The 41,445-nt window shown below is 31.9% G+C and carries 26 protein-coding genes, 2 tRNA genes and 1 pseudogene; 27 read left to right on the forward strand and 2 right to left on the reverse strand.

Annotated elements, in window-relative coordinates; all coding sequences use genetic code 11:
• Positions 1-326: pseudogene (locus RWN11_RS01580) on the forward strand (glutamate racemase); the annotation flags it as partial.
• A gap of 79 nt (positions 327-405) precedes the next feature.
• On the opposite strand, the gene RWN11_RS01585 reads toward RWN11_RS01580, so the two are convergent.
• The gene (locus RWN11_RS01585; protein WP_314160047.1) at positions 406-1,227 is read right to left on the reverse strand and encodes a lipoate--protein ligase family protein; all 822 of its coding nucleotides are present in this window, start codon (positions 1,225-1,227) and stop codon (positions 406-408) included.
• A 172-nt stretch (positions 1,228-1,399) separates the two neighbouring features.
• Positions 1,400-2,449, reverse strand: a complete 1,050-nt coding sequence (locus tag RWN11_RS01590; RefSeq protein WP_314160048.1) for a PTS sugar transporter subunit IIC — start codon at positions 2,447-2,449, stop codon at positions 1,400-1,402.
• Positions 2,450-2,640: 191 nt separating this feature from the next.
• Between RWN11_RS01590 and RWN11_RS01595 the strand changes: the two genes are divergently transcribed.
• The 26 genes from RWN11_RS01595 to nusG all read left to right on the forward strand — a co-directional run bounded on the left by RWN11_RS01595 (position 2,641) and on the right by nusG (position 41,367).
• Positions 2,641-3,285 (forward strand): hypothetical protein, encoded by a 645-nt coding sequence (locus RWN11_RS01595; RefSeq protein ID WP_314160049.1) that lies wholly within the window; start codon positions 2,641-2,643, stop codon positions 3,283-3,285.
• A gap of 390 nt (positions 3,286-3,675) precedes the next feature.
• Positions 3,676-6,408, forward strand: a complete 2,733-nt coding sequence (gene ileS / locus RWN11_RS01600; protein ID WP_314160050.1) for an isoleucine--tRNA ligase — start codon at positions 3,676-3,678, stop codon at positions 6,406-6,408.
• 133 nt (positions 6,409-6,541) lie between these two features.
• Positions 6,542-6,877 carry an HIRAN domain-containing protein gene (locus tag RWN11_RS01605; RefSeq protein WP_314160051.1) on the forward strand — a complete coding sequence of 112 codons (336 nt, stop codon included), beginning with the start codon at positions 6,542-6,544 and terminating at the stop codon, positions 6,875-6,877.
• 40 nt (positions 6,878-6,917) lie between these two features.
• Positions 6,918-7,904: a WYL domain-containing protein gene (locus RWN11_RS01610; RefSeq protein WP_314160053.1), complete on the forward strand. Its 987-nt coding sequence runs from the start codon at positions 6,918-6,920 to the stop codon at positions 7,902-7,904.
• Positions 7,905-8,140: 236 nt separating this feature from the next.
• The gene (gene secA / locus RWN11_RS01615) at positions 8,141-10,705 is read left to right on the forward strand and encodes a preprotein translocase subunit SecA (RefSeq protein WP_314160054.1); all 2,565 of its coding nucleotides are present in this window, start codon (positions 8,141-8,143) and stop codon (positions 10,703-10,705) included.
• A gap of 82 nt (positions 10,706-10,787) precedes the next feature.
• Positions 10,788-11,534: an NAD-dependent protein deacylase gene (locus RWN11_RS01620; protein WP_314160055.1), complete on the forward strand. Its 747-nt coding sequence runs from the start codon at positions 10,788-10,790 to the stop codon at positions 11,532-11,534.
• Entirely contained in the window at positions 11,535-13,295 is a 1,761-nt protein-coding gene (locus tag RWN11_RS01625; RefSeq protein ID WP_314160056.1) for an ABC transporter transmembrane domain-containing protein, read from the forward strand.
• Positions 13,282-15,021 carry an ABC transporter ATP-binding protein gene (locus RWN11_RS01630; protein WP_314160057.1) on the forward strand — a complete coding sequence of 580 codons (1,740 nt, stop codon included), beginning with the start codon at positions 13,282-13,284 and terminating at the stop codon, positions 15,019-15,021. Before RWN11_RS01625 ends, RWN11_RS01630 begins: the two co-directional genes overlap by 14 nt.
• A 312-nt stretch (positions 15,022-15,333) precedes the next feature.
• Positions 15,334-21,789, forward strand: coding sequence for a ZmpA/ZmpB/ZmpC family metallo-endopeptidase (locus RWN11_RS01635; RefSeq protein ID WP_314160058.1), 6,456 nt, complete (start codon positions 15,334-15,336; stop codon positions 21,787-21,789).
• Positions 21,790-21,986: 197 nt separating this feature from the next.
• Positions 21,987-22,736 carry a copper homeostasis protein CutC gene (locus RWN11_RS01640; RefSeq protein WP_314160059.1) on the forward strand — a complete coding sequence of 250 codons (750 nt, stop codon included), beginning with the start codon at positions 21,987-21,989 and terminating at the stop codon, positions 22,734-22,736.
• Between the two features lies 1 nt (position 22,737).
• Positions 22,738-23,121 carry a VOC family protein gene (locus RWN11_RS01645; protein WP_314160060.1) on the forward strand — a complete coding sequence of 128 codons (384 nt, stop codon included), beginning with the start codon at positions 22,738-22,740 and terminating at the stop codon, positions 23,119-23,121.
• Positions 23,122-23,260: 139 nt separating this feature from the next.
• Positions 23,261-28,240, forward strand: a complete 4,980-nt coding sequence (locus tag RWN11_RS01650) for a S8 family serine peptidase (RefSeq protein WP_314160061.1) — start codon at positions 23,261-23,263, stop codon at positions 28,238-28,240.
• A 227-nt stretch (positions 28,241-28,467) separates the two neighbouring features.
• Positions 28,468-28,543, forward strand: a tRNA-His gene (locus RWN11_RS01655).
• A 19-nt stretch (positions 28,544-28,562) separates the two neighbouring features.
• Positions 28,563-28,636, forward strand: a tRNA-Cys gene (locus tag RWN11_RS01660).
• Positions 28,637-29,031: 395 nt separating this feature from the next.
• Positions 29,032-29,919, forward strand: a complete 888-nt coding sequence (locus tag RWN11_RS01665) for a phosphate/phosphite/phosphonate ABC transporter substrate-binding protein (RefSeq protein ID WP_314160062.1) — start codon at positions 29,032-29,034, stop codon at positions 29,917-29,919.
• A 135-nt stretch (positions 29,920-30,054) separates the two neighbouring features.
• Entirely contained in the window at positions 30,055-30,636 is a 582-nt protein-coding gene (ruvA, locus tag RWN11_RS01670) for a Holliday junction branch migration protein RuvA (RefSeq protein ID WP_314160063.1), read from the forward strand.
• A 19-nt stretch (positions 30,637-30,655) separates the two neighbouring features.
• Entirely contained in the window at positions 30,656-31,657 is a 1,002-nt protein-coding gene (gene ruvB / locus RWN11_RS01675; protein WP_314160064.1) for a Holliday junction branch migration DNA helicase RuvB, read from the forward strand.
• Positions 31,658-32,002: 345 nt separating this feature from the next.
• Positions 32,003-32,767, forward strand: coding sequence for an epoxyqueuosine reductase QueH (locus RWN11_RS01680; RefSeq protein ID WP_314160065.1), 765 nt, complete (start codon positions 32,003-32,005; stop codon positions 32,765-32,767).
• Between the two features lie 334 nt (positions 32,768-33,101).
• Positions 33,102-33,365 (forward strand): phosphocarrier protein HPr, encoded by a 264-nt coding sequence (locus RWN11_RS01685; RefSeq protein WP_003145399.1) that lies wholly within the window; start codon positions 33,102-33,104, stop codon positions 33,363-33,365.
• A 1-nt stretch (position 33,366) separates the two neighbouring features.
• The gene (ptsP, locus tag RWN11_RS01690) at positions 33,367-35,079 is read left to right on the forward strand and encodes a phosphoenolpyruvate--protein phosphotransferase (RefSeq protein WP_314160066.1); all 1,713 of its coding nucleotides are present in this window, start codon (positions 33,367-33,369) and stop codon (positions 35,077-35,079) included.
• Between the two features lie 481 nt (positions 35,080-35,560).
• Positions 35,561-36,583, forward strand: coding sequence for a phenylalanine--tRNA ligase subunit alpha (pheS, locus tag RWN11_RS01695; RefSeq protein ID WP_314160067.1), 1,023 nt, complete (start codon positions 35,561-35,563; stop codon positions 36,581-36,583).
• A 12-nt stretch (positions 36,584-36,595) separates the two neighbouring features.
• Complete coding sequence (gene pheT, locus RWN11_RS01700) at positions 36,596-38,989, forward strand: phenylalanine--tRNA ligase subunit beta (protein WP_314160068.1); 2,394 nt, start codon at positions 36,596-36,598, stop codon at positions 38,987-38,989.
• A gap of 7 nt (positions 38,990-38,996) precedes the next feature.
• A complete protein-coding gene (gene plsY, locus RWN11_RS01705) occupies positions 38,997-39,620 on the forward strand; it encodes a glycerol-3-phosphate 1-O-acyltransferase PlsY (RefSeq protein WP_314160070.1) in 624 nt (207 codons plus the stop codon).
• A complete protein-coding gene (locus RWN11_RS01710) occupies positions 39,604-40,455 on the forward strand; it encodes a tetrahydrofolate dehydrogenase/cyclohydrolase catalytic domain-containing protein (RefSeq protein ID WP_314160071.1) in 852 nt (283 codons plus the stop codon). The genes plsY and RWN11_RS01710 overlap by 17 nt, the downstream gene beginning before the upstream one ends.
• 181 nt (positions 40,456-40,636) lie before the next feature.
• On the forward strand, positions 40,637-40,810 hold the full coding sequence (secE, locus tag RWN11_RS01715) for a preprotein translocase subunit SecE (RefSeq protein WP_314160072.1): 174 nt from the start codon (positions 40,637-40,639) through the stop codon (positions 40,808-40,810).
• Between the two features lie 11 nt (positions 40,811-40,821).
• On the forward strand, positions 40,822-41,367 hold the full coding sequence (gene nusG / locus RWN11_RS01720) for a transcription termination/antitermination protein NusG (RefSeq protein ID WP_314160073.1): 546 nt from the start codon (positions 40,822-40,824) through the stop codon (positions 41,365-41,367).
• Positions 41,368-41,445: the final 78 nt, after the last annotated feature.

The following is a 41,445-nucleotide window of genomic DNA, read 5'->3' on the forward strand; positions in this document are numbered from 1 at the left end:
CTGTAATGGCTGCGAACTCTCATGGTCTTACGGGTGTTGAGAACAATCTTTATGTATCGAATCCGCGTCTACGTGTACTTGGATTATCGATGTTGGAGCTTGTTAAGGCGATTGAAGAGGGCAATAAACCTGAACAGATAGTGGAAGATTTCAACTTCAAGACATTGTTTAATTATTTTGAATTAACTAATGTAGAAGCTATTGTTCTTGGGTGTACTCATTTCCCTTATATCAAACAAGAACTTGAGAAAATTACTAACCTTCATATTATAGATGTAGGGGTGTTTATGATAGAGAGTTTAAAAAATAAGGATAAATTGATTTAAATTAAGGAATAATAAAAAGTGGAATACCTCCAACATAATCTATAAAAATTATGCTGTGAGTATATTCCACTTTTTTATTTTATTTTCCTTCTAAGTAACTTTCGTTTCTTTCTTTTGCTTGTTCGAAGATTGTGTTGTATTCTTCTACCATTGCTTCTGTGTATTCACCTTTTTCTAGGTCACAGTCTAAACCATAAAGTACTTTTTCTACTCTCTCAAAAACATTTTCAAGTGTGAATTTTTTATTTAGTAGATTTTCTAGTGTTTCCATACATTCTGGATCAACTTTTGGATACTTGTATCTTACTTCTTGATCATCAATTCCAATCTCATAGAAATCTTTCATGATGTTTGCACGCTTTTGTTGATCACCGAAGATACTTATGTAGATAGAAACTACTACCGCTTCTTTAATTTTTCTTTGAGCAATCCCTGCAAATTTCTTTCCATCTATGCTTAGGTCGTAATCACCTGGACAGTATGAATTTGCAATTTCTACCGCTTCGATTTTGTCAGCACCTTCTGGGAAAATTGCTTTAATAAATGATGTCATAAGCTCATAACCTTCATTAATAGAAAAGTTTTCTTTAGGCTTATTCATAACGATTGATAAGTTTAGAATTCCTTTGTCCGAAATAATACCAAGACCTCCGATATTTCTTACCGCTGGAATTATATTATTTCTATAAAAAGCAAATAATGCTTGTTCAAAGTATGGTACACGTGTATCTGGTGCACCGATTATTGCAGAGTTTGGTAATGTATATAAATGTAATATACAATCATCACTATTTGATACTGTACGTAAGAACATTTCATCAGTGGCAATAGGGATTAAGGGATTTACAATATTTAAAGTTTTATAAACATTGAATTTTCTATTTCGAATAAGATCTAGCATAGCTACTCCTTTAACATGTCGATAATATTTTATATCTTAAAAATTAATACTTTATAATTATAAGTTATGCGACTAATTTATGCAAGGTTTTAATGAATTACATATTATAAAAAAAGTGACTCGAACATTGTGATTTTAAGAAATCAATTTTGTCGAGTCACATCTGTGTATATTATAAGTTAAGTTTGTAATCTTCTGGTTTAATAATTGGTACAATTTTCGTGAATAATTTTACAAAGAAGAAACCAGAAACTACTGGGATTACAACGAAGACGATAGCTGCTTTTAATAATTCTAAAGCACTTCCGTTAGTAGTTGCAAGGTGAGCTAATGGTCCTACTAATCCACTGAATCCAAATCCAGCACTCATTGGTGTTCCTTGGATATTTAATATGGTAGCGAAAACTCCAGAGACAGCTGCGCTACAAAGAACTGGTAGCATGATTTTTGGCTTTGCAAAAATATTTGCCATAGAAATTTTCGGTGAACCGATAAAGTGTGCAAAACAAACTCCTTTAGAGTTTACAGCCCAACCCGCGATTGCAAGAGTAAATCCACATGCACAAATTCCTAGGTTTGCAGCACCTGAGGCAATACCTTCTATATTAATCGCTAGAGCAACTCCAACTGATGTAATTGGAGAAACTACAAGACACGCAAAAATCATAGCGATTAGAATAGTAAGGATAATCGGTTGTAAAGTAAGTAAATGTTTAATTCCATCTCCAAGTAATTTTGTTGCACCTGAGAAGAAAGGAAGTGTGAATCTACCGATACCTCCGATAATTACCAATGTAAGTGGTGGTAGTATAATTACCGCATAGTTTTTAGCTTTATCTCCGATTAGCAGTATGAAAGCTGTAGCCAGTGCAGCTGTGAAAATCATCGTTACTATATCTCCAGAACCTTTTAGCATTAAGCCAGTTTTATCTGGTGTTGGTATTATTGATCCACCAGCAAATAATGTAGCTAATCCGATTGAAACACTCTGTACAGGTGTGAATTTAAAGAATAATCCAATTATTATTCCTGAAGCTAATCCTATCATGGCATTAGAAATAGTTATTGATAATGATAAAAACGCAAGTGATGGATATAGCTTTCCTATATATTTAAGTAGTTCACCAAGTAAGGCGCCAGGTACTAAACAAAGCACAGTTCCTAAGGCGATACCATTAAGGATGTTCATGGTGAACTTTTTTATTGTAATTTTTTCTGACATAAACAATATCTCCTTTTTTATATTCATACCCTAAAAAGGTTACTAATTATTATAACGTAAAATATATTGTTTGTATATGAAAAAATACAGAGTTTAAGAGTAATTCATTATAGGAGGTTTAACTTTGTTTTAACTTTAGGTAGTATAGTGTATAATAAGATAAGAGAAACTATAAAAATAGGAGGTCTAAAATGAGAATACTAAGAAGTTTACTATCGTTATTAATAGTATTAGCACTTTTTGGTGGTGGGTTAACTTATGCATTAACACCTAGTGAGAGTATAAAAACTTCAGAAAAACTAGCAAATGTTCAAGCAGCTACAACAGTACAGGATTTAAATAGTGATTTGATTTCTAATGTAGGTTTTGCAAATTCAAAGTTGTCAACATCTTTAAAATTAGATAATAAAACATTTCTTTCAATCTTTAAAAATGCAGTTGAAAAAGATTCAGAATTATTAAACGGAAGTTATAAATTAGTTGGAAATCATATTGAAGCGAAATTGCCTGTGAAACTAGGACTGTGGGATACTATTATTACAACAAATATAAGAGTCGTCGGCGCGAATAATGGTGTAGAGTTAATTTTAGAAGATGCAAAAATTGGTAAAGTACCTATTCCTGATTTTGCTTTGGAAAAATATTTGAAAGAAGCACTGGCAGGGACTGGAGTTGGAGTGAATGGAAATTTGGTTTCAATAAAGGCTTTAGGTCTACCGGTTAATGTTGATAGCGTGGAACTATCAGGTGGTAATATTAACGTGACTGCTTCATTAACTCAACAACAAGTACTTCAATATACTGCTGATGCATTAAAAAATTTAAGAAGAGGATAAAAAATAATTTAAGACTTTAGAAAAAATTATATAAAAGAATGAGAAAATTATTCATATCTCATTTATATAAGGTTTTACTGAGGTCTTTTTATAAATTTCAAAATGTTTTCAGACAATTTTAAATTAAATTCACATAAAATACTTGAAAGTTTGTGATTTATGTAATATAATAAATCTATCGTAAATAAAGACAAGACATCTATGTGGAGTTTTAGAGAGAAACTGGTTGGTGAAAAGTTTTATAGAAGCATAGGAGTTATCACTTTATTGTGTAATAATTTTAATAGAACAAACAAGTGCTCTTAGTAGGAGTTAAAAGAGGTGGTACCGTGGATACATTTCGCCCTCTATAACTTTTACTAAGAGCTTTTTATTTTGAAAGGAGAAAAAATGGTAGAATTAAAAGATACATTATTAATGCCAAATACGAAGTTTCCAATGCGTGGAAATCTTCCAAATAAAGAACCGGGGTTCCTACAACGTTGGGAAGAAATGGATTTATATAACAAAATTTTAGAAAAAAATGCTGGGAAACCTTCATACGTACTTCACGATGGACCTCCATATGCGAATGGTAACATCCACACTGGACACGCATTTAACAAATGCTTAAAAGACTTTATCGTTAAATATAAAAACATGAATGGTTTTGTTTCACCATACGTTCCAGGTTGGGATACTCATGGTCTTCCAATCGAGCAAGCATTAGTAAACAATGGTGTTGATAGAAAATCTATGCCAGCTAACAAATTTAGAAATAAATGTAAAGATTATGCTTTAAAACAAGTTGATAAACAACGTGCTGACTTCAAAAAACTTGGAGTACTAGGAGATTGGGATAACCCATACTTAACTCTTGATCCAAAATTTGAAGCTGAACAAATCCGTGTATTCGGTAAAATGGTAGACAAAGGATATATCTACAAAGGATTAAAACCTATTTATTGGTCACCATCTTCAGAGTCTGCTTTAGCTGAAGCTGAAATCGAGTACCACGATCACACATCACCATCTATCTATGTTGCATTCGACCTAGTTAGTGAAAATGGTGCAGTTGAAAAAGGAACTAAGTTTGTTATCTGGACAACTACTCCTTGGACATTACCTGCAAACTTAGGTATCGCTGTTCACCCAGACTTCGAATACCAAGTTGTTAAATACAATGGAGAAAGCTACTTAGTAGCTAAAGAAAGAGTAGCATTCTTAGCTGAAAAATTCGGTTGGGAAAACTACGAAACAGGTGAAGTATTAGTAGGTAAAGATTTAGAATACTTACTATGTCAACACCCATTCTTAGATAGAACATCTACATTAATCTTAGCTGATTATGTAACACTTGATTCAGGGACTGGTTTAGTTCATACAGCTCCTGGACACGGGGTTGATGACTATCTTGTTGGTCAATTACAATACAAACTTGGAGTATTATCACCAGTTGATAACCAAGGTGTTCTTACAGAAGAAGCTGGACAATTCGCTGGTAAATTCGTATTCGATGCGAACAAAGACATTATTGCTCACTTAGATGAAACTGGAGCATTATTAAAACAAGAAGATATTACTCACTCATACCCACATGACTGGAGAAGTAAAAAACCAATTATCTTCAGAGCGACACCTCAATGGTTCTGTTCTGTTGATGCATTCCGTTCTGAATTATTAGAAGCTGTAGATAACACTAAATTCTACAGTGAATGGGGTAAACCAAGATTATATAACATGATCCGTGATCGTGGTGACTGGGTAATCAGTCGTCAACGTGTATGGGGTGTGCCAATTCCTGTATTCTACGCTGAAAACGGAGAAGCTATTCTTGATATCGAGTTAATCGAACATGTAGCGAAAATCTTCGAAGAAGAAGGATCTAACGTTTGGTTCTACAAAGATGCTAAAGAATTATTACCAGAAGGATATACTCACCCAGGAAGTCCAAACGGTGAATTCACTAAAGAAATGGACATCATGGACGTATGGTTCGACTCTGGAACATCTCACCAAGGATGCTGTGCAATCCGTGAAGACTTAACTTACCCTGCTGACTTATACCTAGAAGGAAGTGACCAATACCGTGGATGGTTCAACTCTTCACTTATCACTTCTGTAGCGGTGTCTGGAGTAGCTCCATATAAAGAATTAGTATCTGCTGGATTCGTTATGGACAAAAATGATAACAAAATGAGTAAATCATTAGGTAACGTTATTTCTCCTAACGATGTAGGTAAAGAACTAGGTGCTGAGATTATCCGTCTATGGACTGCAAGTGTTGACTACACTCAAGACGTTCGTATTTCTAAAGATATCTTAAAACAAGTATCTGAAACATACAGAAAAATCAGAAATACTTTCCGTTTCTTATTAGGAAACTTATACAACGGAAGCTTCAACAACAAAACTGATTTAGTTGCGTACGAAAACCTTGAAGAACTAGATAAATACATGGTTCTTAAATTCGAAAAAGTTGTAGCAAAAGTATTAGATTACTATGAAAACTACCAATTCAACAGTATTACTACTGAACTAATCAACTTCTTTAACGTTGAATTATCTTCATTCTACCTAGATTACGGTAAAGATATCCTTTACATCGAAGGTGAAGATTCTCACAAACGTCAAAGTATGTTAACAGTTCTTTACACAGTATTAAGTAAATCTGTTAGATTACTTGCTCCAATTCTTTCATTCACAGCTGAAGAAGTATACGACAATATGCCATACGAAGATGCTGAGTCTGTTCACTTAACTGACTTCCCAGTTAAAAATGTAATCGAAGACGCTGCTTTAGAAGCTAAATGGGATAAACTTCTAGAAGTTCGTGATGACGTGAATAAAGCATTAGAAGAAAGCCGTAATGAAAAAGTTATCGGTAAATCTCTAGAAGCTGCTGTTGAAGTATACAGTAACGATGCAGAAGTAGTTGAGTTATTAAACTCTGTTGCTAACTTAAACCAATTCTTCATCGTAAGTAAAGTAGCTGTTAAAGAAAACGATGGTGTAGCTTATGATCTTGCTACTGTTAAAGTAACTAAAGCTGAAGGACACCGTTGTGAACGTTGTTGGAACATCGTTGATGAAGTAAACGAAGAAGGTTTATGCCCACGTTGTGCTAGCATCTTAAATAAATAATAGAATAACTTATATATAGAACTTAGGTTAAATTTAATCTAAGTTCTATTTTTTTATAAAAAATATTATAAGTCCAAAAAAATGTACAGATGACTTGTTATAATTAAATCACAAAATGAAGAGGTGATTTAAAATGGAAAAAGATTATATTACAATTACAGGAATGCAACATTATTTTGGAACAACAGTTTTTAAAGTAGGAGATGTTATAAGCTGTGAAAAAGAGTTTGATAATGATTATGACGAAGAAGCTATAAAAGTTATGATGAAAACTTTTGGTAAGGTTGGATACGTAGCTAATTCTAGTCATACTGTGGCAAAAGGTACAAAAAGTGCAGGAAGAATCTATGATAAAGTAGGAGATAAGTTCTTTGTAAGAGTATGTTTTGTCACGGATGGTTCTGTAATCGCAGAAGTTGTTAACAAAGATGTAAAAATACATAAAAGTAATAGAAAAATTCGTAAATAGTTGTTATTATATACATAAGTGTATATAAGGAGCAAAATTTATGGAAAAAGGAAGATATCAAAAATTAAAGCTATTGTACTTATTAGAAATATTGAGAGACTATAGCGATGAAAATACTTATTTAAGTGTAAAAGAGTTAACAAACTTACTTTTAAAAAATGAAATAGTTGTAGAGAGAAAAACTCTATACAAAGATATAGAATTACTACAAGATTACGGATTTAATATCGTGGTGGGAAAAAATGGTCGTGAAAATATTTATGCTTTAGTTGAAAGAGAATTTGAGCTTGCAGAGGTTAAGATGCTGATTGATGTTATTCAGGCGAGTAAGTTTTTGACTGCGAAAAAATCTCGCGATTTAATATTAAAACTGAAGAAATTAGCGAGTAAACAACAGGCACAAAAAATTCAAAGGCAGGTATATTCTTTCGAAGAGAATAAATATATAAATGAAAATATTTATTATAATGTTGATGCGATTCATAATGCAATTGCAGAAAATAAGCAAATTAATTTTAATTATTGGCAATGGAATTATAAAAAACAAATGGTCGATAGGAAAAATGGTGAAGTTTATAATGTAAGTCCATTCGCTCTAGTATGGAATGATGAAAATTATTATATGGTTGCTTATGATGCTAAGACAGATTTAATAAAAAATTATCGTGTTGATAAGATGAGAAACGTTGTTATTGCTGAGAATGATAGATTAGGTCATGATAAGTTTCAAAAAGAAGATATATCGAGTTATTCAAAGAAAATCTTCGGTATGTATGGTGGAACTTTAGAAAGGGTGACTTTGGAGTTTAAAGAATCGTTAATTGGAGCAATCGTCGATAGATTCGGTAAAGATATTATTATTCATAAAAAAGATAATGTATATCAAACTTCTGTAGAAGTTATGTGTAGTAGTCATTTCCTAGGTTGGATTTTCTCTTTAGGTAGTGATATTGAAATATTAGCGCCTCAAAATGTTCAAGACTTATATGTGAGGGAAGTAGAGAGTTTACTAAAAAAATATAAATAAAAAATATTCTAGTAGGATTTTAAGAGGGAGTTCTACTAGAATTTTTGCTTATTTAAAATCAAAAAATATATAAATTCATTTAGCTTTCTTAGTCAGATATGAAACCTACTTAATATCAACTTAAAATCGTTGTAATGTGGTTGCTTTAATAGAAAATGAATGTTATAATTAAATGATGAATTATAAGATGATTATAAAATCATTTAATAGAAAAATATGTCGGAAGGAAAATGTTAATGGCTATTTTAGGAAAAATATTTGATGCTAATAAAAGAGAAGTAAAAAGCTTATCAAAATTAGCTGACAAAGTATTAGCTAAAGATGAAGAATATTCAAATCTTAGCGATGAAGAATTAGTAAATAAAACAGAAGAATTTAAAGCTTATATCCAAGAACAAAAAGAAAAAGGTAAAGATACACCGGATATATTAGATAAAATTTTAGTAGATGCGTTTGCTGCAGCTCGTGAGGGTGCATTACGTTCTCTAGGAATGAAACCATATAAAGTTCAAATCATGGGTGGTATCGCACTTCACCGTGGTGATATCGCGGAGATGAGAACAGGGGAAGGTAAAACTCTTACTGCGACAATGCCAGTATACCTAAACGCATTAGCAGGTGAAGGTGTACACGTTGTTACAGTTAACGAATACTTATCACAACGTGATGCTCAAGAAATGGGAGTTTTCTATAACTACATGGGACTTTCTGTAGGTCTTAACTTAAACTCTCTAAACTCTGAAGAAAAAAGAGCTGCATACAATGCTGATATCACATACTCAACAAACAATGAGTTAGGATTTGACTATTTAAGAGATAACATGGTTAAAACAGTTGAAGCACGTGTTCAACGTCCATTAAACTATGCTGTAATCGATGAGGTTGACTCAGTACTTATCGATGAAGCACGTACACCACTTATTATCTCTGGTGAAGGTCAAGAATCAACTTCATTATATCAAGTTGCAAATGCCTTCGTTAAAACTCTGAAAAAAGCAGAGGAAGAAGATGGAAGTGATGGAGATTATACTTTAGATATTAAAACTAAATCTATCCAACTTTCTGAAAATGGTATTGATAAAGCAGAAAGTTACTTCGGATTAAACAATCTTTATGAGTTAAAAAATGTTGATTTAACGCACCATATTAACCAGGCATTAAAAGCTAACTATACAATGTCGCTAGATGTTGACTACGTGGTTGCTGAAGACGGGGAGATTTTAATCGTTGACCAATTTACTGGTCGTACAATGCCTGGACGTCGTTTCTCTGAAGGATTACACCAAGCTATCGAAGCTAAAGAAGGTGTGCCAATCCAGAAAGAAAGTAAAACAATGGCGACTATTACATTCCAAAACTTCTTCAGAATGTATAAAAAACTTAGTGGTATGACAGGTACTGGTAAAACAGAGGAAGAGGAATTTAGAAATATTTATAATATGTTTGTTACAACAATTCCTACGAACAGACCAATCCAAAGGATTGATGCGCCAGACTATATTTACTCAAATATGGAAGCTAAGTTCAATGCAGTGGCTCAAGAAGTTAAAGAACGTTATGACAACGGACAACCAGTTCTTTTAGGTACAGTTTCAATTGAAACGAGTGAATTAGTATCTAAATTATTATATAAATACGGTGTTCCTCATAAAGTGCTTAACGCTAAACAAAATGAGAGTGAAGCTGAAATTATTAAACAAGCCGGACAACGTGGTTCGGTAACTATCGCGACGAACATGGCAGGTCGTGGTACGGATATTAAACTTGGAGAAGGTGTTCGTGAGTTAGGTGGTCTTGCCGTTATTGGTACAGAGCGTCACGAATCACGTCGTATCGATAATCAGCTACGTGGTCGTTCAGGACGTCAAGGGGATCCAGGTTACAGTAGATTCTATCTATCGCTAGAAGATGAGCTTATGGTTCGTTTCGGAGCTGACAGATTACAAAAAATCATGGGGAAAGATGATGATACGCCACTTGAAAGTAGAATGGTAAGTAGATCTGTTGAAAGTGCACAAAAACGTGTAGAAGGTAATAACTATGATTCACGTAAACAAGTACTTCAATATGATGATGTATTACGTAAACAACGTGAAATCATGTATGCTGAAAGAAATGAAGTATTAGAGAACGAAGTTGTTACTGATATTATTCAAGACATGATTGGGGATGCAGTAGATAAAACTATGGCTTATATTGTAGAAAATATGGAAGCTCATAGTGAAAAAGAAGAAACAGAAGAAATTATCAAATCACTAAATGAGAAATTCTTAGGTCTAAAACCTATTACTGATAGTGAGTATTCTGATGTAATGAGCGATGATGAAATTCGAGAGCTTGTTTTACACAGAATTAATCTAGAGTTAGCTGAAAAACGTGCGTTACTTGGTGATGAAACTATGAATTCATTCGAGAGATATATTCTTCTTAACGCTATTGATGATAGATGGACTGATCACATTGACCAAATGGATCAACTTAGAAAAGGGATTTTCCTTCGTTCTTATGGACAAATTGATCCACTTCGTGAGTACAAAACTGAAGGATATCAAATGTTCGAGGACATGATTGATAATATTCAAGTAGAAGTTGTTACTAACTTAATGCGTATTAGAGTTGAGCGTCATGAAGAAATCGAAATGAAACAAGAACCAACTAACCTTGTAACTAATGATAGTAAGGAGCATATTGCTCGTGGACCAATTAAGAGTGCATCTCGTGAAGAGAAAAAAGCTCGTATAGAAGAACGTAAACAACGTATTAAAGAGTTAAAAGCTCAAAAAGAAAGAGAAACTAACTAATAGTTAATATTAAAGAAGGAGACTTGAAAATAGGTTTCCTTCTTTTCATAGCTTTATAATATTTTATAAGGAGGTAAGTATTATGAATAATATAGATAAACTAAAAGAAATAATAGAATTAAATGATAATATTGTCTTTTTTGGTGGAGCCGGTGTTTCTACTGAATCTGATATTCCAGATTTTAGAAGTGCGAATGGAGTGTTTAGTGTAAAACTAAATCGCCACTTTACACCTGAACAACTCGTTTCTAGAACTATGTTTGTGAAGTATCCTGTAGATTTCTTTGATTTTTATAAGAAGCATTTAGTTTATCCTGATGCTAAACCGAATAGAGCTCATTTTTATTTAGCTGACTTGGAAAAGCAAGGGAAACTTAAAGCGGTAATTACTCAAAATATTGATACTCTTCATGAACAAGCAGGTAGTAAAAATGTTTTAAAACTTCATGGAAGTGTAGATGCTAACTATTGTACTAAGTGTAAAAGTTTTTACAACTTAGAAGACTTTTTGGCTAAAAATGAAGAAATACCGAGTTGTGATAAATGTGGTGGGGTTATTAAACCGTATGTTACTTTATATGAAGAGGAATTAGATATGACGGTATTTAATGCTGCGATTAACTTTATTGAAAAAGCTGATGTACTGATTATCGGTGGTACTTCATTAAGTGTTTATCCAGCAGCAAATCTACTACATTATTTTAGAGGGAAGTATTTAGTTGTTATTAATAAGACGTCTACACCTCAGGAGAATATGGCTGATCTAGTAATTAATGGTAAAATCGGAGAAGTATTTTCAAAATTAGGAGAAAGGTTAGGTGATGTGTAGATGTATTTATTTAGAAAATTAGCTTGGTTTATGAAGCTAGAAAAAAGGCGTTACATTATAGGGATAATTGCTCTTATATTAGTAAGTATTTTCAACTTAATTCCACCGAAAGTTATTGGGACTGTTATTGATAAAATTGAGGCTGGAAATTTAACTAATGGAGAGTTATTCTTAAATGTTAGTTACCTTGTATTAGCTGCACTTGCAATGTACGCACTTCGTTATGTTTGGCGTGTTTATATATTTGGAGCGGCATACAACTTAGGAAGAATTTTAAGGTCAAGATTATTTGAACACTTTACTAAGATGTCTCCATCATTTTTCCAAAAATATCGTACGGGTGACTTAATGGCTCATGCAACGAATGATATAAACTCAGTAGCAATGGTTGCTGGTGGAGGAGTAATGTCAGCGGTTGATGCAAGTATTACAGCTTTAGTGACATTATTTACGATGATATTTTTAATTGATTTCAAGTTAACTCTAATAGCTATTATTCCTTTACCATTTTTAGCATATGCTACTAATTATATTGGTGATAAAAACTATGAGAGTTTTGAGGCGGCACAAGAGTCGTTTTCTGATTTAAATAACAAGGTTCAAGAAAGTGCCTCTGGGATAAAGGTTACTAAATCATTCGGTTATGGTAATGATGAGATTAAGAGCTTTAGAGAAGTTAATAACAAAGTATTCGGTAAGAATGTTATCGCTGCTAAGTATAACTCATTATTTGATCCAATGGTGTTGATATTTGTTGGAATATCTTATACACTTACTCTTGTCTTTGGTGGTATTTTTATTTCTAATGGCGATTTATCGGTTGGGGAGTTAGTTACTTTCGTGACTTATCTTGATATGTTAGTATGGCCGCTTCAAGCAATTGGTTGGTTGTATAATATATCACAACGTGGTGAAGTATCTTATAAGCGTATTGAGAGTTTATTAGCGGAAGCTAATGAGGTAAATACTAACTTAGATAGTAATATCAAAGCTGAAAATGGTAGACTTGAATATAATATCAACAACTTTGAATTTGAAGAAGGTAAGAGTGTCCTAAGAGATATTAAGTTTGCTATTGAAAAAGGTCAAACACTGGGTATCGTAGGGGTTACTGGAGCAGGTAAAACTACATTATTAAGGCTATTATTAAGAGAGTTTAATATTAAATCTGGTAATATCATGCTTAATAATAGGGACATTGCTGAATATAGTATTAGTGATCTTAGAAAACTTATCGGATATGTACCGCAAGATCAAGTATTATTTGCTATGTCGATTAAAGAAAATATTCGTTTTGCAAATCCTTTAATTGATGATAAACAGGTAGAAGAAATTACAAAAATTTGTGGTCTGTATGATGATATTATGGCTATGCCTGAGAAGTTTGATACGATTGTTGGTGAGAAAGGTGTCAGTCTTTCAGGTGGTCAAAAACAACGTTTAGCGATGAGTCGTGCTTTGATTATTAATCCTGAAATTTTAATCCTTGATGATTCATTATCTGCGGTTGATGCTAAGACTGAACATGTTATTTTAGAGAACTTAAAAGAACAACGTAGTGGTCAAACTAATATCATTACTGCACATAGACTTTCTGCAGTAGTAGAAGCTGATTTAATAATTGTTTTAGGTGATAACACGATTATTGAAAAAGGAACTCATGACGAACTTATTGCCAATAATGGTTGGTATAAAGAGACTTATGAGAGTCAACAAATGGAAGAAAGCTTGAAAGGAGGAAATGAAGATGTCGAAAAGTAAGACGTTTTTTAGATTAATGCGCTACATGTTGCGCTATAAAGGATTATCGATATTGGCACTATTATTTATATTAATGACTTCGATAGTCGCAACAGCAATTCCTCTTTTAGCTCAATATTATATTGATAATTTTATTACAAAAAATATTGCTAAAGCTGGATTATATATACTAATAATTTATTTTGGATTGTTTATCTTAAGAGTTGTGTTCACATTTTTAGGAGAGTATTACTTCGCAAAAGTAGCTCACAGTATAGTTAGAGATCTACGTAATGATAGTTTTGCTAACTTGCAAAAATTAGGTATGTCTTACTTTGATAAGACTCCTGTAGGTTCTGTAGTATCTAGATTAACTAATGATACACAGGCTGTTGCGGATATGTTTGGGACAATTTTCTCAAGTTTCTTAAATACGATACTTATGTTTGTAGTAACACTTTCTGCGATGATTGCTTTAAGTTGGCAATTAACAATCTACATGATACTTTTCATTCCTGTTATGGTTGGTTCAGTATACCTATACCAGAAGCTTTCTAGTAGATTAGTAGAAATTTCTCGCGCGAAAATTAGTGAAATGAATACTAAATTATCTGAATCTATAGAGGGGATGAAGATTATCCAAGCGTTTAATCAGGAACAACGCCTAATTGATGAATTTGGAGAGGTTAATAATGAACACCTTCGTTATTACACTAAATCATTAAAGGTTGATAGTTTATTATTAAGACCAGCTATGGCTTTATTTAAAGTATTAGCATATGGTGTTATCGTAATGTATTTTGGGCTAAGTTTTGAAAGTGCTGGTTTTACTGCTGGGATAATCTATGCGTTTATTCAATATACGAATCAGCTGTTCAATCCATTAATTGAACTTATGCAAAACTTCTCAATTCTTCAAACTTCTATAATTTCTGCAGGACGTGTTTTCACACTAATAGACAATGAAGAATATGAGCCAGAGCAAAAAAATAGTGATTATAAAATTTCACGTGGAGATATCGAGTTCAAAAATGTTAGCTTTTCTTACGATGGTAAACGTGATATTCTTAAAAATATTTCGTTTAGTGTTAAAAATGGAGAGAGTATAGCGTTTGTAGGAGCTACTGGATCTGGTAAATCTTCTATTATGAATCTATTCTTAAGATTTTATGATTATGATAGAGGAGAAATCTTAATTGATGGAGTTAATATTAAAGATTATAGTTCTAAAGAATTAAGAAACAGTGTAGGATTAGTACTTCAAGATCCATTCTTATATCACGGAACAGTAGAGTCTAATATTAAGATGTATAATGAAAGTCTAACACGAGAAGATGTTATTGAAGCAGCGAAGTTTGTTGATGCGCATAACTTTATTGATAAATTAGAAGATAAGTATGATAGCATAGTTACTGAAAGGGGTTCAACGTTCTCATCTGGAGAGAGACAACTTCTAACATTTGCTAGAACTATAGCAAGTAAGCCGAAGATACTTATTCTTGATGAAGCGACAGCAAATATCGACTCAGAAACAGAAGAATTGATTCAACATTCTCTTGAAAAAATGAGAAAAGGTAGAACAACAATAGCAATTGCTCATAGATTATCTACGATTCAAGATTCTAACTGTATTTACGTATTAGATAAAGGTGAAATTATTGAATCTGGAACACATGATGAATTAATAGCATTAAAAGGAAATTATTATAAAATGTACCAACTTCAAGCAGGTATGTTAAATAAATAAAAATAATTAACAATGGAGGTGACTCAAATAAATCGATTTCTCTGAAATAACGATGTTTGAGTCACTTCCTTTTTTATGGAAAAAATGGATTCATACACGATATTAGTTAACATAAATTTAAGGTGTTAAATACTTTGATTTGTTTCAAATACTGAATAAACAATGTTAGATAATTTACTAAACTTAGCTATATAGTATTATATCTGAATTTCTTGCATTTATAGAAGAAAAAGCTTACAATTAATGTATTGAATATCAATATTGAAAAGAAAAAGCTTATGAAAGTATTTTTATGAAAGAAGGCGAAAAAAGGTGAGAAAATTTTTAGGGGAAAAATATAATAAGTTCTCATTAAGAAAATTAACTATTGGTGTTTGTTCGATGACGATAGGGACATTTTTCTTGATGTCTACTGTTCAATCTGATGAAAATACAGTGAAGGCTGCCGATAATGCAATTGTTCACTATAAATATGTAGGAGAAAATAATCTTACTGATAAAGAAAAGGAATTAATAAGAAAAGAAGTACCAAGCATTGTAAATAGTACAGAAGAAACATATTACTTAGTATTTAAACCAACTAAAACAACACAACTAAATAAATTACCTAATACTGGTTTAAATTATGGAATAGGAAGTATGCTTCTAGGCGGTATGCTAGGTCTACTAGTAGTTGTTGTAGCAAAAGGTAAAAATAAATCACGTAAAATATTATCAATATTATTAGTTACGAGTATGGGAGCAACTACTCTAGAGTTACCTGTTAGAGCCATGGAGGATTTACAATTATCAGTCTACAACATGGATTATAATTTAAAAGTTGGAGATAAGTTACCAGAAATCTCTGCAATTCCTGGATATAGTTTTGTTGGATTTATTAAAAATGAGACTGAAACTAAAAAATTAAAAGAAGAAGTGAAGGAAAATGTTAATTTCCAACAAAATAATAAAAAACAACCACAATTAAAAGAAATTACAGATGTAAATGTAACTGATAAAAAACAGGAAAATAAAGCAAGATTAGATAATACAGATAAAAAAGTATTTGAAAATAATAATAAAAAAGAAGATAAAAAAGTAATAGAAAATACAAATAAACAAGAGGATAAAAAGATTTCAGGGGTTAATACTGTGAATCCTCAAGATGAGGTGTTATCTGGAAAACTAACTAAACCTGAATTATTGTATTCAGATAAAACAATAGAGACTTCAATACAGTATAATCAAATTATAGAAAATAATAATCAGTTGCCTGAAGGAACAACAAGAATAAAACAACACGGTAAGCTAGGGAAAAAGACAGATGTTGTTAGAGTATTCACTGTAGAAGGGAAAGAAATATCAAGAGAGTTAATTTCTACGAAAACAGAACATCCAGTTTCAGAAGTAGTTGAAAAAGGAACAAAAAAAGTAGTGAGTAATGTTGTTAATAAGGGTGAAAAACTTGTAAAACCTGCAGTAGAAGTTAAACCAGAATACACAGGAGTACAAGCTGGAGCAATAGTAGAACCAGAAAAAGCAGAAGCAGCAAAAGAGTACACAGGAGTACAAGCTGGAGCGGTAGTAGAACCAGAAAAAGCAGAAGCAGCAAAAGAGTATACAGGAGTACAGGCTGGAGCGATAGTAGAATCAGAAAAAGTGGAGCCTCAATATGGGGGAGTTACTTCAGGAGCATTGGTAGAACCTGAAAAGGTAGAATTACCTAAGGAGTACACAGGGGTACAAGCTGGAGCACTAGTAGAGCCGGAGAAAGTAGAATCATCAAGAGAATATACAGGAGTGCAAGCCGGAGCACTAGTAGAGCCGGAGAAAGTAGAATCACCAAGAGAATATACAGGGGTACAAGCTGGAGCACTAGTAGAGCCGGAGAAAGTAGAATTACCAAGAGAATATACAGGAGTGCAAGGTGGAGCACTAGTAGAACCGGAGAAAGTAGAATCACCAAGAGAATATACAGGGGTACAAGCCGGAGCACTAGTAGAACCGGAGAAAGTAAAATCACCAAGAGAATATACAGGGGTACAAGCCGGAGCGCTAGTAGAGCCGGAGAAAGTAGAACAACCAAGAGAATATACAGGGGTGCAGGCTGGAGCGTTAGTCGAACCGGAGAAAGTGGAGCCTCCTAGAGAGTATGCTGGAAGTATTGAACAGCCAAGTACAGAAGAAACTAAACCAAATAATGAAAATACTAATATACCTGAAGAAATGAGTATTCAGAAAAAATCTAGTGCATTAATTAATATGACCTTTATTACAGAGTCGTCGAAGGTAACTGGAACTGGTTCAGCTACATTTATTGCACCAAATGTACTTTTAACAGTGGCTCATAATTTCATTAATAATTCTACTGATAATACTACGGGTGAATTTAGAGGAGATAAGTCTAAAAATACATATGAATGGCAAACGCCTGATGGACAAAAAGGTTCATTTACTTCAGAGGATATTCACTTTTATAATAAAAAAGATTATCCAAAAGGATTTATCTATGATTTAGCTGTTATTACCTTACCTCAATCTACAAGAAGGCAACATGCGAACTTAGTAGAAAATTACTCGAAAGTAAATGTTAATGATAAGTTAAATGTTTATGGTTATCCTAAAGGAGAGTATACTCACTTAAAAGATACTACGGTAGAAATGGAACAAAAATATGCGAATAATACCTACGGTGTCCAATATCAAGGTGGAAATCCTGGTATGAGTGGTGGAGGAATTTTCAATTCTAAAGGAGAAGTGATTGGACTTCACCAAAATGGGGCTGAGAACCGTTCAGGTGGATTGATTTTATCTCCTACACAATTAGCTTGGATTAAGAGTATTATCGCAGGTAATGAAATTACTCCGACATATGATGCACTAGAACGTCATAAAGATGAGAAAAAAGACGATGTTAAAGAAGAAGACGTTAATAAGAAATTAGAACTTAGAAATATATCTTCTGTAGAACTATATTCAAAAGAAGGTGGTAAGTATCGTCATGTAACTTCATTAGATTCTGTGCCAAATGACCCACAAAATTACTTTATGAAAGTAAAATCAGAGAACTTTAAAGACGTGATGCTTCCAGTTAAAACCATTACTAATGATAATAAAGATAATAGAGCTGTTTATAAAATAGTAGCAAGTGTAAATAATCTGATACAACATGAAAATAATAAAGTACAAGATAATTATACATATTATTTACCTAAAACTCAGCAAAGTGAAACTGGGATATATACATCATTTAAAAATTTAGTAGATGCAATGAATAGCGATCCTAATGGTATATTCCGTTTAGGTGCAACTATGGATGCTCGTGAAGTTGAGCTTCCAGATGGTCAAGAAAGTTATGTGAAAAATGAATTCCATGGAAAATTAATAGGTCAAAATAATAATAATAATAAGTATTATGCTATATACAACCTGAAAAAGCCATTATTTAATACTTTAAGTAATGCTACAGTACAAAATCTTTCACTAAAAGATGTCAATATTTCAGCAAAATACAATGCTGCGACAATAGCGAAGGAAGCAAATAACAATACTCGTATTGAAAATGTTTATGCTGATGGAGCGATAGCTGGGGAACATGAAATTGGAGGATTAGTATCACAAGTTAATAATTCTACTATTTCTAATAGCAGCTATACTGGTAGAATAACTAATACATATAAAACAGTTGCTAGTTATCAAATCGGAGGGTTAGTAGGTAAACTTTCTGGTTCGAGGGGATTAATAGATAAGTCGTTCGCGTCAATTGATTTAGCATCAAACGCAACTAAAGGGGATCAATCTATTGGTGGAATAGTTGGTGCAATAGAGGATAGGGCGCTAATTAGTAATAGCTACGCTGAAGGAAATCTTAATAATGTTCAACGTTTTGCAAATGTTGGTGGAGTAGTTGGTAATCTTTGGGATCCAGCTGGAGGATTAGAAAAATCTGGTCGACTTTCTAATGTACTAAGCGACGTTAATGTTACAAATGGTAATGCTATAACTGGAAAAGATTTCACTAACATGCAAGCAAATCATGTATATAGCAACAAAAATAATAAGGTTGTAAACGTAGTAGCAGAAGATGATGAAATCTTAACTAAGGATTCTGATGTTCAAAGAGGAGAAGTATTAGAAGACGCACAGATTAGAGAGAAAAAAGCTTCTTTTGTATCTAAAAATACTATTAAAACAGAAGATTTTAATTTCTCTTCTAGATATGTAACTGACTATAGAAATCTTGAAAATGCGGTTTCATCTAAAGAAAAAGTATATAAAAATATAGAAAAACTATTACCATTCTATAATAGAGAAACAATAGTTAAGTACGGGAATTTGGTAGAGTCAAATAGTAATCTTTATAATAAAGAACTATTGTCAGCACTTCCAATGAAAGATAATGAAGTAATTAGTGATATTAACGAATATAAATCAAGTATAAATAAACTATTACTATATTATGCGGACAATACATCAGAGAAACTTAATGTAAATTATCAAGGTGATTTTTCAAATGTAGCTGAGTATAGAATAGACGGTACGAATTTAATTTATACACCGAATACATTACTTCGCAATTATAATAATATTTTAGAGAAAGTATTACCAGCATTAAATAGTGTAGAATATAAATCAGAAGCAATTAGAAAAGTATTAGATGTTTCAAATGATGTTAGTTTAACAGAACTATATTTAGAAGAACAATTCAATACTACAAAAGATAATTTGAGAGATAGTTTAACGAAACTATTTACTGCAGATGCTGCAATAGTGGAAAATAACAATAAGGTAATAGATAATTATATAATTGAGAAAATAAAAAATAATAAAGAAGCTTTACTTCTAGGATTAACATACTTAGAGCGTTGGTACAATTTTAAATATGGTGAAACAAAAGCAAAAGATTTAGTTATGTATCACTTGGATTTCTTCGGTAAATCAAATAGTTCGGCGTTAGATAATGTTATCGAATTAGGTAAATCTGGATATAATAATTTACTAGCGAAAAATAATGTTATAACTTATAACGTATTATTAGCGAAAAATTATAAAACTAATAATTTATTTGATGCATTAGAAAAATATAGAAAAGCTTTCGTGCCAGAAAAAACAAATAACGAGTGGTTCAAAGACCAAACTAAAGCCTATATTGTAGAAGAAAAATCTTCTATTCCAGAAGTTAGCAAAAAACAATCAAAAGCAGGTACTCCGCAATCTATAGGGGTATATGATAGATTAACTAGTCCATCATGGAAATACCCAAGTATGGTATTGCCGCTATTAACATTACCTGAAAAATCGGTGTTTATTATAGCGAATATTTCGACAATAGGATTTGGTGCTTATGATAGATATAGAAGTAAAGAACATCCAGCAGGAACTAATTTAAATGACTATGTTGAGAAAAAAGCAAAAGAAGCGGCTGTTAGATTTAGAGATCACTATGATTACTGGTATAAAATACTGGATGATAATAATAAAGAAAAATTATATAGAAGTGTTCTAGTCTATGATGCATTTAGATTTGGTACAGATGAAAAAGAAGATAAAGATACATATCAAGCAACTTTTGAAACTAATCATCCAGCGATAAAACATTTCTTCGGTCCAGCAGGAAATAATGTTGTTCATAATTCTAATGGAGCATATGCTACAGGGGATGCATTCTATTATATGGCATATCGCATGCTTGATAAAGATGGTGCGGTAACCTATACACATGAAATGACACATAACTCAGATAGAGAAATTTATCTTGGAGGATATGGAAGACGAAATGGACTTGGACCAGAGTTTTATGCTAAAGGATTGTTACAAGCTCCTGATCATCCAAATGACCCAACTATTACAATTAACTCTATATTGAAATATGAAGAATCAGAAAATGCAACTAGACTTCAGGTGAAAGATCCTACAGAACGATTTAAAAATGCAGAAGACTTACAAAAATATATGCATAATCTGTTTGATGTGATTTATATGCTAGAATATCTAGAAGGTAATGCTGTTGTTAACTTAGATATTTCTAAGAAAAACGAGTTATTGAGAAGAATAGAAAATAAATTTGAAACAGATCCAGATGGAAGTAAAGTATATGCAACTAATGTTATTCGTTACTTAAATGATAGTGAACTTAGAAAATTAACTACATTTAATAGTTTAATAGAAAATGATGTTATTACAAGAAGAGGATATGAAAATGGAAATGATGATACCTTTAAACGAAATGGATATTATACAATTAAACTATTTTCACCAATATATTCAGCTTTAAGTAATAATGAAGGAACACCGGGTGATTTAATGGGACGTCGTATGGCGTTTGAATTGTTAGCTGCAAAAGGATTTAAAGATGGAATGGTACCATATATTTCTAATCAATTTGCAGAAGAAGCAAAAGCAAATGGTGACGTTATTACATCATATGGTAAAAAAATCGGTAATGTAACTGATAAGTTAGTGCTTAAGAAAGTATTTGATAATCGTTACCCATCTTGGTTTGAATTTAAAAAAGCAATGTATGATGAACGAAAAGCTAAATTTAATAAATTAATGAGTGTTAGCTTCATTAACCCAAATGGAGCTTGGTATAGAAAAGATAAGGTGACAATAACTAGTATAGCTAAACTTCAAGAGATGATAACAGCTGCAGTCAAAGAAGATGCAGAGGATATTCTTTTGTATTACTATCCAGAAAGAAGTAGAGTTCATAAACTTAAACAAGCTATATACAAAGCTTATCTAGATCAAACTAGTGATTTTAGAACATCAATATTTGGAGAACAGTAATCTAATTTTTTGATTAGATATAAAATAAATAGGGGGTAACTCGACAAAATCGATTTCTTCGGAATTATGATTTTTGGGTCACTCCCTTATTTATATTTATTAAAATGCATATAAATATATAATACGTGATATAGTAGGATATTACGACAAAAATTTGTGATATAATAAAATTATAAAAATTTAAGGAGAATTTGAGTATGATAAAAATTGAAGTGTGTGCTAATAGTGTACAAGATTGTATTGTAGCGCAAAATGAAGGTGCAGATAGAATAGAGTTAATTAGTGCTAGTTATTTAGGGGGATTAACTCCAACGACAACTACTCTAGATATTGTTATAGAAAATGGAGTAAAAATACCGATAATGGGGATGGTTAGACCTAGGGGAGGAGGTTTTTGTTATTCTGAAATAGAAAAAGAACAAATGTATAGAGAAGCAAGAGAACTGCTAAGGCACGGAGCTAAGGGGATTGTATTTGGATTTTTAAATGAAGATAGAAAGATAGATTGGGAAGCGACAGAAAAGATGATAAACCTATGTAAAAGTTTTGAAGCAGATAGTGTTTTTCATAGAGCATTTGATTGTTCTGATGAACCTGAATGCAACATTCAGCATTTAATTGAATTAGGATGTACTAGAGTTTTGACAAGTGGTCTAGAAGCTAATGTAGATAAAGGTACTAAGTTATTAAAGTTATTGCAAGAAAAATTCGGTGATAGAATTGAAATTTTAGCTGGTGCGGGTATTTCTACAGAAAATATAGAAAGTATTATTAAAAAAACTGGAGTTACTCAAGTTCATGGAACGTTTAAAAAGTATGGTGTTGATCAAACAACGACTGGTATGAATGTAACATACAGATATACAGACAAAGGTGACTATGAAGAAGTAAATCCTAAAGAGTTAACTCAAGCTGTGCAAATAGTAAAAAGATTAAATGAGGAATAGAATGTTTAGTAACGTACATCATATAGCAATAATAGGAACAAACTACAGAAAAACTAAGGAATTCTATGTAGATAAATTAGGGTTCAAGGTTATAAGTGAACATAATAGACCAGAAAAGAATGATATCATTATTAACGTTCAGAATGGTGATTTAGTTTTGGAAATATTTATTAAAGAAGATGCCCCTATGAGACCGAAAATACCAATACCAGAATATACTGGATTACGGCACCTAGCTTTTAGAGTAGATAATGTGGAAGAAATGTTAAAGAAATTTGATACGCTTGGTATTTTACATGAAGAACTTCGTTATGATGATTTTGATAAAAGAAAGATGGCATTTTTCTTCGATCCTGATGGTTTACCGTTAGAAATACATGAATAACAAAATAAAAGAAACTTAGCGACAATACTAAGTTTCTTTTATTTACGTAAAATTCATTGAAAAATATCTTGATTTTTCTGATTATATGTGATTAAATATAGAAATGTAACTAAAATATACTTAAAAAAGGAGCGGGATAATGAAATTTAGAAAAAAAGCTGCTGTATCATTTGTAACAGCAACGTTGATACTTACAAATCTACATGTAATGAATTTTAATAATTTAGAGAAAAAATGGGTATATGCTGAGGAAAATGGTAAGATTGATGCCTTATCTAATGCCTCTGCACATACTTTTAAAGATGAAGACAAAGTTAAAATTATTGTATCTTTAAAAGAGGATAAAGTAGATCCTAATTCATTAAAAACAGAAGAAGGAAGAAAAGAGCGTGAAAAAAGCACTAAAGAACCACGTGAAAGAGCTTTAAAAGAAATTAAAGATAAAGGTGTCGATTATAAAGTATTATTTGAATATGATACACTTTTAAATGGATTTTCTTTAGAAACTTCATATGCTGATGCTAAAAAAATTCAGGCGATGGATTTTGTAAACAGTGTTGAAGTGAGTGTTGATTATGAAGTTCCTGAGACTACTACAAAAAATAATGAAGATGATACTGCTTTAAAAAATACAGTTATCGATAGCAATAGAATTATTGGTGTACAGAGTTTATGGGATAAAGGATATAAAGGTCAAGGAAGAGTAGTGGCTGTTATTGACTCAGGGTTAGATCCTAATCATGACATATTACATCTAACTGACACAAGTAAAGCGAAGTATAAAAATAAAGCTGAGCTTGAAGCTGTAAAAGAAAAAGCTGGAATTGACTATGGTAAATGGTATAGTGATAAATTAATTTATGCATTTAACTACTACGATTGGGATAATAATTTAAAAGAGAAAAAAGATAAATCTCACGGAATGCACGTTGTAGGTACTTCAGTAGGTAATCCAACAAAAAAAGCACCAAACAATGAATATGTAGCAGGAGTTGCTCCAGAGTCGCAATTAATTTTCATGAGAGTATTCTCAGATAAACAAGGTGGAGCAAAAACTAGTACGTTCCTATATGTTAAAGCTATTGAGGATGCTGTTAAATTAGGTGCTGATTCTATTAATATGAGTTTAGGTGCAACAGCTGGAGCAGTAACAGAAGTTGGACAAGGTACTATCGATGCAATTGCACTTGCTAAAAAGGCTGGAGTTAACGTAGTAGTTGCGGCGGGGAATGATAATGTATTTGGAAATGGTCAAAGTAAACCAAGTGCGTCAAATCCAGATTATGGATTAATTGGAACACCATCTGTAACACCTGACTCAATAGCTGTAGCAGCAATAAATAATAGTGTAATGAATACTGAAGTTATGACTTTAGTAGGATTAGAAGGAAATGAAGAATGGGATAATGGAGAAGCTACAATAAGACCATTTACTAAGAAATTTGATCCTAAAGTTGAGTATTCATTATTTAATGCTGGATATGGTTTAGAAAATGATTTTAAAAATCAAGATGTAAAAGGTAAGATTGCAGTGATGATGCGTGGGGGTGGAAATACCTTTGCTGATAAAGTAGCAGCAGCTAAGAAGGCTGGAGCTGTAGGTGCTGTTTTATATAACACTAAAGAAGGTGGAGAAGAATTACTAAATGTAGCATTAAATAATTACGATAGTGATTTCCCTGTAGTGTTTGTTGGGTATAAATTTGGTAATTTATTAGCTACTTATCCAGATTTCTACAAATTGAAATTTACTGGACACTTTAGTAAGAGACCACATCCACAAGCGAATCAAATTGCTGATTTTACAAGTTGGGGAGTAACAGGAGATGGATTGTTTAAGCCTGATGTTACGGCACCAGGTGGTGATGTTTATTCTTCATTCAATAATGGAACATACGGATTAGATAGTGGAACAAGTATGGCTTCACCACACGTAGCTGGAGCTATATCTTTAATGAAACAAGTATTCCAAGAAAGATATCCAGACCTTCAAGGAGAAGAATTACAGAAATTGATAAAACACCTATTAATGAGTACTGCGATTCCAAATTATAATAATGAAACAAAAGCATTTACATCACCAAGACAACAAGGAGCAGGAGTTATTGATGTCTCTAAAGCGGCATTTGGTGATTTATATGTAACTGGAGATAATGATTATGGAAGTATCTCTTTAGGTAATGTCCAAGATACATTTAAATTTAATGTAGTACTACATAACTTATCTGATCAACCTAAGGAACTTGTTTACAAGTCTTATTTAAATACTGATGGTGTAGAAAATGGACAAATTACACTAAAACCTAGACAATTATCAGAAAGTAATGGTGGAGAGACTGTAGTAGTTCCTGCAAAAGGAGAAAAAACAGTTACTATCACAGTTGATGCTACGCAATTCAGAAATGAATTAGAAGGACAAATGCCAAATGGTTATTATCTTGAAGGATTTGTAAGATTCTTTGATCCTAAAGATACGAATACAGCAGTTGCTGGAATTCCATATGTTGGTTTTAAAGGAGAGTTCCAAAATCTACCTGTAGTAGAAAAACCAATATATGAATTTAAAGGAAATGAAAAACCATTCTATTACTATAAACCTAATACAACAGAGCGTGATGATAAAAATAACTTTACTTCATTAGTTACTGTTGATGTAAATGGTGAAGAAAAGAACATTAAAGTTTTAGGAGAGTACAATGATCCTAAGACTAAGTCTAATTATTTTGGTAAATTGGCATTTTCTCCAAATGGTGATAGACAACACGATGAGGTTGGATTTAAAGCAACATTCTTAAGAAACTATGAGAATCTTAAATTATCAGTTTATGCCAAAGACGATGTTGAACGTAAAAATCCATTATATGAAAATGGTAATGTTTCTGGTAAAAAGAACTTCTTCCATAACAAGTCTACTAATAAAAAAGCTGTGTTAGTTACTGAAACAAACTGGAAGGGACAAGACAAAAATGGAAATCCATTACCAGATGGTGAATATCAGTATGTAGTTAGTTATAGTCCTGTTGCAACAGGTGCGAAAATGCAAGAGACTGCATTTAACGTTACTATTGATAGAGTTGCACCACAAATTGTTGGTACAGGTGGAGTTTATGATGAAAAAACAAGAACGTTTAAACCATATGCTGTAAAAGAAAATGGAAGTGGAGTACTTTATAAAAAACTAAGTTATAAAGTAACTAAAAAAGGTAAAGATGGCAAAACAATAGAAAGTGAAGTTGTTGTTGAACCAAATATTGACGGTACTTTTACTCTTCCAGAAAAAGTTTCTCTAGATAAATTTACTTATGAAGTAGGTGATTTCGCAGGGAATAAAGATAGTGTTGGAATTTCAAAAGTTCAAAATACTGAAAAAGGAACTGTAGAAATTAAAACTACAGCTAAAGATGGAACAGGTGATTATTCTACTAACGTAAGATATGCTATTAAGAATGAAAAAGGGGAATTAGTAGGAGAAGACTTCACGAAGAATGGTAAGAATCTGACAGCTCTGCCATATGGTAAATATACTGTACAAGTAGTTCTAACTGATGAAGCTCTTAAATTAACTAGTCCTAAAGAAGTTGCTTTTGAGATTACTAAAGATGACTCAACTAAATCTGTTGAATTTACATTTGAAGAACAAAAGAGAAATACGACAATAATTAAATTTGATAAAGTTATACCTGCTGGAGCAAAAGTATTTGTTACGAATGAACAAGGTGAAAAAATAGAATTATCAAGAAGTCTATACAGTGAAAAAGAATTCCAAAAACGATTAAATAATGGTAAATATACTGTTGAAGTAGTATTACCTGAGGGATATAGATCTTCTGAAAATAATTTTGAACTTGTAGTAGGAAACGGTCGTAATACAAAAGAATTACAATTAAGTGTAGCTGAGAAAGTAGCTAGTGTTACAACTGCAGAAGGAGCAACTACTCCAGCGACTGTTGAGTTTGGAGAAGCTAAACTTTATAATGATTATAAACTTGTAGTTGGAGATGTTGAAAAAGCTAGCAAGGAAAAAATACTTAAACAGTTAACTGACAGTAAGATTGATTTAACTAAATATGATGTAGTATTTTATGATATCCATTTAGAAGATAGAAATAATAATGTTGTAGAAGTTGATGGAACTAGAAAAGTTACTTTATCATTAGATAAAATGCCAGCGAAATTTGGTCATGAGAAAAAAGATGGGACAATTGAGCCAGTTAATGGTGAAGTAGTTGATGGTAAATTTGTCTTCACAGTAGATGGATTTAGTAATTTTGTGGCACTTGTAGAGAAAAATGCACCTAAAGAAGAGGTTAAAGTAGATAAGAGCCAACTGAAACTAGCTTCTGATAATTTCAAAGTTACAACTGATAGTGATAAGTATGAATATGCGTCATTAGATGCAAAAGAAGCGTATAACAAAGCTATTAATAAAGCTAAACAACTTTTAGAAGACGAGCATGCGACACAAGAAGAAGTGAATAAAGCTGTTGAAGAGTTAAATACAGTCATTTCTAAACTTGATGGTGTTAAACCAAAAGAGGCAAAAGGTGAACCAGAGAAGGCAGAAGCACCTAAAGAATACACTGGCAAAGTAGAACAACCAAAAGCAGAGACACCTAAAGAAAATAAAGGTGAGCAACCAAAAGCAGAAGTACAAAGTGTAGATAAAAAAGAGCTTGCGGCTGAAGTTGAGAAAAATGGAGACCTTACAGCACAAGATAGCTTTAAAGAAACAGAAGAAACAGCTAAGAAAGAATATAAAGCAGCTCTTAAAGCAGCTATTTTAGTATTATCTAATGCAAATGCAAAACAAGATGAAGTAAACAGTGCATTAGAAACTCTTAAAAAAGCATCAGAAAAAGTAAGTAAAGAAAAATCTAGATTGTCAACTTTACTTGGTGATGTATTTAAGAAAGATAAAGATAAATCAAGTGTAGGATTAGCAGATATAGCTAAAGATCAAGGAATGGTAGTAAACAATTCTCAAGCAAATCTTGGAACTGTAGGCAAATCAAATTCTCTATTAGCTAAAACAGGAACATTAGCTTTACCTACAACCTTTGTAGGACTTGCATTAATTTGTTTAGTATACATACTGAGAAGAAGAAAAAATACTAAATAATAGGTAGTTTAATAATTCTCTTTAACCTTTAGGTTAAGGAGAATTATTAATTTGCATTATGAAAGGGCTAAATATAGAGAGTTGTTGAAATATTGAAATTAGTAATGATTGTAAGGAATTAGGTATGAGTATTAATACTGAATAGGTAGTTGAAAATTTGAAAATTATTAAAAAAGTTCTTGACATAATTTGATGAAAAATGTATAATAAATATTGTTCTTGATATGGCGGCTGTGGCGAAGTGGTTAACGCATCGGATTGTGGTTCCGACATTCGGGGGTTCGATTCCCCTCAGCCGCCCCATTAAAATTTAATATCTTAAGGCGGCTTAGCCAAGTGGTAAGGCACGGGTCTGCAAAACCTTGATCACCGGTTCAAATCCGGTAGCCGCCTCCAATTTTTACTCATCTTTTTATAAGGTGTTTTTTTTATGCCTAAATTACGGTTTATATTATCTATGATTCTTGTATTATGAAAATATTCGGGAATTTATTGATAATTACCGAGAGAGTGACTCAAAAATCGTGATTTCATAGAAATCGATTTTGTTGAGTCACCCCCGCACAGTTTATTAGATATCTAAAAAGCTTTTATAAAGCGAATTTAGATATCAATAAACCACTGCGTCTATGAGTTCTCATCTGAACTTTGTTACATTTTAGGACTTTTGTATCAGCCCCGTAAAGTTCTTATTAAAATTGTTATTATTTCCTTTTAAAAGCTAGATATATTGTTTTTTTTGTGATAAAATTATATCAAATTTATTTTTAAAATATCGAGGAGGAAATAATATGAAAAAAATATTATTGGCGTTATTTAGTTTTATTTTTGTCTTCTCTATAGTTGGATGTACTGCAAAGACTGAAACGAAAAAAGAAGAAAAAGTTATTAAAATGGGATTTGTTCCTCTGAAAAATAGTGAGAAACTTGTTGAAGATCTTAAACCAATCTCTGATTATCTTTCTGAAAGATTAGGAGTAAAAGTAGAAGCTTTCACAGCTAGTAACTATATTGGTGTAGTTGAAGGTTTAGGTAGTGGAAGTGTTGATTTTGGTATCATTCCTCCATTTTCATCACTACTAGCTCAAAAACAAAGTAGTGCAAAACCTATACTAACATCAAAAGGTAAAACAGGAAAACCTGGATACACTGCTGAATTATATGTAAGAAAAGATTCTGGTATTAAATCACTTCAAGATGTTAAAGGTAAAAAAGTAGCATTTGTAGATCCTTCATCTTCATCAGGATATATTTATCCAGGTGCTATGTTAGTTGAAGCAGGTCTTAACTTAGATAAAGATATTAGTTATCAATTTAGTGGTGGACATGATAAGAGTTTACAACTACTTCTTAACAAAGATGTTGATGTAATTGCGACATTTGATGGAGTGGAAGAAAGATATGCTAAAGACTTCCCACAAGCAAAAACTGATATTCAAAAATTAGCAACTAGTGATATGATTCCTGGTGTTATGGTTACAACTTCTAGCAAAATGGATAAAGAGTTACAAGAAAAACTAGAAAAAGCTCTTCGTGACATAGAGAAAGATCCAAAAATGAAAGAATTATTCACAAAGATGTTTAGTATCACTGGATTTACTGATGTGGATCAAGATGCATATAAAAAAGTAGAAGCAACTGCAAAAGTTATGAATGTTGATTTAGATAAAGTAAAATAGAAATATGAACTTGGTGCATAATGTGCCAAGTTTTTTTTTGTCTGTAATTTTAGAAATTATTTTAATTATATAAAACACTTGAGATTTTTTACGTTTAATTTTATAATTAAATAATCAATCAGGAGTGTGAATGTAATGTACGCATATATTAAAGGAAAAATTTCGGAAGTAAATCCGGCAAATATCGTTGTAGATAATAATGGAATAGGTTATGAGATAGTTGTTGCTAATCCGTATGAATATCAATTAAATGAAGAAAAAATAGTTTTTATAAGTCAACAAGTAAGAGAAGATTCTAATATTCTTTATGGATTTTCTAATAAAGATCAGAAAAAAGTATTTTTACTATTATTAAAGGTAAAAGGTGTAGGCCCTAAGAGTGCTTTAGCTATATTAGCTGGAGGAACTAGTGAAGAAATTATTGGAGCTATCGAGAATCAAGATGTAACATATTTAACGAAGTTTCCGGGAATTGGGAAAAAATCTGCTCAACAAATTATTCTTGATTTACAAGGTAAAGTTGATTTCAGTATGACTAATATTAGTAGTGCTCCAACTGCTGTAAATAATTATCTAAGTGATGCAATGTTAGCATTGGAAGCTCTAGGATATAGTAAAAAAGAACTTGCAAAAATTGAGAAAAAATTATCAGCATTCGACTTCGCTGGTGTTGATGAATATGTAAAACAGGGATTAAAATTATTAATGAATGCATAATTGATGAAAGGAGGAAATTATGGAAGATAGAATGGTATCTGCAAGCCAAAATTTTGGTGAAGAGCGTGAGGAACAGTCTTTAAGACCGAAGTTTCTTAGCCAGTATATAGGACAAGAACAGATAAAAAGTAATTTGAAAATATTTATAGAAGCTGCAAAACTTCGTGGTGAAGTTCTAGATCATTGCTTATTATATGGACCTCCTGGATTAGGTAAGACTACACTTGCGACAATTATTGCTAATGAGATGGAAGTGGGGATTAAATATACTTCAGGACCTGCAATAGAGAAATCTGGAGATTTAGCTGCTATATTGACTAGTCTTGAACCAGGTGATGTTCTTTTTATCGATGAAATTCACAGAATAAGTAGATCTATTGAAGAAATATTATATTCTGCGATGGAAGATTTTTATCTTGATATTGTAATAGGAAAAGGTGAAGAATCACGCAGTATTAGAATTGAACTACCACCATTTACATTGGTTGGTGCAACGACAAGAGCAGGAGCTTTAACTGCGCCCCTTCGAGATAGATTCGGTGTGCATTGTCGTCTGGAATTTTATACTATTTCTGAACTGCAAAATATTATAGAAAGAACATCTGATATTTTTGAATGTGATATAGATGAAGAGAGTTCATATGAAATAGCCATGAGATCTCGTGGAACACCTCGAATAGCGAATAGGCTTCTTAAACGCGTAAGAGACTTTGCTCAAGTGAAAAATGATGGTGTTATAGCTAAGGACTTAGCTGTTGAATCGTTGGATTTACTACAAGTAGATGCGAAAGGTCTTGATAATATTGACTATAAAATACTTGAATGTTTGATTAAGCGTTATGATGGTCGTGCTGTTGGACTTGAAACAATTGCTGTGACTATTGGTGAAGAAAGTATTACTATAGAAGATGTTTATGAGCCGTATCTTGTAAAAGAAGGATTTATAGAACGTACACCTAGAGGACGTCGTGCCACACCTAAAGCATATCAACATTTAGGAATAGCGTATAAAGTTGAATAATTAATAAATAATGGGTTTCGGTAAATTGGGAGTGACTCAAAAATCGTGATTTACGAGAAACAAGATTTTGTTGAGTCCCCCCCTGCAAAGTTTATTAGATATCTAAAAAGCTTTTATAAAGCAAATTTAGATATCAATAAACCACTGCGTCTAGGAGTTATCATATACACTTTTTTAAAATTTAGGACTTTTGTGTCAAAACCTTTACGGAACTTATTTTTATAAGATTTTAAAGGTGCTATTGATAATATTTTTTAATTAGAAATGATATTAATTGTAAAATAAATTAAAGTATATTAAACTTATGTAGTAAAATATAAGAAATTTAAGAAGGATTAAATTTGTATGATTGATAGTAAACAATTTATAAATACTAGACATAAAAATCAAAAGATTAATTATGATAATGTACTAAAAGAACTTATAAAAGAATGGGAGAAGACTAATTTTCGTCCGAAAATTCTTATTCACTCTTGTTGTGCTCCTTGTAGTACATATGTATTAGAATATTTATCTGAGATTAGTGATATTACAATATTTTTCTCGAACTCTAATATTCATCCAAAAGAAGAATATATCAAACGTATGTTAGTACAAAAAGATTTTGTCGAAGAGTTCAATAAAAGAAATGACAAAAAGATTAAATTTTTAGCTGATGAGTATGCACCTAGTAAATTTATCAGTGCTGTAAAAGGACATGAAGAGGATAGAGAAGGAGGAGATAGATGTCATATTTGCTATGAAATGCGTTTAGACTCTTCTGCTCAAAAAGCTGAAGAATTAGGTTATGATTATTTTGCTTCTGCTTTAACACTTAGTCCTAAAAAGAATGCCACTGTAATAAATGAGGCGGGTTATGTACTTCAAGAACAGGTTTCAATATATTATCTGCCTTCAGATTTTAAAAAGAATAATGGTTACAGAAGATCTGTAGAAATGTGTAATGATTATAATATATATCGACAATGTTACTGTGGATGTGTATTTGCTGCTAAAGATCAAGGGATAGATTTTAAGACGGTTAATCAAAATGCTCGTGATTTTAATAGAAACCATGAAGATTATGAGAGGTTTAAATCTATTATTAAACTAGGTGGAGAACTAGTTTAATATTATATTTAGGTTAACAATATAACAATAAAAAATATAATAATTTTAAATTTTAATAAAAAGATTAATAATAAAAAAGTATCGTTACTATATTTGGGAATGATACTTTTTTGCTTTAATAATACTTTCTTTGTAATTAATGTTGAAAAAACAGTTTTCATTATTTTTTCAATAAGGGAGTAGTAAAATGTTGTTACTAATCAAGAAATGGTTTTCTTTGTTGATAAATAAGGTAGAATGCAAATGTGAAATTAGTATAAAATACTTGTAAATATTGCTTTCATGTGTTATTATTTGAATGTAAATATTTTTTTAAATAAAAGGAGACATGACTATGTTACAAAAAGAATTTAAAGTTATTGATGAAACAGGAATCCACGCTAGACCAGCTACTTTATTAGTACAAGCTGCATCAAAATTCCAATCAAACATTGAATTAGAATTCAACGGACGTAAAGTTAACTTAAAATCAATTATGGGTGTTATGAGTCTTGGAGTTGGAAAAGACGCTGATATCGTAATTTACGCTGACGGAGCTGACGAAGCAGAAGCATTAGCAGCACTTGAAGAAACAATGAAGAAAGAAGGATTAGCATAAAATGTTACAACTAAAAGGTATTGCAGCCTCTCAAGGGATATCTTTTGCTAAAGCATACATTTTAGTTGAGCCAAACCTTACAGTTAGTGAGGTTAAAGTTCAAGATGTAGTTGCTGAGGTTAAACGTTTTGAAGATGCGATTGAAATTTCTAAAAAAGAATTAACAATTATTAAAGATAAAGCTCATGAAAATTTAGGAGCTGATAAAGCAGCAATTTTCGAAGCTCATTTATTAATTTTAGAAGACCCAGAATTTATGGGAACTGTTAAAACTGACATTCAATCAAAAGAAATTAACGCTGAATATGCACTAAAAGAAACTTCAGATATGTTTGTTTCAATGTTTGAATCTATGGATAATGACTACATGAAAGAACGTGCAGCTGATATCCGTGACGTATCTAAACGTATTTTAGCTCACTTACTAGACGTAGATTTACCAAATCCAAGTTTAATCGATGAAGAAGTTATTGTTATCGCAGAGGACTTAACTCCATCTGATACAGCTCAACTTAACAAACAATTTGTTAAAGGTTTTGCTACAAATATTGGTGGGCGTACATCTCACTCAGCTATTATGGCTAGATCATTAGAAATTCCTGCAGTAGTAGGAACTAGTACAATCACTGATGAAGTTAAGAATGGAGATGTGCTTATTCTTGACGGATTAAATGGTGTTGTATATGTAAATCCAGATGAAGCTACTACAGCTGAATTAAAAGAAAAACATGCTAAATTTGAAGAACAAAAAGCTGAATGGGCTAAATTAAAAACAGAAAAATCTGTAACTAAAGATGGTCATGAAGTGATTTTAGCAGCTAATATTGGGACACCTGCTGATTTAGAAGGTGTTAACAACAATGGTGGAGAAGCTGTAGGATTATATCGCACAGAATTCTTATACATGGGACGTGATCAATTACCAACTGAAGATGAACAATTCGAAGCTTATAAAGCAGTATTAGAAGGAATGGGTGACAGACCTGTTGTAGTTCGTACTTTAGACATCGGTGGAGATAAAGAATTACCATACCTAGATTTACCAAAAGAAATGAATCCATTCTTAGGGTTTAGAGCAATTCGTCTTTGCCTAGAAGAAAAAGAGTTATTCAGAACTCAACTTAGAGCATTATTACGTGCATCTGTTTACGGTAAACTTTGTGTAATGTTCCCAATGATCGCTACAGTTCAAGAATTCAGAGATGCTAAAGCTTTATTCTTAGAAGAAAAAGAAAAATTAGTAGCTGAAGGTGTTGCAGTAAGTAACGATATCGAATTAGGTATCATGGTTGAGATTCCATCAACTGCTGTTATTGCTGATATCTTCGCTAAAGAAGTTGACTTCTTCTCAATTGGTACTAACGACTTAGTTCAATATACTATGGCTGCAGACCGTATGAGTGAAAAAGTTTCATACTTATACCAACCATATAACCCAGCAATTTTACGTCTTGTGAAAAATGTTATTGAAGCATCTCATAAAGAAGGTAAATGGACTGGAATGTGTGGAGAAATGGCAGGAGACAGCTTAGCTATTCCATTATTATTAGGTATGGGATTAGATGAGTTCTCTATGTCAGCTACTTCAATTCTTCAAGCACGTAGCCAAATCAAAAACTTATCATTAGAAAAAATGAAAGAGTTAGTTGATAAAGCTATTATGTGTTCAACAACTGAAGAAGTATTAGCATTAGTTGCAGAATATACTAAATAATTATTAAAAGACTTTCGATGGAAATCGAAAGTCTTTTTTACACTAAGCAAAGTTTATCTATATAATATAATTATAAATTTGAAGAGTTATTTATACAAAAACTAGGAGGAATTTGTTATTAGAACAACCTTATTGGTTGACATTCAGGAGTATTTGTATTATCATTTTAAGTATAAATTTTTCAAAAAACGATGATTAAGACGGTATATTGGATGTTTTTAACAGGGAGCAACTCCGTGACTGAAAGAGTTGTATGAACTGAGAGTATATTTTCAGCTTATGAGTAATTGTATAAGTAGACTATGAGTACAATCGGGTGGTACCCGTTATCAACTTTTATTAAGGAAGCAAATTGCTTTAAAATGCGGGTGGTACCACGATATATTCGTCCCTTGAGACTAAGTCTTGAGGGGCTTTTTATTTTGGATAAATAATAGAACTTATAGCAATGTCTTTATATTAAATTTTTAAGGAGGAACTTATGACTTTAGAGAATATAAGAAAAGAATATTTAGAATTAGTTAAAACAATTAAAGATGAAAAAGAACTTTATGACCTAAGAGTTAAATTTTTAGGGAAAAAAGGTGCACTAACAGAAGTTATGAAAGGTGCACGTGATTTATCGCCAGAAGAGAGACCTACTTTTGGAAAACTTGTTAACGAGGTTAAAACTTTCATTAATGATAGTTTAGAAGAGAGAAAAGCTGAATTAGCTAAGGCAGCATTAGAGTTAAAATTATCTAGTGAGGATATTGATGTTACTCTACCTAGTAAAAAAGTTGAATTAGGTGGAATTAATCCATTAAATAAAATTATTGAAGAGATTGAAGAAATCTTTATTTCTATGGGATATTCAGTTGCTGAAGGACCTGAGGTAGAAACTGATAAGTTTAACTTTGAGATGTTAAACTTACCTAAAGATCACCCAGCTCGTGATATGCAAGATTCATTCTATATTACAAATGAATTATTAATGAGAACACAAACATCACCTGTTCAAGCACGTGAAATGTTAAAAGCTAATGGAGAAGATCCTATCAAGATTATTTGCCCTGGTAAAGTATTTCGTCGTGATAATGACGATGCTACTCACTCACACCAATTTACTCAAATTGAGGGGTTAGTAGTAGATAAAAATATCACATTTAGTGATTTAAAAGGTACTTTAGAGCACTTTATTAAAGCTGTCTTCGGAGAAAATAAAAAAATCCGTCTGCGCCCAAGCTTCTTCCCATTCACTGAACCTTCAGTAGAGGTTGATGTATCTTGGGGTAATGAAGATGATGAAGAAAACATTAAATGGCTTGAAATTTTAGGAGCTGGTATGGTTCACCCTAACGTTCTTAAAATGGCTGGTTTTGATCCAGAAGTATACTCTGGATTCGCGTTTGGTATGGGACCAGAACGTGTTGCAATGCTAAAATATGGAATTAGCGATATTAGAAGTTTCTACACAAATGATGTAAGATTCTTAGAACAATTCAATAGTGATAGAAACGATTAATAGGAGGTAGTAATGTTAGTAAGTTATAATTGGTTAAAACAATATACGAATGTTGAAGATAATGCAAATGCATTAGCTGAAAAAATCACACGTGGTGGTATTGAAGTTGAAGGTGTTGAATATTTAGCAGAAGAGATTTCTAACGTTGTAGTTGGATATGTAGTATCTAAAGAAAAACACCCTGACGCTGAAAAATTAAATGTATGTCAAGTAAACGTTGGTGAAGAAGAAAATCTACAAATTGTTTGTGGTGCACCAAATGTTGATGCTGGACAATATGTAATTGTTGCTAAAGTAGGAGCGAAATTACCAGAAATTAAAATTAAAAAAGCTAAACTTCGTGGTGTAGAATCACAAGGTATGATTTGTTCATTAGCTGAATTAGGATTAAGTAAGAGTGTAGTGCCTAAAAATTATCAAGAAGGTATCTACGTATTTGAGACTGAGCAAGAGTTAGGTTCTGATGTTGTTGAAGTACTTGGTTTAAATGATTATATCTTAGATTTATCAATTACACCTAACAGAGCGGATGTATTAAGTATGCGTGGTCTTACTTATGAATTAGGAGCTTTATACAATAAAAAAGTTAATTTTAATGATGTAGAAAAAGAAGAAAGTTACGAAGTGACTTCATTGCAAGTTGACATCGAAAGTGATTCTTGTAGAAACTATGTAGGTCAAGTTGTGAAAAATGTTGAAGTTAAATCTTCGCCACTATGGTTACAAACAAGACTTATGAATTCTGGTATTCGTCCAATTAACAACATCGTAGATATTACAAACTATGTACTTCTAGAATTTGGTCAACCAATGCATGCATTCGACAAAGATCTAGTTGGAGATAAAATCGTAGTTCGTGATGCTAAAGAAGGTGAAGTTCTAGAAACTCTTGATGGAGAAGAGAGAAAATTACAAACAACTGACTTAGTAATTACTGATGGAACGCGCGCTATTGCTCTTGGAGGAGTAATGGGTGGTAAAAACACAGAGGTAAGTGAAGAAACTAAAAATATTATTTTAGAATCTGCATATTTTAATCCGACAACAGTTCGTCGTACTTCAGCTGCTCATGGGTTAAGAAGTGATTCTTCTGCAAGATTTGAAAAAGGTATTGATCCTAATATGCAAAAAGCAGCTCTTGCTCGTGCAGTAGAATTAATTTTAGAATTATGTCCAAATGCCGTAGTTGAAAGTTCTGTTGGAATAGTTAAAAAAGAAGAAGAAAAAGTTGTAGAAATTACTACTTCATATATCAACAACTACCTTGGAATAACATTATCTACTGAAGAAATCGTAGCTATTTTAGAAGGATTAAGTTTTATGGTAGAAGTAACAGGAGAAAGCCTAGTAGTTAAAGTACCTACTAGAAGACCTGATATTTCAATTAAACAAGACTTAGTTGAAGAAGTTATTAGAATTTATGGATACGATAACCTAGCCTCAACATTACCAAAATTCTCTAAAACTACTAAAGGTGGTTTAACTTATTCACAAAGAATGGTACGTGATCTGCGCGCAGTATACGCTAGCTTAGGATTTAACGATACTATTAACTATTCATTAGTATCTGAAGAAGAAGCCACGGGGTATACTTTAGAAGATCATCATAAAGTAAGATTATTAATGCCTATGACTGAAACTCACTCGACTTTACGACAAAGTTTAGTGCCAGGATTATTAAACACTGTTCAATACAACGTAGCTAGAAAACAAAAAGATCTAAAACTTCTTGAAATTGGACGTGTATTCTTCGGTAGTGGAGATGATAATATCCAACCTAAAGAAACACTATACTTAAGTGCTGCGCTAACTGGAGAGGAAAGAGCAACTAAATGGCTTAAAGAGAGTAGCTCTTTAGACTTCTTCGCTGCTAAAGGATACTTAGAAGTTGTTTTTGATCGTTTAGGATTAGATGAAAAAGTTACATATAAAAAATCTAAACTTGAAGGTATGCACCCAGGACGTTTTGCTGAGGTATATTTAGGTGAAAAACGTATTGGATTTATTGGAGAAGTTCACCCACAAGTTGCAGATAAACTTGGATTAAATACTACATATGTATTTGAAATTAATTTAGATGAAGTTATTTCAGAAAGTAAAGTTAAACTTAAGTATGAAGAGGTAACTAAATATCCTGAAATTACAAGAGATATCGCTATGTTAGTTGATGTTAAAGATGAATATCAAAATATCTATAATGTAATTGAATCAGTAAATAGTAAATTAATTACTAAAGTAGAATTATTCGACTTATATGTTGGTGCTGAGTTATTAGTTGGTAAAAAATCACTAGCTTTAACTATTACATATAGTGATAAACAAAAAACTTTAACAGATGAAGAAGTAACAGCGGTACATGAGAAAGTACTTTCTGCACTTACAGAGTACGGAGCTATTATTAGGTAGGCAGTCTATGATTACACAAACAATATTATTTTGCGTTTTGGCATATGTAATTGGTTCTATACCTTTTGCATTAATAGTAGGGAAAGTATTTTATAATACTGATATTAGAACACTTGGAAGTGGAAATTTAGGTACAACAAATACATTCAGATGTCTTGGGAAAAAGGCTGGAGTTATAGTATTTATATGCGATGTATCTAAAGGGATAATTGCTACTTTTCTTCCAACATTAATGTTAGGAAGAGTGGACTTTTTATCAATATTCGGAGCTTTTGCGATGATAGGGCATGTATTTCCTATCTTTGCAAACTTCAAAGGAGGAAAAGCTGTAGCAACGGGATCAGGAGTTTTTATCTTCTTATATCCAATGTTGAGTTTATTATTATTGATAATATTCTTTGCAAATTTATTCTTAACAGGATATGTTTCTTTGGGAAGTATTTTAATGAGTATAACTGCTATTGGATACCTAAGTATTTTTGAAACAGGAATAGATAAGTGGATAATGATAATTATGTGTGTATTTGTTATTTATGTACACAAAAAGAATATATCAAGATTAATAAATGGGACAGAAAATCAATCGAAATTAAAAATTGGGAAGGGAAAAAAGAATGACAAAAATCATTAGTGGAACACAACTTGCGAAAGAGTTGAGAGAAGAAATTAAAAACGAAGCAGCTGCTTTAAGAGAAAAAGGTGTTGAGCCTACACTTGCAGTTGTTTTAGTAGGAGATAATAAAGCATCAAGAAGTTATGTTAATTCTAAACATAAAGCGTGTATAGAAAATAATATAAATTCTATAAAAATTGAGTTACCAGAAGAAATCTCTACTGATGATTTATTAAATGAAATCGAAAAATTAAATAGTGATGATAAGGTTCACGGAATTTTAGTACAATTACCATTGCCAAAACACATAGATGCAGAAAAAGTTCTGAATGCTGTAACTCCATCAAAAGATGTAGATGGATTTCATCCTATCAATGTAGGAAAGTTGGTGATTGGAGAAGCTAAACTAATTCCGTGTACGCCATTAGGGATTTTAGAAATGATTAAATCAACTGGTGAGGAAATTTCTGGGAAACTTGCACTAGTAATTGGAAGAAGTAATATTGTGGGTAAACCTATTTCAACTTTATTACTTCAAAATAATGCAACTGTAATTACTGCTCATTCTAGAACTAAAGATTTAGAAGCATTAATAGAACAAGCTGATATTATCGTAAGCTGTGTGGGAGTTGCACATTTCCTAAGCGGAAAAGAAAAAGTAAAACCAACTTGTACGATTATTGATGTAGGTAATAACTACAAAGATGGTAAGTTAGTTGGAGATGTAAATCTAGATGAGTTTATGGAAAAAGTTTCTTATATTTCTCCTGTTCCTGGAGGAGTAGGACCTTTAACAATCACGATGTTAATGAGAAACACATTAACCGCTACTTATGATTTACTAGAAAAATAATTTCAAGAAAATCTAGATATTATTTGAGACTTTATTTAATTGAAATGTTTTTGATTTAATGATACAATAATATATTGTACAAGAATGCAATATATTTAAAGATATAGACTTATAAATTATACTATGTTATAATTTATAAAATGTAGAGAGTAAAGAAATTTATGTGGAGGATTGTTAATAAATGATTAGATTCTTGAAAAAAGTTGCCACAGAAATGCGTAAGGTAAGTTGGCCAACTTTTAGTGAACTTGTTAGAAAAACACTAATTGTTATTGTTGTAGTTGGAATATTAATGTTATTTAGCTACGTAGTAGATTTAGGAATAACTGCTGGAATTAGACACTTCAGTAGATAAGAGAGGTTATTATGAGCGATACAGTAAGTAAAGAGTGGTATGTAATACACACGTATTCTGGATATGAAAACAAAGTAAAAGATAATATTGAGAAAAGAGTTGAGTCTCTTGGAATGGAAGATAAGATTTTTAGAATCGTTGTTCCAGAAGAAAAAGAGACAATCTTAACTCCAACAGGAAAGAAAAAAGAAGTTAATAGAAAAACATTCCCTGGATATGTACTTGTTGAGTTGGTAATGACTGATGATTCATGGTTTGTTGTAAGAAATACACCTGGTGTAACAGGGTTTGTTGGATCTCACGGTGGAGGTTCTAAACCTAGTCCATTATTACCAGAAGAAATTAACTTTATTTTACAACAAATGGGTCTATCAAATGTTGTAGATATTGACATTGAAGTTGGGGATTACGTTCGCATTATCTCTGGTCCATTCGTTGATATGGAAGGTAAAGTTGTAAACCTTGATTTACATAACTATAAAGCAGATGTTATGATCGAACTTATGGGTAGAGAAACTAAAGTGGAGCTTGAACTTTATAATATCGAAAAATTCTAAGAAAGGAAAAGCTATCTTTATGATAGTCGGATAGAATGTGGAAAAGATTGCAATAATTATGGATTCAACTGCATATTT

It is taken from the genome of uncultured Gemella sp. (genome assembly GCF_963519265.1).
In the GTDB taxonomy this organism is placed as follows: domain Bacteria; phylum Bacillota; class Bacilli; order Staphylococcales; family Gemellaceae; genus Gemella.

Coding starts and splice junctions, on each gene's coding strand:
- nusG (WP_314160073.1), top strand. CDS start 40,822: ATGAGCGATACAGTAAGTAAAGAGTGGTATGTAATACACACGTATTCT.
- RWN11_RS01625 (WP_314160056.1), top strand. CDS start 11,535: ATGTATTTATTTAGAAAATTAGCTTGGTTTATGAAGCTAGAAAAAAGG.
- RWN11_RS01645 (WP_314160060.1), top strand. CDS start 22,738: ATGTTTAGTAACGTACATCATATAGCAATAATAGGAACAAACTACAGA.
- RWN11_RS01585 (WP_314160047.1), bottom strand. CDS start 1,227: ATGCTAGATCTTATTCGAAATAGAAAATTCAATGTTTATAAAACTTTA.
- ptsP (WP_314160066.1), top strand. CDS start 33,367: ATGTTACAACTAAAAGGTATTGCAGCCTCTCAAGGGATATCTTTTGCT.
- plsY (WP_314160070.1), top strand. CDS start 38,997: ATGATTACACAAACAATATTATTTTGCGTTTTGGCATATGTAATTGGT.
- RWN11_RS01710 (WP_314160071.1), top strand. CDS start 39,604: ATGACAAAAATCATTAGTGGAACACAACTTGCGAAAGAGTTGAGAGAA.
- RWN11_RS01640 (WP_314160059.1), top strand. CDS start 21,987: ATGATAAAAATTGAAGTGTGTGCTAATAGTGTACAAGATTGTATTGTA.
- RWN11_RS01680 (WP_314160065.1), top strand. CDS start 32,003: ATGATTGATAGTAAACAATTTATAAATACTAGACATAAAAATCAAAAG.
- pheT (WP_314160068.1), top strand. CDS start 36,596: ATGTTAGTAAGTTATAATTGGTTAAAACAATATACGAATGTTGAAGAT.
- RWN11_RS01630 (WP_314160057.1), top strand. CDS start 13,282: ATGTCGAAAAGTAAGACGTTTTTTAGATTAATGCGCTACATGTTGCGC.
- pheS (WP_314160067.1), top strand. CDS start 35,561: ATGACTTTAGAGAATATAAGAAAAGAATATTTAGAATTAGTTAAAACA.
- RWN11_RS01665 (WP_314160062.1), top strand. CDS start 29,032: ATGAAAAAAATATTATTGGCGTTATTTAGTTTTATTTTTGTCTTCTCT.
- RWN11_RS01605 (WP_314160051.1), top strand. CDS start 6,542: ATGGAAAAAGATTATATTACAATTACAGGAATGCAACATTATTTTGGA.
- RWN11_RS01610 (WP_314160053.1), top strand. CDS start 6,918: ATGGAAAAAGGAAGATATCAAAAATTAAAGCTATTGTACTTATTAGAA.
- ruvB (WP_314160064.1), top strand. CDS start 30,656: ATGGAAGATAGAATGGTATCTGCAAGCCAAAATTTTGGTGAAGAGCGT.
- RWN11_RS01650 (WP_314160061.1), top strand. CDS start 23,261: ATGAAATTTAGAAAAAAAGCTGCTGTATCATTTGTAACAGCAACGTTG.
- RWN11_RS01590 (WP_314160048.1), bottom strand. CDS start 2,449: ATGTCAGAAAAAATTACAATAAAAAAGTTCACCATGAACATCCTTAAT.
- ileS (WP_314160050.1), top strand. CDS start 3,676: ATGGTAGAATTAAAAGATACATTATTAATGCCAAATACGAAGTTTCCA.
- secA (WP_314160054.1), top strand. CDS start 8,141: ATGGCTATTTTAGGAAAAATATTTGATGCTAATAAAAGAGAAGTAAAA.
- RWN11_RS01620 (WP_314160055.1), top strand. CDS start 10,788: ATGAATAATATAGATAAACTAAAAGAAATAATAGAATTAAATGATAAT.
- RWN11_RS01685 (WP_003145399.1), top strand. CDS start 33,102: ATGTTACAAAAAGAATTTAAAGTTATTGATGAAACAGGAATCCACGCT.
- RWN11_RS01595 (WP_314160049.1), top strand. CDS start 2,641: ATGAGAATACTAAGAAGTTTACTATCGTTATTAATAGTATTAGCACTT.
- secE (WP_314160072.1), top strand. CDS start 40,637: ATGATTAGATTCTTGAAAAAAGTTGCCACAGAAATGCGTAAGGTAAGT.
- ruvA (WP_314160063.1), top strand. CDS start 30,055: ATGTACGCATATATTAAAGGAAAAATTTCGGAAGTAAATCCGGCAAAT.